Here is a 57,254-nt window from a genome sequence, read left to right on the forward strand (position 1 = left end):
CCGCCTGCCGCCTGCCGCCTGCCGCCTGCCGCCTGCCGCCTGCCGCCTGCCGCCTGCCGCCTGCCGCCTGCCGCCTGCCGCCTGCCGCCTGCCGCCTGCCGCCCTGCCCGCGACCCCAAGAGTCCGCCCCCAAGAACCCACCCCTAAGAACTCACCCCCAGGAACCACTGCGCCGGCGACGACCAGTGCTGGCCGGGCCCAGGGCGGGTGAACGCCCACCGGGCGCCTCACCCTCGGGAACCGGCCTGCCCGGGAAGGGGCCAGTCCCCTCGAAGAGGTGGCGTCCCCCGTGCTGCTCGACCGCGACAGTGTCCCCGACGATCAGGGCCAGTCCCCTCGGAGAGGTGCCGTCCCGCCCTCCGGCGGAAGCCGGGAGTACAGGAGGGGAGAGAGCGGGGCCCGGAGGTCAGCGGAGGTGTGCCAACTGGCCCCTGTCGAGGCCGGGTTACTTGCCCTCGGCCGAGGTCATCCCGTCGTTGAGGCCGATAACCGACAGCTTGCCGTCGCTTTCCGACCTGGGCGGGACCATCACACCTGACTCGGCGATCCGCACATAGGTCACCGTGCGTTGGGGAGTGCCGCTCATCATCGCCCGTACCAGGGGTGGGATGTTGAGCTTCACGCCCTTGCGCACCGTCTGCACGCTGGTGTGGTGGGAGGCCACGAACACGAAGGCGCCACCGCCCTTGGTACGCAGCCCGTAGGGCTCGAACTGCGGCGGCTTGGCCGGGGTGTCGGTCCACTCGGTGGTGACGTTCTTGTTGCGCTTGGCGGTCTGGTCCCGCTTCGTCCTCAGCTCGTGGGTGTACTCGCCCTCGGCGTAGTTGTCCCCGCCGTCCCTGAGGAAGGTCACGTAGGACTGGCTGAGTTTTTCGGGCGGGACCAGGGTGGAGTCGTCGTTCGCGGACAGCGGCTCGGCGTAGCCCTCCTTGTCCTTGGCGAACTCGGGCATGACCTCTTCCTTCACCGACAGCAGGTAGCTGGCCTTCCAGCCGCTCTCGGCGTTCTCCCGTTGGAAGAGGTAGACCCAGCGACGCCCCGCCGGGGCGCGGCTGCTGTGGGTGTCGGCCACGAAGTGCTTGGGCCAGCCCGCCTGTTGGGGTATCAGCAGGTTGACGTCGGTGAGCTTGAGCTTCTTGTAGCCGGGGTCGCCCTCGGGCTTGACCTTCTTGTGGGACTTCAGCCCCGCCTCGTCGATGGAGCCCAACACCCCGGTCTCGACGGTGGAGTTGAGTTCCGCGTCGAACTCGACGTTCGCCTTGTTGCTGACCCGCGTGTACTTCTTGAGGACCTTGTGTGCCTCGTCCTCGGTGACTGTGGGAACCACGGCGGTCTCGCCGTGGACTGTCATGCATCCTGACAGGCTTGTCGTCAGTGTGGCCGTGATCATCGTCGTCACGGCGAACCCACGCAGCCGTCGCGCTTTCAGCGCCTTCACCCTGGAGTACCCTCCCCGCCGGCGTTCCGCAGGAAGGAACCTTACCCGCACCGTTGAGCGCCTTCGCAACGAGCCCGGAGGGTCCGCCTCCGCCTCTCCCGAGGAAGTCGCCGACCCCTCGGAGAGGGTCAGGCGGACATCGGCAACTCCTCGCTCAGTTCACGGAAAAGCCCGGTGTTGAGACGGAAGGCGTGGAGGCACTCGTCGACGATGCGCTGACGCTCGCACTCGTCCACCGGCAACGCGTCCAGCAGCGCGCGGTACTCCCGCTTGAAGGCGGCCGGGTTCCGTATGCCGTCGAAGACGTAGAACCGCACACCGTCGCCCTTGGAGGCGAAACCCCAGACCCGCTCCGCGGTGCCCCGGATGACCTGGCCCCCCGAGAGATCGCCGAGGTAACGGGTGTAGTGGTGGGCCACGTAACCGCCCGGCCAGCGCTCGGCGACCTCGGTCACCCGTGCCGCGTAGGCCTCGGTGGCGGGCAGGGGGCGCACCGTGTCCCGCCAGTGGTCGCCCTGGTGCAGGTGGTCGAGGTCCCGTTCCAGGGCCTCCAGTCGCCGAAGCTCGGGGCGGAGGAAGGGGCCGGCCACCGGATCGGCTGCCAGCCGCTCCCAGGGCCGCTCCAAGGCGGTGTACACGCACCAGAGTTGCTCGGTGTACCGGGTGTAGGAGGACAGGGACAGGGTGCCGGCGGCCAGTTCGCTGATGAACGGGGCGCGGGTGGCGGCCGAGTGCTGCTCCTTGGACGCGTCTCGGAGCATGGTGGCGAACGGCTGCGGGTTCATGGCAGCAGTCTTTCCGACGTACTGTCGGTATAACCCTCACCAGAACGTCACAGTGTGGCCAGTTCGTGCCACCATCTCCTGTCCACGAACGGACAGTGGGGGCCAGACGGGACAGAACGACAGGGGCGGCAGGCCAGAGGGGGCGGGCTGAGAGTCGGGCGCCGTGCCTCCCGGGGCACTCCGCTCCGGTGCGGTGTCTCGCGGGTATCGAGGCCGTGGCGGAGGAGGCCCAAGCCGGGCCTGGCTGGCGCCGATGGCCCTGGCGACGTCGTAGGGCGTCGGGGTGGAGCCCCGCCCCGAGCCCGGGACCGCCCGGCTGTGAGGCCGGGGCCGGGTGGGGAGACCGGCTGTGCCCCGGCACGACTGTGGCCCCGGTCCACCTTGCGGGGGCCGGGGCCACAGTCGTGAAGTGAGAGCGGTCGGAGCCGGAGTCAGGGCAGCGTGAGGACCTCGGCGCCGTCGTCGGTGACCACCAGGGTGTGCTCGAACTGGGCGCTGCGCTCGCGGTCCTTGGTGACCACGGTCCAGCCGTCCTCCCACATGTCCCAGGTGTGGGTGCCCAGGGTGAGCATCGGCTCGATGGTGAAGGTCATCCCGGGCCGCATCACGGTGGTCGCCCGCTCGTCGTCGTAGTGCGGGATGATCAGGCCGGAGTGGAACGAACTGTTGATGCCGTGGCCGGTGAAGTCCCGCACCACCCCGTAGCCGAAGCGCTTGGCGTAGGACTCGATGACCCGGCCGATGACGTTGATCTGCCGGCCCGGCCTGACCGCCTTGATCGCCCGGTTCAGCGCCTCCCGGGTGCGCTCCACCAGCAGCCGGGACTCCTCGTCCACGTCGCCGCACAGGTAGGTGGCGTTGGTGTCCCCGTGGACGCCCCCGATGTAGGCGGTGACGTCGAGGTTCACGATGTCGCCGTCCTGGATCACCGTGGAGTCGGGGATGCCGTGACAGATGACCTCGTTCAGCGAGGTGCACAGCGACTTGGGGAAGCCCCGGTAACCCAGGGTCGAGGGGTAGGCGCCGTGGTCGCACATGTAGGTGTGCGCGACCTCGTCCAGCTTGTCCGTGGTGACTCCGGGGGCGATGTACGAGGCCGCCTCCCGCAGCGCGCGGGCGGCGATGCCGCCGGCGATCCGCATCAGCTCGACGGTTTCCGCGTCCTGCACCTCGGAACCGGTGTACGGGGTGGGGGCGGGACGGCCCACGTACTCGGGGCGTGGGATGGAGGCGGGCACCGTACGCCTCGGGGACTGGGTGCCGGGGACGAGTGAGGACTGGCCAGACATGCGAGGGAGTCTAGCGCTGGTCGGGTTCGCCGCTCCTCGGGCAGCATGGCGTCATGGCTCTCTTTCGGCGCAAGACGTCCGGCAAGGCCGGCGAGTGGTACTACTGCCTCGAACACCACAAGGTCGAGGAGGGGCCGGAGTGCCCCGCGAAGAACCGTATGGGCCCCTACGCCACCCGCGAGGAGGCCCACCACGCCCTGGAGACCGCCCGCGACCGCAACGTGAAGTGGGAGAACGACAGCCGCTGGAACGACAACGCCTCCGGTGGGGGTGACCAGCGGGCCGAGGGCGCCTGACCGCCCCTCCGTTGACGCTCCGGGGCTCAGCCCGCCGCCTTCGGGGCGGAGCCCCGACGCTCCCGCAGGAGTCGGGCGTGCTCGCTGGTACGGCTGTCGTACGACATCAGCGCCGGCAGGCACACCGCGAGCGCGCCCACCGCGAGGACGCCCGCCACTCCGCCGGACCAGATCGAGGTACGTACCGAGGTCAGCGAGGCCACCGCGCCCGACCTCAGCTGGCCCAACTGCGGCCCCGTGGAGTACGACAGCAGCTCGATGCCGGCCAGCCGGCCCCGCAGTTCGTCGGGGATGGTCTGGTTCCACAGGGTGGTGCGGAAGATGCCGCTGACCATGTCGCAGGCGCCGGCCACCGCGATCAGGGCCAGCACCAGCCAGATGTTCGTCGCCCAGCCCACCAGTGCCATGGCCGAGCCCCAGGCCATCGCGGCGTACACCACGGCCCGGCCGTGCCGGTGGACCCGCCCGGTCCAGCCGCTGGTCGCGCTGACCAGCAGGGAACCCAGCGGCATCATCGCGTACATCAGTCCCAGGGCCCACTGGGCGTCCAACCGGTCGGCGAGGAAGGGGAACAGGGCCATCGGGAACGCGAAGAACATCGCGGCGATGTCGATGGCGTAGGTGCCCAGCAGTTCCTTGCGGGTCCAGGCGTAGCGGGCGCCCTCGAAGACGCCCCGTACCGAGGGTCGGGTCGCGCCCTCACCGGGTGGCTGGGGGCTGAGGCGTACGGCGAGGAGTACCGACACCGCGAAGGTCAACGCGTCCACGGCGTAGGCGATTTCGAGACCGGCGTAGGCGATGAGGAAGCCGGACAGGGCCGGGCCGGCGATGGCCCCGACCTGCCAGCGCAGCGAGTTGAGGGCCGCCGCGGCGCTGAGCTGCTCGTGCGGCACGATCCGGGGGATCACCGCGTCCAGTGCCGGACGCTGGATGCCCACCAGGGCGCTGGTCAGCGCCGCCGCCGCGTACAGCGGCCACACCAGGGGCTCGGGAAGCAGCGCGTTGCCCCACAGGCCCACGGCGATCAGCCCCAGGGCGATCTCGCTGCCCAGGATCAGCTTCCGACGGTCCACCGCGTCCGCCAGCGCGCCGCCGTAGAGCCCGAACACGATCATCGGGACCAGCTCCACGGCCCCCAGGGCGCCCACGGCGGTCGTGGACCCGGTGAGCTGCTTGAGCTGGAGGGGAAGCGCCACCAGGGAGATGAAGCTGCCGAAGACGGTGATCGCCCCCGCGCACCACATCAGCCGGTAGTCGCGGGAGGAGCGCCAGGGCGACAGGTCGGGCAGCACAGCCCTGAGCTTCGGGTTCACGAGGGTTCATCGTGCCGACGGCCCCTGGAGGGTGGCAAACGATTTCCCGGCGCTCCCCGCTCCGGCAGCCCCGAGGACGTGTCCGGGGACGTTCCCGCCGTCGCCGCGACGACCCGGCCGCCCCTCGACCCGCCCCGCCCGGGCGACTGGCAGGATCGGCACCATGACTGAGAACCCCGCGACGGAGAACCCCACCGCCAGCAAGGCACCCGCGAAGGACCCCTGGGAACTGCCCGACGTCCACGACCTGACCGTGGGGGTGCTGGGAGGAACCGGCGACCAGGGCCGGGGGCTGGCCTACCGGTTCGCCCAGGCCGGCCAGTCCGTGGTGATCGGCTCCCGGTCGGCCGAACGGGCCCGGGCCGCCGCCGAGGAGCTGGGGCACGGGGTGGCCGGCGCCGACAACGCGGAGTGCGCCGAACGCAGTGACGTGGTGATCGTGGCCGTCCCCTGGGAGGGGCACGCCGCCACCCTGGAGTCCCTGCGCGAACCGCTGCGGGGAAAGCTGGTCGTCGACTGCGTCAACCCGCTGGGCTTCGACAAGAAGGGCGCCTACCCGCTCACCCCCGAGGAGGGCAGCGCCGCCCAGCAGGCCGCGGTACTGCTGCCGGAGTCCCGGGTCACGGCGGCCTTCCACCACCTGTCGGCGGTGCTGCTGTCGGACCCCGAGGTGGAGCGCATCGACACCGACGTGATGGTGCTGGGGGAGGTACGGGCGGACTGCGAGATCGTGCAGGCGCTGGCCTCCCGCATCCCGGGGATGCGGGGGGTGTTCGCCGGCCGGTTGCGTAACGCCCACCAGGTGGAGGCGCTGGTGGCCAACCTGATCTCGGTCAACCGCCGCTACAAGGCCCACGCCGGAGTACGGCTCACCGACATCTGAGCGGGCCGCCCGCTCGCCCGCCGACCGGGGGCACGCGGGCATGGGGGACAATGACGGCAGCTGTCCACCGTTCCGGGAGAACCGCCCCCATGCCCGCCTCCGCTCCGCCGCCACTCACCCCGCGCCGCCTGGCCGCCGCCCTCACGGCGCTGTGTGTCCTGGCCCTGATCGCCGCCGTGGTCTCCTTCGTCAACGGCAACCTGCTGGGTGTGGTCTGGGTGCTGCTGGCGGGGCTGTGCTCCAACATGGCCTGGTACCACTGGCGCAGGGCCCGTCTGGAGGAGGACCCGACCGAGCGGTCCGGCCGACCGGGCTGACGCGCCTCGCGGCCCCGGAGGTCGCGGGGCAGAGGTCCGGCGGGTGTCAGCCGGGCAGGATCACGTTCTGGGGCTGGCCCTGCCAGAAGCGGAAGTACTCCAGCCCGTAGCGGGTCTCCCACCCGGTGACGCCGAGCAGGTCCATCAGCCAGTCCACCAGGTCCCAGAAGACCGTATTGATCTCCGGTACCCACAGGCAGGCGAACACCACCAGCAGCCCGAAGGGCGCGAAGGGTTCGACCTGCCGCCGCACGGATGGTGACAGCCAGGGTTCCAGTACCCCGTAGCCGTCCAGGCCGGGCACCGGCAGGGAGTTGAGCAGGGCCGCCGTCATCTGGAGCATCGCCAGGAAGGCCAGTGCGCAACGGGCCGCGGCGGGGGTGTCGGCGTCCACCCAGCCCAGCCAGAACGGCGCGGTGAGCAGCAGCGCGAAGACGAGGTTGGTGAGCGGGCCGGCGGCCGAGATCAGGCTGTGCCGCAGTCGGCCCCGGATGCGCCCGCGCTCGATGAACACCGCGCCGCCGGGCAGCCCGATGCCGCCCATGACCACGAACAGCAGGGGCAGCCCGATGCTGAGCAGCGGGTGGGTGTACCGCAGGGGGTTGAGGGTGAGGTAGCCGCGCGCCGCCACCCCGAGGTCGCCGTAGTGCAGGGCGAGCCGTGCGTGGGCGTACTCGTGGAGGCACAGGGAGACCACCCAGCCGCTGACCACGAAGGCGAACACGGCGAGGCCGGTCAGGTCCCCGAACCCGTGCCAGACCGCCCAGCCGCTGACGACCATCGCGGCCACCAGCCCGAGGAACACGGGGCTGACGCGCTGGGGGGAACGGGTGGTGGTAGCGGTCATGGGCACCGACCGTACACAGCGCGGTGGACGAACGGGTGCCCGCGCCCCGGTGGGCCGTCCTGTGGTGCCGGCCCACCGGGGTGTCGGGGGTCAGCTGCTGAACGTGTGTTCCGAGGTCGGGAAGGCGGAGCCCTTCACCTCGTCGGCGAACTCCCGGGCGGCGGAGGTCATGGTCTCCCGCAGCTGGGCGTACTGCTTCACGAAGCGCGGCAGCCGGCCCGAGGTGAGGCCCATCATGTCCGTCCACACCAGCACCTGGGCGTCGCACTCGGCGCCGGCGCCGATGCCCACGGTGGGGATCTGCAGGGAGCGGGTGACCTCGGCGGCCAGTTGCTCGGGCACCATCTCCAGCACCAGGGCGAAGGCCCCGGCCTCCTGGGCGGCCTTGGCGTCCCGCAGCAGCAGTTGGGCGTCCTCCTCGCCACGGCCCTGTACGCGGTACCCCATGGCGTGCACCGACTGCGGGGTCAGGCCCAGGTGGGCCATCACCGGGATGCCCGAGGCGACCAGCAGTTCGGTCTGGGCCAGGGAGCGTTCACCGCCCTCCAGCTTCACCGCTCCCACACCGGACTCCTTGACCAGCCGGGTGGCGTTGCGCAGTGCCTGGGTGGGGCCCTCCTGGTAGGCGCCGAACGGCAGGTCGGCGATGATCAGCGAGCGCTGGTTGCCGCGTACCACGGCGGCGGACAGCATGGCGATCTCGTCCATGGTCACCGGCACCGTGGTCTCGTAGCCCAGGTGACAGTTGCCCATGGAGTCGCCGACGAGGAGTACGGGTATGCCCGCGTCGTCGAAGACCGAGGCGGTCATCGCGTCGTAGGCGGTGAGCATCGCCCACTTCTCGCCGCGCTCCTTGGCGGCGGCGACGTCCCGTACGGTCACCCGACGGGTGCGGGCGCCGCCGTAGAGGGTGGCGTTGGGTTTCGGGTCCTGGCCGCTCCGTGCGCGCGCAGGGGTGTGCTGCGTCATGAGCTTCGGCTCCTTGAAGTCGTCTCGAGGCGCCCTGACGGCGTCCCCGGATCGCTGTCCATGGTGCATCCGCCACCCCCCGAAGGGAAGCGGCCGGCGGGAATCGGAGAACCTACCGGCCGGTCGGGGGCGGGGGTCGACCTGGCCGTCGGGTCCCGGGGTTCTCCGGGGCCTCGGTGAGGCCGGCGGTGATCCGGGAGAGCCCCTAGCCTGGACGGCATGACCTCAGCGGACGCGAACCCGACCCGTGCGGAGGCTGGCGCCGCCAGCGGTGTCCCGGAGGCGGTGCACCGGCGTCGGTGGGCGATCCTCGTGGTGCTGATGTTCAGCCTGCTGATCGTGGTCCTGGACAACTCCATCCTGAACGTGGCCCTCAAGACCATCGCCGAGCCGGACCCGGTGGGGTTGGGCGCCAGTCAGAGCCAGTTGGAGTGGGGCGTCAACGCCTACACCCTGGTGTTCGCCGGGCTGCTGTTCACCGCCGGACTGCTGGGGGACCGCTGGGGCCGCAAACGGGTGTTGCTGTTCGGCATGGTGGTCTTCGGGCTCGGTTCGGTGCTGGCCGCGATGTCCACCTCGCCGGGTCAACTGATCGCGTTCCGCGCGATGATGGGCTTCGGCGGCGCCTTCGTGATGCCGGCGACCCTGGCCATCCTGATGAACGTCTTCGAACGGGACGAGCAGCCCAAGGCCATCGGGATCTGGACCGGGGCGGTGGGACTGGCCATCGCCATCGGCCCGGTCACCGGAGGGCTGCTGCTGGCCCACTTCTGGTGGGGCTCGGTCTTCCTCGTCAACGTGCCCATCGTGCTGGTCGCCATCGCCGCGATGCTCTGGCTGGTGCCGGACTCCCGCGACCCCGCGCCGGGCCGGCTGGATCCCCTGGGGGTCCTGCTGTCCGTGGTGGGTCTGGTGCTGCTGGTCTACGGGATCATCAAGGGCGGCCAGCTCGCCGACTTCGGTTCCCCCGAGGTGCTGTTCACCCTGGTCGGCGGGTTGCTGGTGCTGGTGGCCTTCGTGCTCTACGAGCGCCGGAGCGAGCATCCGGCCCTGGACGTGCGCTACTTCCGCGACCCCACCTTCTCCGCCGCCGTCACCGCCATCGCCCTGGTGTTCTTCGCGCTGATGGGGGTGACCTTCTTCGGGGTGTTCTACCTACAGAGCGTGCGGGGCTACTCGCCCCTCCAGTCCGGGCTGATGCTGCTACCGCTGGCCCTGGCGCAGATGATGTTCGCCCCACGGGCCCGTCTGGTGGTCGACCGGTTCGGGGCCCGCGCGGTGTGTACCGGCGGAATGGTCGCGCTGGCCCTGGCCTTCACCGGCTTCACGCTGCTGGACCAGCACACTCCCGTATGGGCGATGCTGGTGCTGTTCTTCTTCCAGGGCACCGCGATGGCGCACATCATGCCCCCGGCCACGACCTCCATCATGCAGTCGCTGCCCCGGGAGAAGGCCGGCTCCGGGTCGGCCATCAACAACACCTTCCGCCAGGTGGGCGGAGCCCTCGGGGTGGCCGTCCTGGGGTCCTTCCTGTCCACCGCGTACCGGGGCGGCATCCAGGACAAGCTGGTCGCCCTGCCCGCCCGGGTACGGCACGAGGCGGGGGAGTCCATCGAGGCCACCCTCGCCCTCACCGCCCGGGCCGGCCCCTCCGGGCAGGTGCTGGCCGAACAAGCGCGGGGCGCCTTCGTCCACGCCATGCACCTGACCGTGCTGGGGGCCGCCGCCGTGGCGCTGCTGGGCGCGGTGGTGGTGGCCCTGGCGATGCCGGGACCCTCCTCGGGCGGCACCCGCTGAGACCCGGTCCCCTCCCGGGGGTGGCGAACGGGACGGATCCGTAGTGTGCTGATTCGGTCACGGTGACCCGCCGGTCCCCGCGATGTGGAACTTCACCTCCCGGCGCACTCGTCCCAAGGGACATCGGGCCCGGGTCTTTCCCCGGCTGACCTGGATTTTTCGATCACTGATGGTGATCGCCTATCGTTCCCCGCATATCGGGGACCCTCGGGGCGAGTGAGGACGGCGAATGGCAGGGGCGTATATGGCGGAGGCCGCGCGGTCGACGGACCCGGACACGCGGCGAGGCCACGGTGGACGACGGTTTCTCGGGCGGTGGGACCGCCCCGGGATCTGGCGTCGCGGGCTGGTGATCGCCGGGTGCGCCCTGCTGCTGGGGATCGCGATGTCCTTCCACTCGAAGATCCCCAACTCCATCGGCAACCTGGGGTCGTTGTGGGAGACCTTCCTGCCGTGGGGCGGGCTGGCGATCCTGCCGCTGCTGGTGGCCGCCGTACTGCGCAGGTCGGTGACCGCGCTGGTGGCGACCCTGGTCCCGGTACTGGTGTGGTTCAACCTCTTCGGCGGGCTGCTGAGCGACAAGTCCGGTTCGGGCGGCGACCTGGTGCTGATGACCCACAACGTGAGCGCCGACAACCCCGACCCGAAGGGCACCGCCCGGCAGTTGCTGGGGTCGGACGCGGATGTGATCGCCCTCCAGGAGCTGGCCACCTCGCAGGTCGCCCGGTACCAGGGGGAGTTGCGGGCGCGGTACCCGTACCACGTGGTCCAGGGCACCGTCGGGGTGTGGAGCAAGACGCCGTTGCGGGACACCCACAGCGTGGACATCAGGATGGGCTGGCCGCGCGCCATGCGCACCACGGTGACCACCCCGTCGGGTGAACTGGCGGTCTACGTCGCCCACCTGCCCTCGGTGCGGGTGGAGTTCCGCTCCGGGTTCACCGCCGGTCAACGGGACCGCGCCGCCCAGGCGTTGGGGGACGCCATCGCCCAGGAGCGGGTGGACCGCAAGGTGCTGATGGGGGACCTCAACGGCACCATGAACGACCGCGCCCTGGCCCCGGTCACCTCCCAGATGCGTTCCACCGAGGGCGCGGCCGGTGACGGGTTCGGCTTCAGCTGGCCGTCGAGCTTCCCCATGGCGCGGATCGACCAGATCATGGTGCGGGGCGTGGAGCCGGTGTCCTCCTGGACCCTGCCGGGCACCGGCAGCGACCACCTTCCGGTGGCCGCCTCCGTTCAGCTGTGACCCGCTGATCCACGGGAGGCCTCCGGGGTGACCTGCTGGTCGGGCGCGGTCGCCTCCGGTACGTGGGACGCGCTCCAGGCGTCAACCACCGGGTACGACGCGGACGTTGTGGCTGATCGCGGGGTGCGCGCCCGCGTGGTCGGACGGCGGGCCCGGCCGGCGACCTCCACGGCGCGACCAAGTACGCGGTGACCGGTCCGGCGGAGAACGCCCGACGGCTGGTGACCGAGGACGGGGTCGGCGTCACCCTGATCGCGCCCGGCCGGGTGGAGACCGACTTCTGGGACGTCTACGGAGGCCCGCCGGACTCCGCGCCGCTCAGCTCGCGGCAGTCGGGGGAGGCGGTGGTGGGCGTGAACACGGTCACGGTCCGCCCGATCGGCCAGCCCACTGACCGGACCCACCAGGCCCACGACAAAGGGCTGCCGGTGGTGAGGCCGTACGGGGGGACGTTCCGACACGGCTCCACGTTGAGCCCGCCGACCCGCCCACGCTCGCCCCCTCAGTCCTCCCTCCGAAGCGAGCCGCGTGAGCGGGACGACACCCGTACCGGGCTCGGAGCCTCCCCGGAGGCGCGCCCCGGTGGTCCGACTCCCGGGTGGGCGGGGTGAGTTGACGCGGCGGTCGTCCGGGGCGCCCTTCGGGGTCCGGGAGGGTGGGCGGCGTAGCGGAACGGGGCGCGGCGTCGGGTCGGGTGGAGGTGCGGGCGGGGCCTCTCGGCGCCTGGAATGTGAACCCCCTCACCGCTTTCGGCCTTGGTGCTGGTCAGCGGCGTGGCCAGGGTTCTCCCAGTGGAAAAGTGCCCGTCACCCGTGGGAATCTCGGTGTCGGCAGAATTTGTTCCCAGCAGGAACATACCGAGTTGCCGTCTGTCGACGACTCTCCCCACCACCAGGAAGGTCCACCACTCATGCCCTTGGCCTTGCTCGCCCTCGCGATCAGCGCCTTCGGAATCGGTACCACCGAGTTCGTGATGATGGGGTTGCTGCCACAGGTCGCCCAGGACCTCGGCACCAGCGTCCCCAGTGCCGGCCACCTGGTCTCCGCCTACGCCATCGGCGTGGTGATCGGCGCCCCACTGCTGACCTCGCTCGGTACCCGGATTCCCCGCAAGCGGATGCTGGTCGCGCTCATGGGCCTGTTCACCCTCGGCAACCTCGGGTCCGCGTTGGCGCCCGGATTCGAGACGCTGCTCATCGGCCGGGTGCTGTCCGGCCTCCCCCACGGTGCCTTCTTCGGGCTGGGGGCCGTCGTCGCCTCCCGGCTGGTACGGGAGGAGCGCCGGGCCCGCGCCGTGGCCACCATGTTCCTCGGGCTGACGGTCGCCAACATCGTCGGCGTACCCGCCGCCACCGCGCTGGGGCAGCAACTGGGATGGCGCGCCACCTTCCTGGTGGTCACCGCCATCGGCCTGCTGTCCATGGGGGCGCTGACCCTGCTGGTGCCGCAGCTGCCCGCCGAACCCCGGGGCGGACTGGGCCGGGAGGTACGCGCCCTGGGCAACCCCCAGGTGGTGATGGGGCTGTTGACCGCGGTGCTGGGCTTCGGCGGCGTCTTCGCCGTCTACAGCTACCTCGCCTCCATGGTCACCGAGGTCACCGGACTCTCCGACGGCTCGGTCACCTGGGTGCTCGCCCTCTTCGGCATCGGGATGACCCTCGGGGCGCTGGCCGCCGGTCCCCTCACCGACCGGGCGCTGCGCGGCACCCTGTGCGGTTCGCTGGGCGCCCTGGCGGTACTGCTGGTGGCCTTCCACTTCACCGTGCACCACCGGCCGTTGGCGCTGGTGACGATCACGCTGCTGGGAGCCTTCGGCTTCATGACCACCACCCCGCTCCAGATGCTGGTGATGCGGGCCGCCCAGCACGCGCCGACCCTGGCCTCGGCCTCCAACCACTCGGCGTTCAACCTGGCCAACGCGGGCGGCGCCTGGCTCGGCGGGGCGGCCATCGCCGCCGGCTGGGGTTGGACCTCGCCCACCCTGGTCGGTGCCTGCCTGGCCCTGTTGGGGCTGCTCCTGGCGCTGTTGTCCGGCTGGCAGGAGCGCCGGTCCGCGCCCACCGCCTCCCGGGTGGTGGCCCGTGGGGAGGAGCGGTCCTCGGACGTCAACGAGCGGGCCGAGTACGCCGGTTGAGCCCGACCGGGAGGGGAGCCGCCGGCGTCGGTCAGCGGCTCCTCTCCCGCCAGCCGTTGGTGATCGGCAGCCTGCGGTCCTTGCCGAACCCCTTGGGGGAGATCTTGGTGCCGGGCGGATACTGCCGCCGCTTGTACTCGGCGGCGTCGGTCATCCTCAGCACCCGGGCCACCACCTCCGGGTCGAAGCCCTGGGCGACGATCTGCTCCAGCCCCTGGTCCCGGTCCACGTACCGCTCCAGTACGGCGTCCAGCACCTCGTAGTCCGGCAGCGAGTCGCTGTCCACCTGGCCGGGCCGCAGCTCGGCGCTGGGCGGCTTGCTGATGGAGGACTCCGGGATGGGCGGGGTCTCGCCCCGCTCCTCGGCCTTCTGGTTGCGCCAGCGGGCCAGGCGGAAGACGGTGCTCTTGTAGACGTCCTTGATGGGGCCGTAGGCGCCCACCGAGTCGCCGTACAGCGTGGAGTAGCCGCAGGCCAGCTCGGACTTGTTGCCGGGGGCCAGCACGATGTGGCCCTCCTGGTTGGACAGCCCCATCAGCAGGGTGCCGCGCAGTCGGGCCTGGAGGTTCTCCTCGGCCAGGCCGGTCAGCCCCAGGGCCTCCATGTAGGTCGCGAACATCGGCTCGATGGGCACCGTGCGGAAGTGGAGGCCGGTACGCCGGGCCAGTTCCTCGGCGTCGGAGCGGGAGTGGTCGGAGGAGTACCGCGAGGGCATCGACACCCCGTGGACGTTCTCCGCCCCCACCGCGTCGCAGGCCAGGGCGGCCACCAGGGAGGAGTCGATGCCCCCGGACAGGCCGATGAGCACCGAGCGGAAACCGTTCTTGACCGCGTACGCCCGCAGGCCCAGCACCAGGGCGGAGTAGACCTCCTCCAGGTCGTCCAGCCGAGGGGCCACCCGCCCGGTGTCCGGTGCGGCGGCCGTCGTGGTGGCCGGCCCGTCCTCCCGGGGCGGCTCGGTGGACAGCACCCGGTGCTCGATCCGCAGCCCGTCGTCCAGGAGGCCGCTCGGAGCCGTACCGGCGGCCGGCAGCGTCAGGTCGAGCAGCAGGCACTGCTCCTCGAACTGCGCGGCCCGGGCGAGCACCCGGCCGTCGCGGTCCACCACCAGGGAGTCGCCGTCGAAGACCAGCTCGTCCTGGCCGCCGGTCATCGCCAGGTAGGCGGTGGTGCAGCCGGCCTCCTGGGCGCGCTTGCGGACCAGCTCCAGGCGGGTGTCGTCCTTGTCCCGCTCGTACGGGGAGGCGTTGACCGACAGCAGCAGGCCCGCGCCGGCCTCACGCGCGGCCGGTACCCGTCCGCCGTCCTGCCACAGGTCCTCGCAGATCGCCAGCGCCACGTCCACCCCGGACACCCGGATCACCGGCAGGGTCTGGCCGGGGACGAAGTAGCGGAACTCGTCGAACACCCCGTAGTTGGGGAGGTGGTGCTTGGCGTAGGTGAGGGCGATCCGGCCCTGGTGCAGCACCGCCGCGGCGTTCTGCGGGGCGCCGGCGGGCTGTCCGTAGATCGGCTGCGCCTCCTCCACCCGGTCCAGGTAGCCGACGACCACCGGGACGTGGCCCAGCCCCTCCCGGTCGAGCCGCTCGGCGAGGGCCCGCAGCGCGGCCCGGCTGGCCTCCACGAAGGAGGAGCGCAGGGCCAGGTCCTCGACCGGGTAGCCGGTCAGCGCCATCTCGGGGAAGGCGACGAGGTGGGCGCCCCGCTCGACGGAGTGCCGGGTCCAGTGGATCACCGACTCCGCGTTGTGGGCGAGGTCGCCGACGAGGGAGTCGATCTGGTTGAGCGCGAGACGTAGTTGAGGCACGGGCCCACTCTAATCGTCCAACTGACGCTATGTCCCGTCGAGGAGGGGTTCCCTTCGGAGGGTGACCGTTCGATTGCGAAGGGGAGTTGGCGTGGATGTGCCATTGACGTGAATGCGACAGCTCCCGAGGATGCGGCCATGTGGGACGCCATGGGCCTGGACCCCGTACTCCAACGCGTCTACGAGACGCTGGTGGACGGCCCGTCGTCCGCCTCCGAACTGCGTGAGCGGCTGGGCCTCTCGGCCGCCCGGACCTCCACCCGGCTGACCGAGTTGGAACGGCTCGGGCTGGTGGGCCGGTTCACGGACCACAACGGTCAGGCCCGGTTCCGCGCCGCCCCGCCGGACGTCGCCCTCGGGGCCCTGCTGGGGCGGCGGGAGGAGCAACTGCGTCACGCCCGGGAACACGTCGAGCGGCTGGCCGCCCGCTACCGGCTGGGCGCTGGCGGCCCCGACCGGCTGGACGTGGTCGAGGTCATCACCGGCCGGGCCGCCGTCATCCAACGCGTGGACCAGCTCCAACGGGCCGCCCAGCGGCAGATACGGGGCATCGACCGCCCGCCCTACGTCAACAACGGCCCGGACCGGCTGGACCCCAAGACCGGGATGATGCCGCTCCAGGAGCCCACCATGCGGCGCGGGGTGCGCTACCGGGTCCTCTACGACAGCGAGGCGCTCGCCTCCCACCAGCACCGTTTCCACCTGGACGTGGCCGCCAGCGCCGAACTCGGCGAGGAGGCCCGGGTGATGAGCCAGGCGCCCACCAAGATGGTCCTCGCCGACGACCGGGTGGCGCTGCTGCCTCTGCTGACCGCGCCGGACGAACTGACCGGAGCCGTGGTGGTGCACGCTTCCGGGCTGCTCAGGGCGCTGGTCGCGCTGTTCGAGACGCTGTGGTCGACCGCTCTGCCGCTGTCGGAGTACCTCGACCGGGGCCCCTCCGTGGTGGGCGCCCCGGCACCCGGTACGCCCACCACGGAGGAGGCCCGGCTGCTGGCCCTGCTGACCACCGGGGTCACCGACCAGGTGATGGCCCGTCAACTGGGCGTGAGCTACCGCACCTTCCAGCGGCGGTTGCAGTCGCTGATGCACCGGCACGGGGCCACCACCCGCTTCCAGCTGGGGCTGCGCGCGGCCCGGATGGGCTGGCTGGACCAGGCCACCCGGGAGGGCACGGACGGAGGGCCTCCGGGGAACGGGAGTTGAGACGCCGCACCGCCGATGGGGGCTAAACCCGCGACGTACGACCTGTGGGGAATTGTCCGCCAAAACGCCTCGCGTTCCTTTCCCGGACCTCTTGTCGGCCCTCGGGCGCTGCGCTTAACTCCCGTTTCGCCGGGGCGCGTTCGCCCGTGTCAACCGGCGTTCACCCTGGCGCGCTCCACCTGTCCGCCCCCCAGGGGCACCCCCCACGAGGCGAGGATCTCGCGATGACACAGCAGCGCTCATCCAGCAGGACCAGCCGTAGCACCCGTATCGGCATCGCCGTCACGGTGGCCGCCGCCACCGCGGCCGCAGGCGCCCTGATGGCCGGACCGGCCCAGGCCGCCACCCCGACCGGCACCGTGATCGGCGCCAAGTCCGCCGACGCCATCGCCGGCAGCTACATCGTCACCCTCAAGAAGTCCACCGCACGGGTCGCCTCCGGTGAGGGCAAGTCCGTGATCACCAAGCACGGTGGCGAGATCAGACGCACCTACCGTCAGGCCCTCAACGGCTACTCCGCCAAGATGACCGCCCAGGAGGCCCGCGAGCTGGCCGCCGACCCGGCGGTCGACAAGGTGTACGCCAACCAGAAGGTCCAACTGGCCGCCACCCAGGAGAACCCGCCCAACTGGGGCCTGGACCGGATCGACCAGGAGAACCTGCCGCTGGACGGCAAGTACACCTACCCCGACACCGCCGGTGAGGGCGTCACCGCCTACATCATCGACACCGGGGTCCGGGTCAGCCACCAGGACTTCGAGGGCCGGGCGACCGACGGCTACGACGCCGTGGACGGCGACGACGAGGCCCAGGACGGCAACGGCCACGGCACCCACGTCGCCAGCACCGTCGCCGGCGCCCTGCACGGCGTGGCCAAGAAGGCCAACGTGGTCGCCGTACGGGTGCTGAACGACAGTGGCTCCGGCACCATCGAGGGCGTCGTCGGCGGCATCGACTGGGTCACCCAGAACCACTCCGGCCCCTCGGTCGCCAACATGTCCCTGGGCGGAGGCGCCAACGAGGCCCTCGACGAGGCGGTGCGCAACTCCATCGCCTCCGGCGTGACCTACGCGGTCGCCGCCGGCAACGACGCCTCCGACGCCGGCAGCACCTCGCCGGCCCGGGTCCAGGAGGCCCTGACGGTCGGCGCCACCGACCGGAACGACGACGCCGCCACCTTCAGCAACTGGGGCCCGACCCTGGACCTGTTCGCGCCCGGCGTGGACATCACGGCGGCGTGGAACACCGGTGACGACGCCACCCAGACCATCTCGGGCACCTCCATGGCCACCCCGCACGTGGCCGGCGCCGCCGCCCTGTACCTGGGCGGACACCCCGACGCCACCCCGGAGGAGACCGGCACCGCGCTGGTGGAGGGCGCCGCCAAGGACGTCGTCCAGAACCCCGGCACCGGTTCGCCGAACCTGCTGCTCAACGTGGTGGAGTGATCCCCACGGGGCCGGGTCTCACGACCCGGCCCCGGCGCCCGGCCGGCCTCGTCCGGCCGGGCGTTCCCGTACCCCCGCCCGGGCCCGCTCCCCCTCCGTCCGCCCGGGCCCTCCCGTACCGGTGGCGCACCGACCCCGAGGGGCCGAGGCTGGAGACCGGGCCGGCCGAACGCCGCGCCCCGGGCGCGCCCGCCCGTGGGCGCCCACCGGCCCGTCTCGCGACGTGACGGCGACGGGAGACGGGCGGAAGGGGGAGAGGGATGGACGCACAGCCGAGACCTCCGACCACCGTGGTGGTCGGCATCGACGGATCGGAACACTCGCTGCGGGCCCTGGACGGCGCGGTCGCCGAGGCGGCCCTGCGCCACGTCCCCCTGGAACTGGTCTGCGGCTGGCCGTGGACGCACAGCCCGGCACCGCACGAAACCCTGTTCGGCCCGCGCGGCACCTCCCCGGAGGACGGCGGTACCGGGCACCCCGACCCCGCCGACCCCGGCTCCCACCCCCTCTACCGACAGGCCGAGGAGACCCTGCGCCAGGTCACCGACCAGGTGCGCAGGGAACACCCCGAGGTCGAGGTCCGCTCCACCATGAGCACCGAACCGGCCGCCGACGCGCTGCTGCGGCACGGCGCACCCGACCGCCTCACGGTGCTGGGCACCCGGGGACGCGGCGGCTTCGTGGGCCTGCTCCTGGGCTCGGTCAGCCTGCGGGTGGCCGCCCACAACCCGGGGCCGCTGCTGGTGGTGCGCGGTGAGCGCCGTACCGCCCCCGCCGGGGAACTGCTCTACGGGGTCGACGACCGGCCGGAGCCGGGCGGGCCACGGCGGGCCTTCGAGGAGGCCCGACTGCGCGGGGCCAGGCTCCGGGTGGTGCACGCCTGGCAGTACCCCACCTACCCCTCGATGGTGCCGCCCCCCACCGCCTGGGTGCAGGACGAGTCGGAGCGGATCGCCCAGGCCGCCGACCAGGTGGCCCGCGAGGTGGTGGCCTCCTGCCGCCCGGACTTCCCCGAGGTCGAGGCGGTCGCCGAGACGGTGTACGGACAGCCCGGTCACGCCCTGGTCGAAGCCAGTCGGCACGCCGACCTCGTACTGTTGACAGTGCGCCGCCGCCACCGACGGCTGGCGCTCCAACTCGGGCCCGTCACCCACGCCTTGCTCCACCACGCCGACTGCCCGGTCCTGCTGGTCCCGGTGGGGTGAGCGTCCTCAGCGGCACCGTTCCTCAGCTGTCAGCCCACAGTCCCGGCGCCGTCCGTGGACGACCCCTCGGACGGCACACCGGGCCAGCCCGTGCAGGAGGGAGACCACGATGCGCGGAACACCAGGGTTCCTCAGCGCGCTCACCCCGCAGCAGGAGGACAGGCTCAGGGAACTGGCCACTGAGGTGCGCCTCCCCGCCGACCAGCGGCTCTTTCACGAGGGCCGCAAGGCGGACCGGTTCTGGGTGCTGCTGAGCGGATCGGTGGTGCTGGACCTGCGACCGCCGGGAGAACACCCCCTGATGGTCGAGACCCTGCACGGCGGCGACCTGCTGGGCTGGTCCTGGTTGTTCGCCCCGCACACCTGGCAGCTGAGCGCCCGCACCCACACCGCCGTCCACGCCCTGGAGTTCCCCGCCGACCAGGTGCGGAGCCTGTGCGACCGCGACCCGGAGCTGGGTCGGGACCTGGTGCGGGCGGTCGCCCAGGTGATCGCCCGGCGCCTCCAGCGTTCCCGGCAGCGGCTGGTCTCCCGGGTGGACGACGACCCCGAACTGTGAGCCCGGGCGTCGGCGCCGATGACCGGCGCGGGTCATCGGCACGGGTCGCTGGCGCGGATCACTGGCGCGGCCCCGTATCCGTTCGACCCGCCCCATCCGCTGGCCCACAATGAGCGAGGCGGACCGGCCGGCCCGCCGAGGGGCGGACGCGCAACCCCGGGGAAACCCGGGGGTGAGATGCTCGGGGCGCGACGGTGTGCCCTCGCACTCCGGTGGACCGTTCGACCAGCGAGAAGTGGGTGGATGTGGACATGGACAAGCAGCAGGAATTCGTACTCCGCACCCTGGAGGAGCGCGACATCCGGTTCGTCCGGCTCTGGTTCACCGACGTCCTGGGATTCCTGAAGTCCGTCGCGGTGGCCCCCGCCGAGCTGGAGCAGGCCTTCGACGAGGGGATGGGCTTCGACGGCTCGGCGATCGAGGGCTTCGCCCGCGTCTACGAGTCGGACATGATCGCCAAGCCCGACCCCGGCACCTTCCAGATCCTGCCCTGGCGCGCGGAGGCCCCGGGCACGGCCCGGATGTTCTGCGACATCCTGATGCCCGACGGCTCCCCCTCGTACGCCGACCCCCGCTACGTCCTCAAGCGGACCCTGGCCAAGACCTCCGAGCTGGGATTCACCTTCTACACCCACCCCGAGGTCGAGTTCTTCCTGCTCAAGGACAAGCCGATGGACGGCAGCCGCCCGGTGCCGGCCGACTCCTCCGGCTACTTCGACCACACCCCCCAGCACGTCGGACAGGACTTCCGTCGACAGGCCATCACCATGCTGGAGTCGATGGGCATCTCCGTGGAGTTCTCCCACCACGAGGGCGCCCCCGGCCAGCAGGAGATCGACCTGCGCTACGCGGACGCGCTGTCCACGGCCGACAACATCATGACCTTCCGGCTGGTGATGAAGCAGGTGGCCCTGGAACAGGGGGTGCAGGCCACCTTCATGCCCAAGCCGTTCTCCGAGCACCCCGGTTCGGGGATGCACACCCACCTGTCGCTGTTCGAGGGCGACCGCAACGCCTTCCACGAGTCCGGCGCGGAGTACCAACTCTCCAAGGTCGGCCGGTCGTTCATCGCCGGACTGCTTCGTCACGCCGGCGAGATCTGCGCGGTCACCAACCAGTGGGTCAACTCCTACAAGCGCATCTGGGGCGGGGCCCAGCGCACCGCAGGCGCCGGCGGCGAGGCCCCCTCGTACATCTGCTGGGGCCACAACAACCGCTCGGCGCTGATCCGGGTGCCCATGTACAAGCCCGGCAAGATCGGCTCCACCCGGGTCGAGGTCCGCTCCCTGGACTCCGGCGCCAACCCCTACCTGGCGTACGCGGTGCTGCTGGCCGCCGGACTCCGGGGCATCGAGGAGGGCTACGAACTGCCCGCCGGTGCCGAGGACGACGTGTGGGCGCTGTCCGACGCCGAACGCCGCGCCCTGGGCATCGACCCGCTGCCGCAGAACCTCGGCGAGGCCATCAGCCTGATGGAGCGCAGCGAGCTGGTCGCCGAGACCCTGGGCGAGCACGTCTTCGACTTCTTCCTGCGTAACAAGAAGCAGGAGTGGGAGGAGTACCGCTCGGAGGTCACCGCCTTCGAACTGCGCAAGAACCTCCCGGTGTTGTGACAGCGCCGTCCGGGACGGCGCGGCACCACACGGCGTGGGGCCCGGCACCACGGGGCGACAGCACGGCGTCGTGAGGAACGGCGACACCGGTGACCGACACGAGAGGGCGGAGGGCCTGAGACGGTGGTGGGGCACGGAGGGCGGCGGGACAGCCGGTTCAGTCGACTGGTCCGACTCGGGTTCACCGACCCCGGTGCCGCCGAACGACTGCTGGACGCGCCGGAGTTGGCACCGATCAGTACCGACACCGGCCTGCTGGACGCCCTGGGCGCCACCGCCGACCCGGACCTGGCGCTGTTCGGGCTGACCCGGCTGGTGGAGGCCCAGCCCCCGGAGCCGGCCGACGCCTCGCGGCAGACCCTGCTGGACACCCTGGTCGCCGCCAAACCGCTGCGTGACCGGCTGCTGGGCGTCCTGGGGGTGTCCGAGGCCTTCGGCGACCACCTGGCCGGCCACCCCGAGGACTGGCACGTGCTGTTGACGTACGAGTCCATCGACCTGCACCCGGGGGTGGACGAGTTCGTCGCCCTGCTGTCCGAGGCGGAGGACCCAGACCAGCTGAGGGTGCGGTACCGCCGCTGTCTGATGTCCGTGGCCGCCCGCGACGTGTGCGGCACCACCGACCTGGCGCAGACCGCCGCCGAGCTGGCCGACCTGGCCACCGCCACCCTGCGGGTGGCCCTCTCCCTGGCCCGGGCCGAGGCGCCCGAGGACGCCTCGGCCTGCCGGCTGTCCGTCGTCGGGATGGGCAAGTGCGGCGGCCGGGAGCTGAACTACGTCTCCGACGTGGACGTCATCTTCGTCGCCGAGCCCACCGAGGTGGGAGAGCACGCCGACGAGGCGAAGGCACTCCAGGCCGCCACCCGGCTGGCCTCCCGGATGATGCGGATCTGCTCGGACACCACGGCCGAGGGCACCATCTGGCCGGTGGACGCCAACCTGCGCCCGGAGGGCCGCAACGGGCCGCTGGTACGCACCCTCAGCAGTCACCTGGCGTACTACCAGCGCTGGGCCAAGACCTGGGAGTTCCAGGCCCTGTTGAAGGCCCGCCCGGTGGCCGGCGACCTGGAGCTGGGCAGGGAGTACGTCGCCATGCTGGCGCCCATGGTGTGGCAGGTCGCCGAGCGGGACAACTTCGTCACCGACGTCCAGCAGATGCGCCGCAGGGTGGTGGAGAACATCCCCGCCTCGCACGTCGACCGGGAACTCAAGCTGGGCCCGGGCGGGTTGCGGGACGTCGAGTTCGCGGTGCAGCTGCTCCAGCTGGTGCACGGCAGGAGCGACGACACCCTGCGCAGCCCCACCACCCTGGACGCCCTGGCCGCGCTCGCCGCCGGGGGGTACGTCGGCCGCGCCGACGCCGCCGAACTCGACGCCTCGTACCGCTTCCTGCGGACCCTGGAGCACCACATCCAGCTGTACAAGCTGCGGCGCACCCACCTGATGCCCGAGGCGGACACCGACCGCCGCCGGCTGGGCCGCTCCATGGGCTTCCGCACCGACCCGGTCGCCGAACTGAACAAGACCTGGCGCCGCCACGCCTCGGTGGTGCGCCGACTCCACGAGAAGCTGTTCTACCGGCCGCTGCTGGACGCGGTCGCCCAACTCGACCTGGGCGAGACCCGGTTGAGCACCCGCGCCGCCCGACAGCGCCTGGAGGCCCTCGGGTACGCCGACCCGGCCGCCGCGCTGCGCCACCTGGAGGCGCTGGCCTCGGGCGTCAGCCGCAAGGCCGCCATCCAACGCACCCTGCTGCCGGTGCTCCTCGGTTGGTTCGCCGACTCCGCCGACCCGGACGCCGGCCTGCTCAACTTCCGCAAGGTCTCCGACGCCCTGGGCCAGACCCCGTGGTACCTGCGGCTGCTACGGGACGAGGGCGCCTCGGCGGAGAACCTCGCCCGGGTGCTGTCGGCCGGCCGGTTCGCCCCGGACCTGCTGCTGCGGGCCCCGGAGGCGGTCGCCCTGCTGCGCAGCCCCGAGGAGCTGCTGCCGCGTAGCGGCACGGCGCTGACCCAGGAGGTGCTGGCGGCCGTCGGCCGCGCCCAGGACGCCGAGGGGGCGGTGGACGCCGCCCGTGGCGTACGCCGCCGCGAACTGTTCCGCACCGGTGCCGGCGACATCCTGGGCGCCTACGGCACCGACGACGTGCCCGTCCACGCCGACCCCGGCGTGGGGGTGGACCGGGTCGGCAGCGCCCTCACCGACCTCAACGCGGCCACCCTGGCGGGCGCGCTGCGCGCGGCGGTACGTGCCCGTTGGGGCGACACCCTGCCCACCCGGTTCGCGGTCATCGGCATGGGCCGCTTCGGAGGGCGGGAGCTGGGCTACGGATCGGACGCCGACGTGCTGTTCGTCCACCAGCCGCCGCCCGACGCCGACGAGGAGGAGGCCAGCCGCGCCGCCTTCGCGGTCGCCAACGAGATGCGGCGGCTGTTGCAACTCCCCAGCAGCGACCCTCCGTTGCTGATCGACACCGACCTGCGCCCCGAGGGCAAGAGCGGCCCCCTGGTGCGTTCCCTCGCCTCCTACGAGGCGTACTACCGGCGCTGGTCGCTGGTGTGGGAGTACCAGGCCCTGCTGAGGGCCACCCCGGTCGCCGGCGACCCGGAGCTGGGCGCCCGGTTCGTCGAGCTGATTGACCCCCTGCGGTACCCGGAAGGGGGGCTGACCGAGGAGCAGGAACGCGAGATCCGCCGGCTCAAGGCCCGGATGGAGGGGGAGCGGCTGCCCCGGGGCGCTGATGTGACCACCCACGTCAAGCTCGGTCGGGGTGGTCTGAGCGACGTGGAGTGGACCGCCCAGCTGGTGCAGATGCGGCACGCCCACCGGCTGCCCGAGCTGCGGACCACCAGCACCCGTCCCGCCCTGGCCGCCGCCCGGGACGCGGGGCTGCTGGAGGAGGAGGACGCGCGGGTGCTGGACGAGGCGTGGGTGCTGGCCACCCGGGTGCGGAACGCCGCCATGCTGGTACGGGGGCGGCCGGGGGACACCTTCCCCTCCGAGCCGCGCGAACTGGCCGCGGTGGCCCGCTACCTGGGCTACGAGGTCGGGCACGTCGGCCAGATGCTGGACGACTACCGTCGGGTGACCCGCCGTGCCCGCGCGGTGATGGAACGGGTCTTCTACGGCGAGGAGCGCACCGCCGGCTGAGCCGCCGGCAGGTCGGAGGCCCCGTCCGTCGGGGGCAGCAGCCGGGGCAGGCGGTAGGGCAGCCGGCCGTAGCACAGGGTGGCGACGCCGAAGCCGGCGGCCAGGCAGATCAGCCCGCCCACCGCGTCCAGCCAGAAGTGGTTGGCGGTGCAGACGATGACCACCAGGGTGCCCAGGGGGTAGAGGGCGCCGAGCACCCGGACCCACAGCGGCCGGGCCAGCACCACCAGGGTGATCCCGCACCAGACCGACCACCCGATGTGCATGGACGGCATCGCGGCGTACTGGTTGGACATGTCCGCCAGGTTGCCCGAAGCGGTGGAGCCCCAGGTCTGGTGGTGCTGCACGGTGTCCACGAAGTGCACGCTCTCCATCAGCCGGGGCGGGGCCAGCGGAAAGAGGTAGAAGCCGACCAAGGCGAGCGCGGTGGTGGCGAACAGGGACAGCCGGGCCGCCGCGTAACGCCCGGGCTGGGAGCGGAACAGCCAGGCCAGGACACCGAGGGTGACCACGAAGTGCAGGGTGGCGTAGTAGTAGTTCATCGTCACGATCAGCCAGGTCACGCCACTGACCGCATGGTTGACGGAGTGCTCGAAGGCGACCCCGAGGGTGCGTTCGGTCTCCCAGATCCAGTCGGCGTTGCGCAGGGCCTGTCCGCGCTGGTCGGGCACCGCGTTGCGGATCGTGGAGTAGACCGCGTAGCTCACCGCGATCAGCAGGATCTCGAACCACAGTCGGGGGCGGCGCGGAGCCCTCACCCGTTCAAGAAGTGTGGCTGTGCGGTCTCGCCCCAGCGGTGCGGCCTCGCGCCTCTCCTCGGTGGTCGCGGTGGCCGGCTGGTGGTCTTCGGTGATCCTCGCAGTCGGTACCCCCATGGGAGTTCAGTGTGCCAGACATCAGGGCAGGGCAGATCGTTCGCGGGTACCACCCGGACCCCGAGAAGATCGCGCTCGTGGCGGGGCACCAGCCGGATTTCCCGGGTCTACCCGGGAGTTGTGCCACCGTGAGTTTTTCGGAAGTTTTACGCGGGCCGGTCGGACCGTCAGATCCTCAGGCGCCCTCGGGGCCGTCCGTACGCGGCGCCGAGGCGGTGGAGCCGCGCACCACCAGTTCGGGGTGGAAGACGAACTCGCCGTGGGGCGTCGGAGTGCCGCCGATCTCCTCCAGCAGCGCGCGTACCGCCGCCTGCCCCATCTGTGTCACCGGCTGTCGGATGGTGGTCAACGGAGGGTCGGTGAAGGCGATCAGGGGGGAGTCGTCGTAGCCGATCACCGAGACCTGCTCGGGGACCTCCAGGCCGGCGTCCCGGGCGGCCCGGATCGCGCCCAGCGCCATCAGGTCGCTGGCGCACACCACCGCCGTGCAGCCCCGGGCCAGCAGCGCGGTGGCCGCCGCCGCCCCACCCTCGACGGTGAACAGCGAGTGCTCGACCAGACGCTCGGCCTCGGCGGCGGTCAGCTGGAGCCGCTCCTCCATGGCGCGCAGGAAGCCCTCGATCTTGCGCTGGACCGGTACGAAGCGCGCCGGCCCGAGGGCGAGCCCGATCCGCCGGTGGCCCAGGGCGGTGAGATGGGTGACCGCCAGTCGCATCGCCGCCCGGTCGTCGGGCGAGACGAAGGGGGCGCGCAGTGCGGGGGCGTATCCGTTGATGAGGACGAACGGCACGCCCTTGCCGCGCAGTTGCTCGTAGCGGCCGAGGTCGGCGCTGGTGTCGGCGTGCAGCCCGGAGACGAACACGATGCCGGCGACCCCGCGTTCCACCAGCATCTCGGTCAGCTCGTCCTCGGTGGAGCCCCCGGGGGTCTGGGTGGCGAGGACGGGGGTGTAACCGGAGCGGATCAGCGCCTGGCCCACGATCTGGGCGAGGGCGGGGAAGATCGGGTTCTCCAGTTCGGGCGTGATCAGCCCGACCAGTCCGGCGCTCTTCTGCCGCAGCCGTACCGGCCGTTCGTAGCCGAGCACGTCGAGTGCGGCGAGGACGGATTCGCGGGTGGCCGTGGAGACTCCCGGCTTGCCGTTGAGCACCCGGCTGACCGTCGCCTCGCTGACCCCCGCCTGGGCTGCGATGTCGGCTAGCCGTGCGGTCACCCCGTGAGCGTACCGTCCGGCCGCCGTCCGTGGGGGAGTCGGGGAGGTGCAAGATCCCTTGCAGAAATTTGCCGCAAGGTCTTTCGCGGAGGTTGCGCCGCTGTTACGTTCCCTGGCAACCCGGCGCCCCAAGGCGTCGGCTGGACTCACGAGGAGTAGGGACATGCGGCGTGGCATAGGGGCAACCGCACTGGTGGCGGCGCTCGCGCTGGCGGCGACCGCCTGTGGGGGCGGCGAGGACGACGGCCAGGGCAGCGACGGAGAGATCTCGGGGACGGTGACCTACTGGGACACCTCCAACGACGCCGAGAAGGGCACGTACCAGAAGATCGCCGAGGGGTTCGAGAAGAAGCACCCCAAGGTCAAGGTCAAGTACGTGCACGTCAACTTCGGTGACGCCAACGCCAAGTTCAAGAACGCCGCTGGCGGCGGGGCCAAGGGCGGCGCGCCCGACGTGATGCGTACCGAGGTCGCCTGGGTCGCCGACTTCGCCAACCTCGGCTACCTCGCCCCGCTGGACGGCACCGCCGCCCTCGACAAGGAGTCGGACTACCTCAAGACCGCCGCCGGCAGCACCCGCTTCCAGGGCAAGACCTACGCCGCCCCCCAGGTCACCGACACCCTCGGGCTGTTCTACAACAAGCGGCTGCTGAAGAAGGCCGGCGTCCCGGTGCCCAAGAGCCTCAAGGAACTGAAGGCCGCCGCCAAGAAGATCTCCAGCGCCACCGACGCCACCGCCCTGTACCTGCGCGGCGACGACCCCTACTGGTTCCTGCCCTACCTCTACGGCGAGGGCGGCGACCTGCTGGACACCAAGAACAAGAAGGTCACCGTCGACAGCGCGGCCAGCGCCCGGGCCTTCGCCACCATGAAGGACCTGGTCGACTCCAAGGCCGCCATCACCGACAGCAGCGACGGCCAGGAGAACGGGCTCAAGGCGTTCCAGAAGGGCGAGGTCGCGATGATCGTCGACGGCCCCTGGGACATCGCCGGCGCCCTCCAGGGCAGCGAGTTCAAGGACGACAAGGACAACCTCGGGGTGGCCGCCGTACCGGCCGGCAGCAAGAGCCAGGGCTCGCCCCAGGGCGGCTGGAACCTCTCGGTCTTCGCCGGCTCCAAGAACCTCGACGCCTCCTACGAGTTCGTGAAGTACATGAGCAGCGCCGAGGTGCAGAAGAAGACCACCGAGGAGATCAGCCTGCTGCCCACCCGCGAGTCGGTCTACGAGATGCCCTCGGTGCGGAAGAACAACATGGTCGAGTTCTTCAAGCCGGCCGTGGACAAGGCCGTCCAGCGCCCCTGGATCGCCGAGGGCAACTCGCTGTTCGAGCCCATCCGCGTCCAACTGGACGCGGTGCTCGCCGGCAACGCCAGCCCCCAGCAGGCCGCCGACAAGACCGGCAAGTCCTTCCGCAAGCTGCTGAAGGACTACAAGTAACCGTGCCCACCCGGCAGTTGGCCCCCCGGGCACTGCCACTCACACAGAGGACGGGTTGACCGGCGATGGCCACGAGAACCGGCCGGCCGGTGGACGAGGTCACGGGCGAGGGGAGCACACCCCCCGCCCGTGACCCCCGCCACCGCACCACCCACAGCAGGACCCCGGGGCGGATGCGTTCCGCCCTGAGCACCCACTGGTACGCCTGGGCCATGGTGGCTCCGGTGGTGGTGGTCATCGGGGTGATCATCGGGTACCCCCTGGTGCGCGGTGTCTTCCTGTCGCTCACCAACGCCGACGAGTCCAACGTGGAACGGACCATCGGCGTCAACCACCTGCCCGCCACCTACGAGTTCGTGGGGCTGGACAACTACACCGCGATCCTGGGCGACAGCGTCTTCTGGGACCGGCTGGGCTGGACCGTGGTGTGGACGGTCGGCTGTGTGGCGGTGACCTTCGTCCTCGGGCTGACCCTGGCCAACATGCTCAACCGGCCGATGCGGGGCCGCGCCCTGTACCGGGTGGCGCTGATCCTGCCCTGGGGCATCCCGGCGTTCGTGTCGGTCTTCGCCTGGAAGATGCTGTTCAACGAGCGGGACGGCATCCTCAACAAGCTGCTGGACGGCGGCGGCATCGAGGCGGTGCCCTGGCTGGGCGACCCCACCTGGGCCAAGCTCTCCGTCATCGCCGTCAACGTCTGGCTGGGCGTGCCGTTCATGCTGGTCGCCCTGCTGGGCGCCCTCCAGTCCATCCCGAGCGAGCTGTACGAGGCGGCCGAGATGGACGGGGCCGGCCCCTGGCAGCGCTTCCGCAACATCACCCTGCCCGGGGTACGCGGCGTCAGCAGCACGGTGGTGCTGCTGAGCACCATCTGGACCTTCAACATGTTCCCGGTGATCTACCTGCTCACCAGGGGCGGACCGGAGGACTCCACGGAGATCCTGGTGACCTACGCCTATCGGCTGTCGTTCGTCAACAGCCCGCGTGACTTCGCCACCTCCGCCGCCTGGGGCGTGATCATCCTGCTGTTGCTGTCCCTGTTCGCCGTGGTCTACCGCCGCGTGCTGCGCAAGCAAGGAGAGGTGTGGTGACGATGCGTCGGACCCGACGGACCCCCCTGGCCTCGGTGGGCCTCCACGCCACCCTGCTGGCCGCCACCGCGATCGCGGTGTTCCCGCCGCTGTGGCTGCTGGTGACCTCCTTCAAGCCGCGCGGGGAGTCCTTCTCCACCGCGCTGGTCAAGGACTTCACCTTCGGCAACTACCACCACGTACTGGCCGACACCCACTTCCTGGACTGGCTGGCCAACTCGCTGGTCGTGGTGCTGGTGACCACGGTGGTCGGTGTCCTCATCGCGGCCACCACCGGCTACGCCATCAGCCGTTTCCGGTTCCCCGGGATGCGCCCGCTGATGTGGGTCCTGCTGATCACCCAGATGTTCCCGATGGCGGTGCTGATCGTGCCGCTGTACAACCTGCTGGCCAAGCTGGAACTCCTCAACCAGCCCGTGGGGTTGATCGTCACCTACCTGACCATCGCGGTGCCGTTCTGCGCCTGGATGATGAAGGGCTTCTTCGACACCATCCCCGTCGACATCGACGAGTCCGGCCGGGTCGACGGCCTCAACCCCTTCGGCACCTTCTGGCGGCTGGTGCTGCCGCTCGCCAAGCCCGGCATCGCCGTCACCGGCTTCTACACCTTCGTCACCGCCTGGGCCGAGGTCGCCTACGCCAGCGCGTTCATGACCGGAGAGGAGAACCTCACCCTGGCCGGCGGACTCCAGACCTTCGTCAACCGCTACGGCGCCGACTGGGGCTCGCTGACCGCCGCCGCGGTGATCATCGCCGTACCGGCCGCGGTGGTCTTCGGCTTCGCCCAGCGCCACCTGGTCGCCGGCCTCACCGCCGGGGCCACCAAGTCCTGACCCGACCCGCCCGACAGCCCGACCCACGGCGCCCGTTCACCCTGCCGACCATCCAGCCGATCACAACCCCAGGGATGACATGACCCAGCACCTCACCGCCGAGGACCCCACGGCCGCGAGCACCCCGGGCACCGCCCCCGAGTGGTGGCGTGACGCGGTGATCTACCAGGTCTACCCCCGTTCCTTCGCGGACGGCGACGGAGACGGCATGGGCGACCTGCGCGGCATCCGCGCCCGGCTGCCCCACCTGGCCGAACTCGGCGTGGACGCCGTCTGGTTGAGCCCCTTCTACGCCAGCCCCCAGGCCGACGCCGGCTACGACGTGGCCGACTACCGGGCCATCGACCCGATGTTCGGCGAACTCAAGGACGCCGACGCCCTCATCGAGGAGGCCCACGTCCTGGGCCTGCGCGTCATCGTCGACCTGGTGCCCAACCACTCCAGCGACCAGCACGAGTGGTTCCAGCGCGCCCTGCGCGAGGGGCCCGGCTCCCCGGTACGGGAGCGGTACCACTTCCGCCCCGGCCGGGGCGAGGCCGGGGCGCTCCCGCCCAACGACTGGGAGTCGGTGTTCGGCGGGCCGGCCTGGACCCGCACCGAGAACCCCGACGGCAGTCCGGGGGAGTGGTACCTGCACCTGTTCGCCCCCGAGCAGCCGGACTTCAACTGGGAACACCCCGCCGTACGCGACGAGTTCCGCACCATCCTGCGCTTCTGGCTGGACCGGGGGGTGGACGGCTTCCGCATCGACGTCGCCCACGGGATGGTCAAGGCCCCCGGCCTGCCGGACGTCGGCGCGCCCAGCCACCTGCGGCTGCTGGGCCACGGTGAGCTGCCGTTCTTCGACCAGGACGGCGTCCACGAGATCTACCGCGACTGGCGGCGGCTGCTGTCGGAGTACGGCCCGGACCGGATCGCGGTCGCCGAGGCCTGGACCCACAGCCCCGAGCGCACCGCCCGCTACCTGCGGCCCGGCGAACTCCACCAGGCCTTCAACTTCCACTACCTGGACACCCCCTGGGACGCCGAGGCGCTCCGCGAGGTGATCGACGCCTCCCTGACCAGCACCCGCGCGGTGCAGGCCCCCAGCACCTGGGTGCTGTCCAACCACGACGTGGTGCGCCACCGCACCCGGCTGGGCGGACTGGCCCAGGCCCGCGCCGCCACCCTGCTGATGCTCGCCCTGCCCGGCTCGGCGTACGTCTACCAGGGCGAGGAACTCGGACTGCCCGAGCACACCGAACTGCCCGACGGGCTGCGCCAGGACCCCTCCTTCTTCCGGGGCGACGGACAGGAGGGGCTGCGGGACGGCTGCCGGGTACCGCTGCCGTGGAGCGGCGACGGCCCCTCGCTGGGCTTCGGCACCTCCGAGGGCTGGCTACCCCAGCCCGCCGACTGGGCCGAACTGAGCGTGGAGGCCCAGACCGGTCGGGCCGGCTCCACCCTGGAGCTGTACCGGGAGGCGCTGCGACTGCGCCGGGCCCACCCCGCCCTGGGCGCCGGGGACGCGGTGCGGTGGCTGGAGGCACCGCCGGGAGTGCTGGCCTTCCGAAGGGAGGGCCCCGACGGCCAGGCACTGGTGTGCACCGTCAACACCACCGACGAGCCCCGGGAGTTGGGCCGCTCCCACGGCGAACCGCTGCTGCACTCCGGCCCGCACGACGGCGGCACCGTCCTCCCGCCCCACTCGACCAGCTGGTGGTCCACCCGGTGACCTCCTCCCCCCGACCCGCGCCCTTCTCCTCCACGGCCCGCCTGGCGGACATCGCCGGCCAGGCGGGCGTCAGCGAGGCCACGGTCAGCCGGGTCCTCAACGGCAAGACCGGAGTGGCCAGCGACACCCGCCAGCGGGTGCTGGCCGCTCTGGACGTGCTGGGCTACGAGCGTCCGGTACGGCTGCGTCAGCGCAGCGCCGGACTGGTCGGGCTGGTGATCCCCGAGCTGACCAACCCGATCTTCCCGGCCTTCGCCCAGGTCATCGAGCAGGTGCTGACCGGCCAGGGCTACACCCCGGTGCTGGGCACCCAGATGCCCGGCGGCGCCACCGAGGACGAACTGGTCGAGCAACTCGTGGACCGGGGCGTCAACGGCATCGTGTTCCTCTCCGGGCTCCACGCCGACAGCAGCGCGGACCCCGAGCGGTACGCCCGACTCGCCGGCCGGGGCGTGCCGTTCGTCCTCATCAACGGCTACAACCCGGCCGTCAGCGCCCCCTTCGTGTCCCCCGACGACCGGGCGGCGGCGCGCATGGCGGTACGGCACCTGGTCGACCTGGGGCACGCCCCGGACCGTATCGGCCTGGCTCTGGGGCCCCGGCGCTATGTTCCGGCCGCCCGCAAGACCGAGGGCTTCCTGGCCGAGTTGGGGCAGGAGGCGGTCGAGCGGGTGCGGTACACCCTGTTCACCGTGGAGGGCGGACACGCCGCGGCCGGCTCGCTGCTGGACCAGGGGTGCACCGGCGTCGTCTGCGGCAGCGACCTGATGGCCCTGGGCGCGGTACGGGCCGCCCGCGAACGCGGACTGTCCGTGCCCTCGGACGTGTCCCTGGTCGGGTACGACGACTCCCCCCTGATCGCCTTCACCCAGCCGCCCCTGACCACCCTGCGCCAGCCGGTGCGGGAGATGGCCCAGGCGGCGGTCGGCGCCCTGTTGGAGGAGGTCGCCGGCAGCCCGGTGCCGCACACCGAGTTCGTGTTCCCCCCGGAGTTGGTGGTCCGGGAGTCCACCGGAAAACCCCCACCGGCGGGGTGAGCACCGGGGGAGCGGGGCCCAGGTGGCCCCACCCGTGGGGGAGGTGACCCCTCGTTGAGGGGCGGCGCCCTTCGGGCCGGCCGGGGGAGCGGCCGTACCCCCGGCCCCCCACGGGCGGGCGCGTGGTGCCCTTCCGGGCCCCGACCGTGAGGAACCGAAGGCTCCGTGAAGCTAGCAGGCTGCAAGTTCTTTCGGTAGCGGTCGGGCCGGGATTCCCCGTGCTGATCTGGTGTTGTCGTAACCGTTGACCCCCTGGCCGGGGAGTCCTAGGTTCACGGACGCAAGAACTTCCAGTTCCTTTCAGGAGTTGACCGGAAGGCACCCCCACCTCCCCCCACCCTGTGCCCTCGCGAGGAGTCCGCACATGAGACCAGCACCCCGTCGCCCGCGCCGTGGAGCGCTGCCCCTGGTCGCCGCGGCGGCCGTGATCCTGCCCCTGCTGGCCGGCGAGCCCGCCAGCGGGGCGCCCCGAGCCGACGACCTGGACCTCGGCCAGGCCCGGGTGCAGTGGATCGACCGCGCCACCGTGGCCTGGCCCAAGGACCTGGGCGGCACCGACCAGCCCCACCGGCTCTCCTGGGACCCCGAGGGCGAACTGCGGCTGTCCGAGGGCCGGTTGACCGGCGACCCCGCCACCCTGGAGCTGTCCCGGGTGGAGGGCGGGCTGACCGAGGAGCAGCGGGCCCGGTACCCGCATCTGGCCGCCCAGGGGTACGAGGCGTACCGGTTGGACACGGCGGACCAGGAGCGGGTGCCGGACGCCCTCCGCGCCCAACTGGTGGCCACCGTGGGCGAGGACACCCTGAGCGCGGCCACCGGGGTGCAGATCCCCGGGGTGTTGGACGACCTGTACGCCCAGCGGGCCCAACAGGCCCGGCTGGGGCCCCGGTTCGAAGGTGACCGCACCACCCTGAGCGTGTGGGCCCCCACCGCCCGGGAGGTGTCGGTGGACGTCGGCGGCGACACCGTGGCGATGGAGCGGGACCAGGACAGCGGGGTGTGGACCGCCGAGGGCGACTGGCGCGGCAAGAGCTACCGGTACCGGGTGCGGGTGTGGGCCCCGGACGCCGGCGGCCAGGACGGCCCGGGCCAGGTCGTCACCAACGAGGTCACCGACCCCTACTCCACCGCCCTGACCACCGACTCCCGGCGCAGCGTGGCCGCCGACCTCACCGACCCCGCCCTGGCGCCGGCCGGCTGGGCGGACCTGGAGAAGCCCCAGGCGACCCCGCTGCGCGACGCGCAGATCCAGGAACTCCACGTACGCGACTTCTCCGTCTCCGACGAGACCGCCTCCCAGCGGGGCCGCTACGGAGCCTTCGCCGACCCCGACTCGCGGGGATCGAAGCACCTGGCCCGACTGGCCGCCTCCGGCACCTCCCACGTCCACCTGCTGCCCGCCTACGACTTCGGCAGCGTGCCCGAGAAGGAGGAGGACCAGCAGCGGCCGGACTGCGACCTGTCCGCCCTGGCCCCGGACTCCCCGGAGCAGCAGAAGTGCGTGACCGCCTCGGCCGCCGAGGACGCCTTCAACTGGGGCTACGACCCGGTGCACTACACCGTCCCGGAGGGGAGCTACGCCTCCGACCCCGAAGGCCCGGCCCGTACCCGCGAGTTCCGGCAGATGGTCGCCGGGCTCGCCGACAACGGCCTGCGCACCGTGATGGACGTGGTCTACAACCACACCTACGCCTCCGGGCAGGACGAGAGGTCGGTGCTGGACCGGATCGTGCCCGGCTACTACCACCGCCTGCTGGAGGACGGCACCGTCGCCGACTCCACCTGCTGCGCCAACACCGCGCCGGAACACGCCATGATGGGCAAGCTGGTGGTCGACTCGGTGGTCACCTGGGCCCGCGAGTACAAGGTCGACGGCTTCCGTTTCGACCTGATGGGCCACCACCCCAAGGCCAACATCCTGGCCGTACGGAAGGCCCTGGACGCGCTCACCCCGGAGAAGGACGGGGTGGACGGCAAGGGCGTCCTCCTCTACGGGGAGGGCTGGAACTTCGGCGAGGTGGCCGACGACGCCCGCTTCGAGCAGGCCACCCAGAAGCACATGGCCGGTACCGACGTCGCCACCTTCTCCGACCGCGCCCGGGACGCCATCCGGGGCGGCGCGCCCTTCGACGAGGACCCCCGGGTCCAGGGGTTCGGCTCCGGGCTGTTCACCGACCCCAACGACTCCGGGGCCAACGGGAGTTCCGAGGAGCAGCGGGCCCGGCTGCTGCACTACCAGGACCTGGTCAAGGTCGGCCTCAGCGGCAACCTCGCCGACTACTCCTTCACCGACACCCAGGGGCGGCAGGTCAAGGGCTCCGAGGTGGACTACGGAGGCAGCCCCGCCGGATACGCCGCGCGCCCCGGGGACGCCCTGGCCTACGCCGACGCCCACGACAACGAGACCCTCTTCGACGCCCTGGCCTTCAAACTGCCGGCCGACACCAGCGCCACCGACCGCGCCCGGATGCAGGTGCTGGCCATGGCGACCGCCACCCTCTCGCAGGGCCCGACCCTCAGCCAGGCCGGCACCGACCTGCTGCGCTCGAAGTCCCTGGACCGCAACTCCTTCGACTCCGGCGACTGGTTCAACCCCCTGAACTGGGACTGCCGTCAGGGCAACGGCTTCGGCCGGGGCCTGCCCCCGGCGGCCGACAACGAGGACAAGTGGACCTACGGCAAGCCGCTGCTGGCCAACCCCGGCCCGCGCAGCCCGGGGTGCGAGCAGATCGAGGGGGCCAGCGGCGCCTACCGCGACCTGCTGCGTATCCGCACCACCGAGGAGGCGTTCGGCAAGAACAGCGCCGACGAGGTGCAGAAGGCGCTGTCGTTCCCGCTGTCCGGTACGGAGGAGACCCCCGGGGTGGTCACCATGCGACTGGACGGCCTCACCGTGGTGTTCAACGCCACCCCCGAGGAGCGGAGCCAGACCGTGCCCCAACTGGCCGGCAGTTCCCAGCGGTTGCACCCGGTGCAGGCCGAGGGGGCCGACCCCACCGTGCGTACCGCGCGCTACCGCGAGGACAGCGGCACCTTCACGGTGCCCGCCCGGACCGTGGCGGTCTTCCAGGCCGGTTCCTGAGGCCCCGGTCGACGGGCCGCGAGGGGCGTGGGGCCGAGGTGTCCCGCGCCCCTCGCGGGCGCCCGGGGGACGTCCGTACGCCGCCCACGGCCGCCCGTTCGGTGTCTGCCCGCAAGGAGTGGCGTTCCCCGTGCAACCCTCGGCCCGGTACGCATGTCCTAGCGGGTGCCGGGGGAAAACCACGAACGCATCAGTGGAGGAAGAGTGCGAAACCGTACCAAGGGCGCAGTGGCGGCGGGGCTCGCCCTGACCGTCGCGGGCGCCGTCGCCGTCACCGCCGGGGCCGCGACCTCCGACGGCACGGACGGCCCCTCCCGGGGCAAGGCGGCGGAGAAGGTCAAGGAGGACTTCAACGGTGACGGTTACGAGGACCTCGCCATCGCCGCCCCCCAGGTCGACGACGACGCCAAGGGCTACGTCGCCGTCGTCTACGGCTCCGCCAAGGGCCTCAACCTCTCCACCCGCAGCGTGATCCCGATGGACGCGGTCGACATGCCCGAGGTGGAGAAGGGGCGCTTCGCGGACAAGCTGGCCGCGGCCGACCTGGACGGGGACGGTGTGACCGACCTCGCCGTCCAGGTGCAGGGCGCCGGCAAGGACCGGATGGTGGCCCTCTGGGGCGCCAAGGGCGAGGGCGGCGGCCTGAGCGCCAGCCGTTCGGCGGTGCTGCACGACGCCGAGCGCATGGCCACCGGGGACTTCAACGGCGACGGACAACAGGACCTGTTCGTCACCGAGTACATGAAGGACGAGGAGGCCACCCTGCTCCAGGGCCCCTTCACCCGCGAGGGGAAGCCGGCCAAGGAACAGGCCCTGGACATCCGCGCCGGCGACGACGACGCGGTCGGTGTCACCGCCGGCGACATCAACGGCGACGGCGCTGACGACGTGTACGTCTCCCGCTCCATGGAGGAGTCCTCCCGCGTCGGCGTGCTGCTCACCGGAGGAAAGGACGGGCTGACCAAGACCGACTGGGAGGGCCCGCTGTCCCTGCCCGCCACCATCGGCGACTTCGACGGGGACGGCTACGGCGACCTCGCCTACCGCGAGGTCCCGGACGGCATCGTCGAGGGCCCCTGGACCGACTCCGGCACCGTCAAGGTGCGTTACGGCGGAAAGGACGGGTTCAGCGACCGTACCGCCACCTTCACCCAGGCCACCCCGGGCGTACCGGGGGCCAACGAGGAGGGCGACGTCTTCGGCGCCACCCTCTCCGCCGGTGACGTCGACGGCGACGGCCGCGACGACCTGGCCGTCGGAGTGCCCGGCGAGGCCATCGGCACCCTGAAGCACGCCGGCTCCACGGTCCTGCTCAAGGGCTCCGCCGACGGGCTGACCGGCACCGGCGCGCAGGCGTTCAGCCAGGACAGCCCGGGCGTACCGGGGGTCGCCGAGGCCGGCGACAAGTTCGGCGGGAACCTGCGGCTGCTGGACTTCGACAACGACGGCAAGGCCGACCTGGCCGACTCCGCCCCGGGCGAGAACGAGAGCAACGGCGCCGTCTGGGCCTTCCCCGGCACCTCCTCCGGCCTGGGCGTGGACAAGGGCATCTCCTTCGCTCCCGGTGACCTGGGCGCCCCCGCCGACCAGGCCCTCTTCGGCCACAACTTCAACGGCTCCGTGGAGGACCCCTGGGGTCTCGAGGACTGACGCCACCAGGCAGGCACCCGGCCACCGGCACCGCCGGTGACCCGGACGGGCCCCGACCCCCGCGTACGGCGGCGGGTCGGGGCCCGTGGTGTCCGGGTGCCCCAACGGCGGCCCGGGAGGCGGGCGTTGGTGTCAGTGGTCCTGCCTAGGCTCGTACCGACCGCGCTTCCGCGACGGGCGGGGCGGGAGACGAAGGAGACGGCATGAGCTGGGACGTGCTGGTGGTGAAGAACCCCGAGGGTGACCCGGAGCAGTCCACACCCCTGGGTTCGGGGGACGAGGTGGCGGCCGTGCTCCGGCGCGTCGTGCCGGACATCGACCTGTCCGAACCCGCCTGGGGTCAACTGCGGGGCCCCGACTGGTCGATGGAGTTCAACATCGGTGCCCGTACGCCGGTCGACGCGGTGATGCTGCACGTCCGAGGGGGCGGGGACGGGGCGCTGGAGGTGATCCACCGGGTGGCCGCCGCCTTCGGGGCCGAGGCGGTCGACTGCACGGACGGCGAGGTGCTGCGGCTGGACGGGGCGGGCGGCTGGCCCGCCTTCCAGGAGTACCGCGACCAGGTGACCGGGCCGGCGAGCTGAGCCGACCCGGGGCAAACCCCGGTTATGCCGACGGCAGTGACCCTGCGCTCACAGCGAACAGTTCCCTGACCGGGAGTGTGGTCGCCGGCCTGCGCGTTAGGGTCCATGAATGACGAGGGTGGGGACCATCGCGACCCTCCCTGTGGAGAACACGCTGAGACGGCGTCTCGCCGTCCGAGACGAGCAGGTGGATACGTGACGAATCTGATGCCTTCCGCCGCCGGCGAGCCGACCATCGGTGGTGGCCTCGGCGACCAGGTCTACAGCCGGCTGCTCGGTGAGCGGATCATCTTCCTCGGCCAGCAGGTCGATGACGAGATCGCCAACAAGATCACGGCACAGATGCTGCTCCTCGCCGCCGACCCCAACAAGGACATCTACCTCTACATCAACAGCCCCGGTGGTTCGGTGACGGCCGGCATGGCGATCTACGACACCATGCAGTACATCCCCAACGACGTGGTCACCATCGGGATGGGCATGGCGGCCTCCATGGGGCAGTTCCTGCTCACCGGCGGCACCTCCGGGAAGCGGTTCGCGCTGCCCAACACCGACATCCTGATGCACCAGGGCTCCGCCGGCGTCGGAGGCACCGCCTCGGACATCAAGATCCAGGCCGAGTACCTGCTGCGCACCAAGACGCGGATGGCCGAGATCACCGCCCAGCACACCGGCCAGAGCGTGGAGACGATCATCCGCGACGGTGACCGGGACCGCTGGTTCACCTCCGAGGAGGCCAAGGACTACGGCCTCATCGACGAGATCATCTCCGCCGCCTCGGGTGTCCCGGGCGGTGGCGGAACCGGCGCCTGAGCCCTGGCGGCCCAGCGATCTCAACGACCAGCCCACCGAACGCCATCAGGATGGTGAACACCCACATGAACAACTTCCCGGGCGCCTCCGCCAGCGGCCTCTACACCGGCCCCCAGGTGGACAACCGCTACGTCGTGCCGCGCTTCGTCGAGCGCACCTCCCAGGGAGTGCGGGAGTACGACCCGTACGCCAAGCTCTTCGAGGAGCGGGTGATCTTCCTCGGGGTGCAGATCGACGACGCCTCCGCCAACGACGTCATGGCGCAGCTGCTGTGCCTGGAGTCGATGGACCCCGACCGGGACATCTCGATCTACATCAACAGCCCCGGCGGCTCGATGACGGCGCTCACGGCGATCTACGACACCATGCAGTTCGTCAAGCCCGACATCCAGACCGTCTGCATGGGCCAGGCCGCCTCGGCCGCCGCCGTCCTGCTGGCCGCCGGCAGCCCCGGGAAGCGGATGGCGCTGCCCAACGCCCGGGTGCTGATCCACCAGCCCTCGACCCAGACCGGGCGCGAGCAGCTGTCCGACCTGGAGATCGCGGCCAACGAGATCCTGCGGCTGCGCACCCAGCTGGAGGAGCTGCTGGCCCGCCACTCCAACAAGACGGTGGAGCAGGTCAGCGACGACATCGAGCGGGACAAGATCCTCACCGCCGAGGAGTCGTTGGAGTACGGCCTGGTGGACCAGATCATCAGCACCCGCAAGATGGCCGCCCAGACCATCGGCTGAACACCCGGCGATCCGCCCGGTCCGTCCGACGCCGGAGTACCGGCCCGGACGGGCGGTGGAGGGTGACAGGTACGGAAGGCGGGGCGCGGCCCACCCGGGATGACCGGGAGGCCGCGCCCCGCCTTTTCCGTGCCGTTCCTGAGTGCTGTCCGAGGCGTGCCCGGCACGGCGCCCCGTACGCCGGGACCGGGCGGGGCGCCGTGGTGGGGGACCGTCCACCAGGTCGGGCCCGCGCGGGGATGCCCGGTGCCACCGGCCCCCGCCCGCCCTCCGCGCTCAGTCGGACTGGTGGGCCAGGTGGGCGGACAGTTCGCGGAAGGGGCTGTCGGCCGGTTCGTCCCGCAGCACCTCGCGCATCACCCGTGCGGTCTCCGGGTCGGCCGTGGCGGTGACGGCGGCCAACGCCCAGAAGTCCTGCACCAGTTGGCGTTCCAGCTCGGCCCGGGGGACGGTGCCCTGGTCCAGCCAGATCAGCGCGGTCGTCTCGGCCAGGCCGACCCAGGAGCGCAGCACCAGGCTCAGCCGGGGGCCGGGGGACTCCACTCGCAGATGGCGCAGGAACTGGGTGTAGGCGGTGCCGCGCACCTCCTCGATCACGGCGGTGGTACGACCGGAGCCGGCGGCGGGGCCGCCGCGCAGCAGGGCCGCGAAGCCGGGCCCGTGTTCGGTGACGAAGTCGAAGTAGCGGTCCATCACCACCAGCAGCCGGAAGCTCAACGGGCCGTCCAGCGGCCCCTGGAAGCGGCTGGCCAGTTCGTCGGCGGCGGCCCGTACCGCGGCCTCGTAGAGGCTGTGCTTGCCGGGGAAGTAGTGGTAGATCAGTGGCCGGGAAATACCGGCCGCGGTGGCGATGTCGTCGATGGACACCTCCTCCGGTGAGCGTTTGCTGAACAGCTCCAGGGCCACCCCGATCAGCTGTTGGCGGCGTGCGCCCACATCCATCCTGCGACGTACCTCGGTCGTCATGCGGCCACCCTAGCGAGGAGCGCGGCGGCTGGCCGCACTGTTGACAGCTTCTGTTCCCACCGGGTGCCAGGAAAGCCGGTATACGGCTCCGTACTTCCGAAATCCGCCTGGGGACAGGGGAGTTGGACCCGGTACGAGTGCTCGTACTCGGCGCCTCCTCGTTGACACCCCCTCGCGGAGGGCACCGTTCACCGCTGTCGGGGCCGCGAACGGAAGGGGGCCGGAGCGGGGTGGGCGAGCGGCGGACCACCTCGGGGGCGGTGCTAGCGTGCACCGGGTGGAGTACGGGCAGGATCGGGTGTACGTGGGCAACGCCCACCAGGACGCCCCCGGTGACCGGGGCTGGCTGCTGGGGCACTTCAAGCCACCTGGCGAGGTGCGGCACAGCGAGGACGTGGAGATCAAGTGGTGTGACCACCCGCCGGGGGACGAGCGGGCCGAGTGGGTCACCGGGGAGAAGCGCACCGCCCTGCTGGTGCTGGTCAGCGGACGGTTCCGGGTCGAACTCCCCGGGCGCAGCGTGTTGTTGGAGCGCCAGGGCGACTATGTGGTGTGGGGTCCGGGGGTGGACCACTCCTGGTACGCGGAGGAGCGCTCCACGGTGATGACGGTGCGCTGGCCCTCGGTCGCCGGATACGCGGTGGGTGAGGGCTGAGGCGTACGGGGCGCGGGGGTGTGGTGAGGCCTCTGGTGTGCGGCCCCGGAGCGGGAACGTGGGTCACGGGGCCCGGCCGGGTGTGCGCCCGGTAGTAAGTTTTCGATCGCCCTCGGTGATCTTGCCTGGTCTTCGCGGTGTGTGAGCGAGTCGTCGCGGACGAGTCGCGAGGGGGGATTTCGTTGATCGGCCTCCCACCGTCACAATCACCCGGGTGACCTTCCCCGGCTGTGACGAAGAGCGGGGCTGTCCGCGTGCGAACGGGCCGTGACCGGGCCTGTCGTGTGCATCGGCTCCGTGGGCTCGGGGTGGGCGCTTCGGGACGTGTGAAGGAGCTGATCCCCCTCAGGGAGGGACGTAGTTGGAAGGAAGGCTGGCCATGACGACGGATGCACGTGCGGAGGTGGAGAGGTTCCTCCTCGGCGACCGGTTCGCCTGCCTGGCAGGGCGTTCGGCCTGGAGACAGGGCGGCATCACCCACCGTCACTACGAGCATCTGGGCAGCGTGGAGGCTGCTCGACAGATGGCCGTGGACCTGGAGAAGTACGTGACCCGCACCGACTTCGGTGCCCGTAACTTCACCAGTTTCCTGGCCACCTTCGACGGCCCGTTGGGCGTGGACGAGTTGGAGTTCGAGCGGCTGCTGTGGCAGCAGCTCCAGGCGCTCCACGACGTCGACTCCGAGACCCACGCCTGGGCCGAGGGGTATTCCTCGGACGCCCAGTCCGGCGAGTTCGGGTTCAGCGTCGCCAGCCATCCGTTCTTCGTGATCGGCCTGCACGAGACGCACTGCCGCTGGGGGCGCCGGCCTCCCTTCCCCATGCTGGCCTTCAACTCCCACGAGCAGTTCGGCCGGATCAAGGCGGCCGGCATGTGGGACCGGTTGGCGGAGAAGATCCGCAAGCAGGACATCAAGATCCAGGGGGACATCAACCCCAACCTCTACGAGTACGAGCAGTTGGCGGAGACCCGCCGCTACTCCGGCCGCCCCAAGCCGGCCGACTGGCGGTGCCCCTTCTCGGCCCGTACCCCGGAGGCGGAGCTGGAGCGGGAGCTGGAGGTCGAGCGGGAACTGCGCACCGACCGCGAGCTGACCGCCGCACCGGTGGGCTGACCGCGCCGTACCGAGGGGGTGTCACCGTCGGGTGGCGCCCCCTCGTCGTACCCGGGGACCGGCCTACCGGCCCTGGTCCAGGTAGGCCAGCACCGCCAGCACCCGACGGTTGTCGTCGTCGGAGGGCGGCAGCTGGAGCTTGGCGAAGATGTTGGAGGTGTGCTTGGCCACCGCCCGTTCGGTGACCACCAGCTGACCGGCGATCGCGGCGTTGGAGCGGCCCTGTGCCATCAGCTCCATCACCTCCTTCTCCCGGGCGGTCAGTTGGGCCATCGGCCGGTCCTGGGAACGGCGGCTGAGCAACTGCTGGATCACCTGCGGGTCCATGGCCGTGCCCCCCTCGGCCACCCGCCGTACCGCGTCGATGAACTGGGCGGCGTGGAAGACCCGGTCCTTGAGCAGGTACCCGATGCCCCCGTTGCCGTCGGCCAGCAACTCCCGCGCGTACAACTGCTCCACGTGCTGGGAGAGGACCAGCACCGGCAGCCCGGGACGCTGGGCGCGGGCCTGGAGCGCGCACTGTAGTCCCTCGTCACTGAACGAGGGGGGCAGGCGTACGTCCACCACCGCGACGTCCGGCTGTTCCTCGGCCAGGGCGCGGGTTAGCTCGGGGCCGTTGTCCACCGCCGCCGCGATCTCGAAGCCGAAGGCCTCCAGCATCCTCACCAGCCCGTCCCGCAGCAGAAACAGGTCTTCGGCGACGACGACACGCACGGTTCCCCCAGGGCAGTGTTCGACCAGCGGCAGGACGCCCCGGCGGCGGCCGAGACCTCCATGAATCTACCGTCACCGCGTCGGTGCGGCCCTCACTCCTCGACGCCGGGGCGCCCGGCCGGAACCCGGCCCGACCCCGCAGTGACGGCTCAGGGCGTCGGGTGGGACACCGGCACACAGGGGATCTCCATGGTCACCAGGGTGGGCCCGCCCCGGGGGCTGCTGATCGCGAGGATGCCGTCGAACTGGCCCAGCCTGCGTTCCAGTCCGGCGATGCCGCTGCCCTTGTCCAGGTCGGCGCCGCCCTTGCCGTCGTCGGTGATCGCCACCCGCAGCATCCCTCCGTGCTCGGTGCTGTGGTGCAGGTCCAGCCACACGGTGGACGCCTCGGAGTGCTTGGCGGCGTTGGTGAGGACCTCGCTGATGGCGAAGTACGCGGTGGACTCGACCGGTTCGGGGAAGCGGCGCGGCAGGTCCACCTCCACCTCCACCGGGATCGGCATCCGCAGGGCCAGCGCCTTGGTGGCGTCGCCCAGGCCCCGTTCGGCGAGCACCGGGGGGTGGATGCCGCGCACCAGGTCCCGCAGTTCGGTCAGCGCCTCCGCCGAGTCCTCCCTCGCCTGGCTGACCAGCTTCTTGGCGGTGGCCGGATCCTCCTCGATCAGCGCCTCGATGGTGCTCAGGGACATGCCCATGGCCACCAGTCGGGCCTGTGCCCCGTCGTGCAGGTCCCGTTCGATGCGCCGGAGTTCGGCCGCCGAACTGTCCACGGCGTCGTGCCGGGTCTCGTACAGCTGCTCCACCCGACGTTCCAGACGGCTGTTCTCGGTGGGGGCCAGCAGGAACCGGGCGATCAGGAAGTGACCCAGCAGGACGTACCGGTTCACCCGCAGGCCCACCAGCCCCAGCACGGTGCCGGCCAGGGCGGCCAGCACCGTGGTGCCGAAGCCCAGGATGGGGATCCCCAGGTACCAGTCGTTCCCCTGGACGAACACCCACACCCCGGCCAACAGCACGTAGCCGTACAGGGGGTACACCACCAGGCACACGCACAGCAGCGCCGTGGCGAATCCGGCCACCGCGTCGGTGAGCAGCCAGGCGAGGTCCCGCCAGGTGGCCGGGTCCCGCACCATGTCCAGGCAGCGCCGCAGGTGGGCGATGAGCCCCGGCTCGTCCCGGGTGGCCAGCGGCCGGTAGGGCACCGGGATGTCCAGCCCCACCCAGCGTCCGGCCAGGGCGCGCCGCTGGTTGGCGTGCAACCGCACCAGGTCCAGCAGCCACGGGGTGGTGAGCCAGCCGACGCCCAGCAGCATGAAGGCGATGGACACCACGGAGGCGATGAAAAGGGCCAGGGAGAACCCCAGGGACATCACGGCCAGGGGCACGCCCCGCCCGGCGGTCAGGAGCGCCTCTCCCCACCGGCCACCGGACGACGTTCCCGCCTCGGCCCTCTGCGCCACGTCCACCTGACTTCCCCTTCGTTCCGTACGGACCCCCACGTGCGGTCCGTGGCTCCAGTGTGCTGCCCCGACCCCGCCGGGGGCACGGGCCACCGCCCCCCGACCCGGGTGTACCTAGTGACACCCCCGACGGTGCGGCTGGGGCTCGACCGGTACGGGTGCTGCACGGCTGTGACCTGCGTCTCGGCGTTCCTAGCTTTCTAGGGGACGGAGAGGACGTCGCCGATGAGGTCCACGAAGCCGACGAAGCCGATGGAGATGAGAACGATGAGACAGAGTCTGGCCGCGCGCCTGGGGGGCTGGAGCACCAGGCACCGGAAGACCGCGGTGTTCGGTTGGCTGCTGTTCGTGGTGCTGGCCGCCACGCTCGGCGGGATGTCCGGCATGGTGTCGGCCACCAACTCCGAGATGGACACCGGGGAGTCGGCGAAGGCCACCCGCCTGTTGGAGGACGCGGGCATCGAGGAGCCGGCCGGTGAGCTGGTGATGGTCTCCTCGGACCGCGTCGACGGCTGGCGGGCGGCGGCCACCGACGTACGGCGGGCACTGGCCGACTCCGGTGGGGCCACCGCGATCAAGCGGCCGGTGCCCTCCGAGGACCGGCGGTCGGCGTTGATCACCTTCGATGTCGCCGGCGACCCTGACAAGGCCGCCGACCAGGTCGAACCCCTGATGAAGGCGGCCCGGGAGGCCGGCGAGAAGCACCAGGGGACCGAGGTCTACCAGTACGGTCAGGCCAGCGCCGACCACTGGCTGAACAAGATGCTCGGTGAGGACTTCGCCAAGGCCGAGTGGACCGCCGTACCCCTCGCCCTGGGCATCCTGCTGGTGGCCTTCGGCGCCCTGGTGGCCGCGCTGCTGCCGGTGGCACTGGCGGTGACCGCCTTCGTCGCCGCCAACGGGGTGCTGATGATGGTCAGCCACCAACTCCACCTGGACGAGACGACGTTCTCGGTGATGCTGCTGATCGGGCTCGCGGTCGGCGTCGACTACTGCCTGTTCTACCTGCGCCGGGAACGGGACGAGCGCGCCGCCGGCCGAGACCCGGAGACCGCCCTGCGGATCGCGGCGGACACCAGCGGCCGGGCGGTGCTGATCTCGGGTCTGACGGTGATGGTGGCGATGTCCGGGATGTTCCTGTCCGGGTTGCTGCTGTTCAAGGGCTTCGCGGTGGCGACCATCCTGGTGGTGTTCGTGGCCATGCTGGGCTCGGTGACCGTCCTCCCGGCCGTACTGTCCCTGCTGGGGGACCGGGTGAACCGGGGCAGGCTGCCGTTCCTGGGCGGTCGTCGCGGGGAGCACCGTTCCTCGGGCCGGATCAGCGGCGCGGTACTGCGTCCGGTGCTCGCCAAGCCGGGGCTGTTCGCGGTGCTGGCGGCCCTGCTGATGCTCGGACTGGCGGCCCCGGCACTGGGGATGAAGACCGAACAGCTGGGCCTGGACAAGCAGATGCCGTCCGACTCCCCGCTGCGGGTCTCCGCCGAGAGGATCAACGAGACCTTCCCCGGAGGTCCGGCCCCGGCGCGGATCGTGCTGCGGACCCCCGACGACGGCGAGCAGCGAGCCCGGGACGCGGTGGCGGCCTTCGAGCGTCGGATCGAGGACGACCCGCGCTTCGGCCAGGACGTACGGGCCCAGTGGCACAGCTCCCACCACCTGGCGGTGCTGGACGTGCCGTTGGCCGGCGACGGCACCGACCAGCGCTCGCAGGAGGCCCTCACGGCACTCCGTTCGGACCTGGTGCCCCGCTATCTGGAGCCGGCCTCCCAGGACGAACAGGTCCACGTCACCGGTGAGTTGGCCAGCTCCCAGGATTTCACCGACCGGTTGAACCAGGGCATCCTCCCGGTGCTGGCCTTCATCACCTCGGTCACCTTCGTACTGATGCTGGTCTGCTTCCGCTCCCTGCCGATCGCCGTGGTCACCATGGTGCTCAACCTGATGTCCGTGGGGGCCGCCTACGGGGTGATGACGGCGGTGTTCCAACACGGCTGGGGCGCCGACCTGTTGGCCACCGAGAAGGTGGGGGCGATCGAGAGCTGGATGCCGTTGTTCGTCCTGGTGATCCTGTTCGGGCTGTCCATGGACTACCACGTGTTCGTGGTCTCCCGTATCCGCGAGGCCCACGACCGGGGGGTGTCCACCCGGGAGGCCATCGACGAGGGCATCCGGGGCACCGCCGGCGCGGTGACCGGAGCAGCGGTGATCATGGTCGCGGTGTTCTCGGTGTTCGCCACCCTGTCGATGCAGGACATGAAGCAGATGGGCGTGGGCCTGGCGGTGGCCGTACTGCTGGACGCCACGGTGGTACGGATGCTGCTGTTGCCGGCGCTGATGCGGCTGCTGGGTGACCGCAACTGGTACCTGCCCCGCTGGCTGGGCTGGCTGCCCCGGCTGGAGCACGGCCCCGCGCCGGGGCCGGCCCCCGAGCCCGCGCCCCGCGCGGAGCCGGTGGGCGTCGGCCGACGCTGACCCTCCCGACAGGTCCCCCTCCCGGCCGCCCTCCCCCCCCCCACCCCTGGGGCGGGAGGGCGGCTGTGTGGTGTGGCGCGTGGATCGGTGCCGTTGTCCCCCGGCCAGCCCCGGGGGACAACGGTGCCGGCCACCGTCCCGGACACGGCCGGGAGCCCCCTAGGATGGGCCCCGGCCCCGGTTCAGGCCCTCGGGCCCCGGCCACCGGCTCCGGCCCCCGGTGACATCCGCCGAACCGGCTCCCCCACGCGGCGCACCGCCGCCCCTCTCCGCCGCCCCCTCGGCGTTCCCCCTGGTCAGGCACCCCGGGTGCCTCCGGTCAGATCCGACGTACCGACGTACCGACGTACCGACGTCTCCGCGCCCCGGCACCGCCCGGCTCCGGCGCACGCTCCCCTCCCGGCCGTCCGCGACCACCCCTGTCCCGGTCCTCGTGGCCGGAGGGAGCCGAGCATGTCCCGTACTCTCCTGACCTCCGCCGTGACCCTGGGCTTCTGCGCCGTCCAGTGGGACGCCCTGGCCCTGAACCCCGCGCTGCCCGCCCTGGGGCGCCAACTGCCCTCCCACGGGCCGCCGTTGACCTGGGTGGTGGCTGGCTATCTGGTCGCCGCCGGGGCGCTGATGCCCCTCGCCGGCCACCTGGCCGACCGGTGGGGCGCGGCGACCACCTTCCGTCGGGGCGCCGGCTGCTTCGCCCTGGCCTCGGCGGCCTGCGCCCTGGCGCCCGACCTGCTGACCCTGGTGCTGGCCCGGCTGGCGCAGGGGGCGGGCGCCGCCCTGTTGATGCCGGCCGGGCTGACCCTGCTCGCCCGGTGGTCGCCGGCCGGCCGGGGCGAGCGGGCCACCGGGCTGGCCCTGGGCCTTTCCGGCCTCGCCACCGCGCTGGGTCCACCGGGCGGCGGGCTGCTGACCGAAGCCGTCTCCTGGCGGGCGGTGTTCTGGGCGGTGGTGCCCCTGGCCCTGCTGTCCCTCGTGCTCACCTCCTCGTCCCCGCCCGGGTCCGGTGGCGCCCAACCAGCCTCCGGCCGTGGCCCGTTGGGCGCCACCGCCGCCCTGCTGGCGCTGTCCTGGGGGGTGCTGGGGCTGCGCGCGGACCGTACGGCGCCGGCCCTCGGCGTGGTGTGCGCCGGTGTGGTGGGTGCCGCTCTCGTGGCGTTGGTGTTCTGCCAGGTGCGGGGCATCCCGCTGGTGCCCCGGGCGGTACGGCGCGCCGCGTACGTACGGCTGACGGTCACCGTGGCGGTGGCCAACGCCGGACTGGTGAACCTGCTGGTGGCGATGCCGCTGACGCTGGGGGAGCGGTGGGGGATGGCGCCCCGGTCCACCGGGGTGGCCCTGCTGCCCTGCGCCTGTGCGCTGGTGCTGGGCGGGCTGTGTGCCGGCCGGGTACCGCCCCCGCGCCGGCCGGCCGTACGGTCCGCCGCCCTGTGGGCGGCCGGCGTCCTGTGGCCGGCGGTCCACCTGCTGGGCCCCTGGTGGGGGCCGACCGGTTACCTGCTGCTGGGCTGCGGTGGCGTGGCCGCCCTCGGGCTGGTGAACGCGGTGGCGCTGGTGGCCCTGCCGCACTCGGTGCCGCCCGGGTGGGCGGGTACGGCCACCGGCCTCGCCAAGAGCGCGCTCACCCTGGCCGGGGGAGTGGCCGTGGGGGTGGGGCCGGTGGGCCTGGCCCTGCTGGGTGCCGCCCTGGTGCTGGTCGCGGTGCTGAACGGCGCGGCGCCCTCCCGCCGTGGGTGAGCGTCACCGGTGGGGCCGACGCTCGCGGGCGGTGGCCCGGTGACCCGGGGTGGTCGCCCGTGAGCGGGCGATGAGTTGCCCGCCCGCGTCTCGTCCTACCCGACACACCAACCGACCGATCCGAGGCGGCAGTCATGCAGAGCGTCCAGCGCCCCATCCCCTCCCGCGACGGCGCGGTGGCCGCCCGGTCCCGGTCCGGTCGCGGATGACGGGGTCGGAGATGTCGTCCCTGCGCCCGGGGTCGCCCGGGGCTCCCGAGCCGGCGTTCCCCGGCCTGGCCGGTCCCGGCTTCGACAGCCGTACCGTCGTGCTGCCCCCGGGGTCCAGCCGCCCCTACGTCCCCGAGGAGTGGGCGGACGCGCTGGTGATCGTGCGGTACGGGGAACTGGAGCTGGAGTGCCCGGCCGGTGGCCGCAGACGGTTCCGTACCGGGGCCACGCTCTGGTTCGCGGGCTTGCCCCTGAGGCGCCTGCACAACCCGGGGGCGGTGCGGACCGTACTGCTGTCGGTGTTCCGCGCGGAGGGGCGCCGGGAGCGCTGAGTGGTCCGGCCGGGGAGGGCGCTGCCGTACGGTGGGTACCGGTTCGCCGTCGTTCCGTGACGGCGCGTGGTCGGGCCGGCGCCAGGGCAGCCACATGCCGAACTGTGCGGTAACCTCCGGCCGGTGAGCACGGAGAACCCCAGACCCACCGGGAGACCAGCCCGCTCCGAGGTGCGCAGACGCCTGCTGGGCGCCGCTTCCCGACTGTTCTCGACCAAGGGCATCGAGGCCACCACCCTGGACGAGATCGCCAGTGTCGCGGGCTTCACCCGGGGTGCCGTCTACTCCAACTTCGAGGACAAGGACGACCTGATCATCGCCCTGATCGCGGAGCGGGTCAGCGGCAAGATCACCGACTCCCTGGCCGCCGCCGGGGACAACGCGCTGCGGCTGCCCCGGGGGGCCGGACGGCTGCTGGCCAACCAGATCCGCGAGGACCAGCGGGGGCACCGGCTGGTGCTGGAACTGCTGTCGAAGGTGGCCCGGGACCGCCGGCTGCGGGCGTACTTCGTCGAACCCCGCCGGCGCCAGCGGCAGTTGATCGCCGACATGATGTCCGACTACGCGCGGTCACACGGGGTGCCGCTGCCGATGCCGGCCGACCAGTTGGCGGTGGTCGTCCTCAGCCTGGTGAACGGCATCGCCGCCGAGTACATGGCCGACCCCGAGCAGGTCGACCTGGAGGCCCTGCCCTCGGCGTTCGCCGCGCTCTGGCCCCAGGCGGCCGGCTCCCCCCTGCCGGCCGAGGGGCCCCGGGAGGACTGACCGTTCACCGGACCGGTCGGGGGCCGGCCAGGGCGAACCGCATCCGTTCCCGTACCGCCTGGAGGTGGGCCGGCACCGAGTCGGCGGCCCGTGGGGTGTCCGGCATACTCGCCACCACGTCCGCCCGGTCCCGGAACCAGTTCGCCCACAGGGACACCCCACTGGCGTTGTCCGGCCCGGTGAACAGGGTGACCCGGGACGAGGCGTACTCCTCGGACCCCGGCGTGGAGCGGCCGTCCAGGTAGGAGACCATCGGCGGGATCCTCATCTGGCCCTCCGCCACCGCCCCCTCCTCGGCCAGCAGTTCCACGGCCCGGTGCACCGGATAGTCCAGCAGCCGCCGGGCCCGCTGGAAGGCACGTTGCGCCAGCGGCACCGCCTCGCCCAGTCCGACGCAGCGGGACACGTCGAACACCACCGGCACCAGGTTGATCAGCCAGCCCTGGGTGGCCAGCCAACGCGGTCCGGTACGGGTCGACACCGAGGTCAGCACCCGGTACAGGCTCTGTCCGGTCACCGCCCGCTGCTCCAGGGCCAGCGCCGCGAACAGTCCGGCGGCGAAACCCCCGCCGTGGGCCCGGCAGTAGTCCCGGAACTCCAACGCCCCCGGCCCGTCCAGGAGTTCGTACTCCCGCCGCACCCCGGGCAGCAGTCGGCCCTCGGGGTTGCCCAGGTCGGCGGGGAAGCCGGGCAGCGACTCACCGCCACGGAAGAAGTCCCGCCACGGCGCCCACAGCGGGTCCCTCAGCGAGGCGGGCGACAGCTCCGCCAGCCGCCGGGCCTCGTCCTGGTTGGCCCGCAGCATCCCGTGGGTGGCGCGCGGCCGGGCGCCCGGACCGCCCAGGTGCTGCCGGTACAGCGCCGTCAGCTCCTCGAACAGTACGGCCAGGGAGTGGCCGTCGGAGTAGCCGTGGTCGATGGCGAAGTAGCAGGTGCTGACCGAGTCCCGTACCACCACCGCCGCCCACAGACCGGGCCAGCGGTACGGGTCGGTCTCCTCCCGGAAGGCGGTGTGCAGCCGCTCCCGCAGGTCCGCCGGGTCGGTGAACCCGCCCCGGGGCTCGGCCGACACCCGGATCGCGTCCGGGGTGTGCATCCACCCCCGGTGACCGTCCAGCCCGGGGGCGGGCTCGTACCAGCCGCGCAGCGCCTCGTGCCGGAAGACCACGTCCTGCCAGGCGGCGGCCAGTGCCTCGGTGTCCACCCGTCCGGGCAGGTCGAAGGCGAGGGCCACCCAGGGCGACTGCCGCACCCCGGCGGCCCGGTTGAGGTCGGCCAGCGCCCAGTGGCTGCGCTGGAACACCGAGGGCGGCACCGCGTGCTCCCGGGCGGCGAAACGGGCGGTGACCCGGAACTCGACCAGGGTGCCGGGCTCGGGGTGGTGCTCGTCGATCTGGACCATCCTCATCGGACCAGCTCCCTTTCGGCGTGACGGGCCGCCGTGCCCAACTGGTGGCACAGCGAGTCGAGAAGACAGCGGACCACCGGGCGCCAGGCCCTGGTGCCCGGGTGCCGGTAGGAGACCGACAGCCCCTGGTGGTCGCGGGTGAACCACAGGTAGAACTCGTCGCCGGCCCAGATCCGGCTGCGCAGCAGGCGGTTGTCCCAGTCGGCCCACCTCCGCGAGCCGGGCAGCCGGCGCAGGTCGACGTAGGAGACCGCGAAGCGGGGTTCCACCGGGGTGCCCAGCAGCCGGTCCACCGTCGGCAGCGGCACCTGGGCGAGCGGGGCGAGCGCCCGCAGCCGCAGGTCCATCTCCGGTACCAGCTGGGGCAGTTCGGTGCCCGGGTCCACCCGGGCGCGCAACGGGGCCAGCCCGGCGAACCAGCCGAGGGTGCCCCGCCAGCGTTCGTCCCGGGTGTGCAGCAGGGTCACCAGGGGCACCTCGGCCACTCCGGTGGTACGGGCGGTGGCCAGCCCCACACAGGCCAGCACCGTGCTGAAGGTGCTGCCGCCCAGGAGGCGCCCACCGACCGAGAGCCGTTCGGCCGTCTCCGCGTCCAGCAACTGGCGGTGACCACTGGTCTGTTCCACTCGCCGGCCCCCCGTACCGGGCGAGCCGGGGTAGCGCGGGCAGCCGCCCTGACGGTCGTCGAGGAACGCCCGCCAGGCGTCCCCGGCCTTCTGCCGCAGGGTGCCCCTGGTGGACTGGTCCCGTTCCACCGGGGCGAAGTCCAGGAAACTGCCGGCCGGCCGGGCCAGCTCGCCGCCCCGGGCCAGGGTGCGGATCTCGTGGGCGGCCTGGGCCATCGAGTAGCAGTCCAGGATGCCGTGGTCACCGGCGAAGTACAGCTGGACGCCGGTGGCGTCCTCCACGGTCGCGAACACCGTGTGCGGCCAACTGCGGGGATCGGTGGCCGAGTTGAAGAACCGTTCGATGTGGTGCCGGACCTCCCGGCCGTCCGTGAGGTCCCCCACCAGCTCCGGCCGTACGGTCACCCCGCCCGGAGGCAGCGTCCACCGGGGCGGGCTGGTGGAGTCCGGCGCCAGGTGGCTGCGCAGCGCCTCGTGGTGGTCGTGCCAGCGGCTGAGCGCCCGGGAGAGTCCGGCCCGGTCCTGGTGGGAGAGCCGGAAGCCGGAGCCCAGCCAGGTGGGGTGACCAGCCGTTCCGCCCCGTTCGACCACCGCCCGCAGATGCTCGCGGGGGTTCTGGGCCGCTCCCCGGGAGTCGGCCTGCCAGGACCGGTGGCGGGCCACGGTGGGCCGCCACCAGGTGAGCCGGCCCGCCGGTACGGGGCAGCCCCGCAGCTCGGTGAATTCCATTACCTGGGCTGCTCCTTCGTGTGGCGGAAACCGCTCGATACGTCGGTGTATCCGTGGAACCTAGGGGCGTCGAATCCGTGGGGTCAACGATTCTCGGGAGGTGATTTGCGATTGGCCTTAGAAAAAACCGATGCCTGTTTTCCGGCGGTCGTAGAAAAACTCACGGGTAACGGATTGCCCGCGTACACAGGTCTCTTCCTCTGTCGCTTTGCCGGTTTCTTTGTGTCAATTGCCCCGTTCTGCGGCGCTGTTGTGGTTACTCCCTGGCTACTTGTCAGTTCTCCTCCGTGCTTGCTAACGTCCGGCGCCCCGAGGTGTCCCGGATTGGTGAAGCGTGCGGTCTCGTACACCTCGAAGTGTTTGCCCCGCCCATCTTTTTCGCGGTCTATCGCTCCGGGGGATGTGCGCGGACAATGCCGAGGAAAGCCGAGGGAAAACAGCTGTGAGTGTCGTGGAAAAACCCGGGAAATCCGAGCGGAACCTGAACTCCGAGGGGATCGACTCACCGGAGTACGCGAAGCTGCGCCGCAACCCGGAATACGAGGCGATGAACCACCGGCTCATCGAGCTGGTACCCCGGGACGTCGACCACCTGGTGGACGTCGGCTGCGGCGACGGAGCGGTCACCGAACTGCTGGTCAACGCCCTGCCCGGCGCCGAGGTGACCGGCGTCGACCCCACCGGGGTCCTGGTGGAGGCGGCACGGGCCCGGCTGGGCTCCCGGGCCGTCTTCCACGAGGGCGACGCCGCCTCGGTGAGCGCCCTGCTGCCACCCGCCTCACAGGAATTGGCGGTACTCGCCAACTGCGTCCACCTGGTACCGGAGTTGCCCGAGGCATTCGCCGCGCTACGGACCGTCATTCGCCCCGGCGGCCGTCTCCTGATCAGTTCCGCCTTCTACTCCGGCGCCGAATCCCCGGGCGACCTCTCCTTCTACGCAGACCTCATCGCCACCGCCCGCAAGGCCGCCCGCGCCGAGGGCCTCACCCCACAGCGGCGCCCCGCCGGACGCCCCGACTCCCTGCGCCGCACCCCGGAGGACTACCGCGCCGCACTGCTCGAAGCCGGGTTCGAGCCGGTCACCTGCCAGGAGGTGCCGTTCACCCTGGGCCGGACCTTCCTGGCCGCCCTCTGCGCCACCCCGATGTTCGCCTCCGCCGCCCTGCCCGGCGTCCCCCGCGACCAGGCCGCCCGACTGCTCACCCAGGCACTGGACGGTGCCGGGGAGGCGGTGACCATCACCCGGCGCTGCGCCTACCTGACCGCCGTACGCCCCTGAGCCCCGACCCGCCCACCGTCATCACCCGACCACTCCGCCAACCCGCCAACCCGCCATCCCGAGGAGCGCACCCGACGTGACCGCACCCGCCCGCCCCGACACCCTCGCCGAGGTCGTCGAGGTCATCACCCAGATCCGCCCCGACCTCAGGGACCGGCCCGAACCCGTCACCCCGCACACCGGGCTGTTCTTCCACGACCCCGAGGACCCCGAGAACCCCCGGGACCCCGCCGAAAGCGGCGCCCCCGCCCTGGAGTTGGACTCCATGGAGGCCCTGGAACTGCTGTCCGCCCTGGAGGACCACTTCCAGGTCGAACTCTCCGACACCGGCGTCCGGGTGGTCGACCTGCGGACGGTCGGGGACGTGCTGGACGCCCTCGCCAAGGCCCGGTGACCGATGCCCCGGCGCCCACCCACCCGACAGCGGGTCTACGTCACCGGACTCGGTGTCCTCAGCTGTGTCGGCGACAGTCCCGAACAGCTGTGGAAGGCCCTCGCCACCGGTACCCCCGGCACCGTTCCGCTCCGGCTGGAGGAACCGCTGCCCTGTGAGGTGGGCGCCCCGGTCCGGGACTTCGACCCCCTCGACTACCTCAGCCCCCAACGGGCCCGCCGTACCTCGCGCTTCCAGCAACTCCTGCTGGCCGCCGTGATCAGGGCCCGCGCCGACGCCCGACTGACCGCGCCCCCCGAGGCCTTGTACGTGGGCACCGGCGGAGGCGGCCTCCAGGAGGCCAGCGAGGTCGTCACCACCCTCCGTGCCCGGGGCTGGCGCAGGACCAACCGGCTCGCCCTGCTGCGGCTGCTGCCCAACATGGCCGCCGGGGTCGCCGCCCAGGAACTCGGGGTCACCGGCCCGGTCCACACCCTCTCCACCGCCTGCGCCTCCGCCACCGACGCCATCGGCGCCGGCCACCGCGCCATCCGGGACGGGTACGCCGACACCGTGGTCGTCGGTGGGGTGGAGAGCTGGCTCGACCTGCCGTCGGTGGCCTCCTTCGTCCAACTCGACACCCTCAGCCGGCGTCCGGCCGACGAGGCCGGCCGGGCCTCCCGCCCCTTCGACCGGGACCGGGACGGGATGGTCCCCGCCGAGGGCGCCGCCGCTCTGGTGCTGGAGTCCGAGCGCGCGGCCCTGGCCCGGCGGGCCCAGCCCTACGCCGAGGTCCTGGGCTCGGCCTCCACCTGCGACGCCAGCCACCTGGTGACCCCGCTACCGGACGGTTCCCAGGCCGCCCGCGCCATCACCGACGCCTGCGCGGACGCGGGTGTCCGCCCGGAGGAGATCGACCACGTCAGTGCCCACGGCACCGGTACCCGACTCAACGACGTGGCCGAGACGGTGGCCGTCCGACGGGCCCTGGGCGAGGCGGCCGACAGCGTCCCCCTCACCGCGCCCAAGTCGGTGCTCGGCCATTCCTGCGGGGCCTGCGGGGCGATCGAGAGCGTGGGCCTGCTGATGTCGATGCGGCACTCGTTCGTACCGCCGACCGCGAACCTCGACCACCCCGACCCGGAGTGCGACCTCGACTACACCCCCCTGGAGGGCCGGCCCCTGCGGATCACCACCGCCCTCAAGCAGAACTTCGGCTTCGGCGGACAGAACTCCGCCGTGCTCTACGGCGCGGTCTGAACGGACCCGCCCCGTGAACCGGCGGTCGGGCGTCCTGGAGTGGGGGCGCCCGACCGCCTCATCTCACCGTGGCCAACGGGATGTCATCAGCCCTTGTCCAGCAGGGAGTTCATGGTCTTGATCTCCTTCCGCTGGGCGGTCACGATCTCCCCGGCCAGCTTCTTGGACGGGCCGTGCTTCCCCGCCGACTCCTCGGCACGCGACATGACCACCGCGCCCTTGTGGTGCTCGACCATCAGCTTCAGGAACGTACGGTCGAAGGCCGCGCCCTTGGCCTTCCGCAGCTCGGCCATCTGCTTCGCGGTGACCATCCCCGGCATACCGTGACCGGTGTGCGCGCTGTCGTCCTCCTTGGGCACCGGGCGACCCCAGCCCTTCAACCAGCCCGACATCGTGGTGATCTCGGGCGCCTGGGCCTTCTTGATCTCCCCGGCCAGCTTGGCGACCTCGGGGGAGGCGTCCCTCGACGGAGCCAGTTCGGACATCTCCACCGCCTGCCGGTGGTGCGGGATCATGCCCTGGGAGAAGGCGACGTCCTGGTTGTTGTGCCCCTTCCCGGAGTCCGAGGGACTGGCCGAGGAGGAGTGGTCCGAGTGGCCGGAGGAGTGGTCGCCGTCACCGTCGTCCCCGCCGCCGCAGGCGGACAGCAGGGTGAGGGCGGCGACGGTGGCGGCCAGGGCTCGGGGGATGGAACGTCGTACGGACATGGTGAGGCAACTCCCTTGTGTACGGGTGATGGGAATGGGACGGGACAGTCGGCGATCGGGTTCGCCCGACACCGTGATTCCGCCTATATGCGCAGGAGTTGCAGTGCGCTGAGGCTGGGCGGCGAACGCCCCCGGTCCGCCACCGCCACCTTGGGGCCGGCCCCCGGACGGTCCGCGAGCGGCGCGGTACGGGCCGGCGCCAGGGCCGGCAGTGGGGGAGCGGACTCCAGGGTGGCCGCCGCGCAGTCCGGGTCGGCGTGCCGCAGGTGGTCCCGGTGCCCCGGGGAACCGCTCGGGTGGCCCTCGGGCGGGTGAGCGTGCCGGGCCTTCGGTACGCCCGGGTCACCGGACGGCTGGTGCGCGTGACCGTGGTGCGGGGCGGCCGGCGTACCGTGCGGCAACCGGTGCTCGGGGGCCGCCCGGTGAGGGGAGGCCTCCCCGGAATGGGAGGCCGTGAGGGTCCGTACCTCCGGGCCGTCCACCGGGGCGACGGACCCCAGTCCGTGCATCGCCCACAGCCCGACCAGCACGGGCCACAGCAGCCAGGCCGGAAGGTGAGGGCGGACGTACATGGGCCGCACCATACCCACTGGGGGTATGCTACGGCCAGCCGTGACCCGGGGAACGCCGAACCGTTGCCGCGGGCGGAAAGGAACGAGGGTGCTCATCGACACCGTGGCCTGGGTGCTGACCGAGAACGGCGCCGTGCTCTGCGTACGCCCCACAGGACGGCGGGAGTTCTTCGTCCCTGGCGGCAAGCGCGAGGGCGCCGAGACCGACCGGGAAACCCTGCTCCGGGAGATCCACGAGGAACTCACCCTCACCCTCGACCCGACCACCCTCCGCCATCTCGCCACCTACCAGGCGCCCGTGAGCGGTCAGGACAGCACCCCGGTACGGATGAGCTGCTACCGCGCCCACCACCACGGCACCCCACGGCCCAGCCAGGAGATCGCCGAACTCGACTGGCTCACCTACCGTGACCGCGACCGGGTACCCCCGGTGGACCAACTCCTGTTCGACGACCTGCGCGCCGACGGCCACCTGCGCTGACCCGACGGCCACTCGGCACCATGTCCCGG

At 71.9% G+C, this 57,254-nt stretch carries 47 protein-coding genes and 2 pseudogenes; 33 read left to right on the plus strand and 16 right to left on the minus strand.

Features of this window, described 5'->3' with window-relative positions; genetic code table 11:
* Positions 1–445 precede the first annotated feature (445 nt).
* From ABZT14_RS08530 to map, 3 genes are all read right to left on the minus strand, one after another.
* Positions 446–1,351: a hypothetical protein gene (locus ABZT14_RS08530; RefSeq protein ID WP_356298685.1), complete on the minus strand. Its 906-nt coding sequence runs from the start codon at positions 1,349–1,351 to the stop codon at positions 446–448.
* Between the two features lie 215 nt (positions 1,352–1,566).
* Positions 1,567–2,223 (minus strand): biliverdin-producing heme oxygenase, encoded by a 657-nt coding sequence (locus tag ABZT14_RS08535; protein ID WP_356298686.1) that lies wholly within the window; start codon positions 2,221–2,223, stop codon positions 1,567–1,569.
* 431 nt (positions 2,224–2,654) lie between these two features.
* Positions 2,655–3,512 carry a type I methionyl aminopeptidase gene (map, locus tag ABZT14_RS08540; RefSeq protein ID WP_356298688.1) on the minus strand — a complete coding sequence of 286 codons (858 nt, stop codon included), beginning with the start codon at positions 3,510–3,512 and terminating at the stop codon, positions 2,655–2,657.
* A 53-nt stretch (positions 3,513–3,565) separates the two neighbouring features.
* Here map and ABZT14_RS08545 point away from each other — a divergent pair, with 53 nt between their 5' ends.
* A complete protein-coding gene (locus tag ABZT14_RS08545; RefSeq protein ID WP_356298691.1) occupies positions 3,566–3,808 on the plus strand; it encodes a hypothetical protein in 243 nt (80 codons plus the stop codon).
* 26 nt (positions 3,809–3,834) lie between these two features.
* Here ABZT14_RS08545 and ABZT14_RS08550 read toward each other — a convergent pair whose 3' ends face one another.
* Complete coding sequence (locus tag ABZT14_RS08550) at positions 3,835–5,121, minus strand: MFS transporter (protein ID WP_356298693.1); 1,287 nt, start codon at positions 5,119–5,121, stop codon at positions 3,835–3,837.
* 163 nt (positions 5,122–5,284) lie between these two features.
* Between ABZT14_RS08550 and npdG the strand changes: the two genes are divergently transcribed.
* Together npdG and ABZT14_RS08560 are read left to right on the plus strand one after the other, a co-directional pair.
* The gene (gene npdG / locus ABZT14_RS08555; RefSeq protein WP_356298695.1) at positions 5,285–6,004 is read left to right on the plus strand and encodes an NADPH-dependent F420 reductase; all 720 of its coding nucleotides are present in this window, start codon (positions 5,285–5,287) and stop codon (positions 6,002–6,004) included.
* A gap of 89 nt (positions 6,005–6,093) precedes the next feature.
* Positions 6,094–6,321: a hypothetical protein gene (locus ABZT14_RS08560; protein WP_356298697.1), complete on the plus strand. Its 228-nt coding sequence runs from the start codon at positions 6,094–6,096 to the stop codon at positions 6,319–6,321.
* Positions 6,322–6,367: 46 nt separating this feature from the next.
* Here ABZT14_RS08560 and ABZT14_RS08565 read toward each other — a convergent pair whose 3' ends face one another.
* Together ABZT14_RS08565 and panB are read right to left on the minus strand one after the other, a co-directional pair.
* Complete coding sequence (locus ABZT14_RS08565) at positions 6,368–7,168, minus strand: site-2 protease family protein (RefSeq protein ID WP_356298699.1); 801 nt, start codon at positions 7,166–7,168, stop codon at positions 6,368–6,370.
* Positions 7,169–7,258: 90 nt separating this feature from the next.
* The gene (gene panB, locus ABZT14_RS08570; RefSeq protein WP_356298701.1) at positions 7,259–8,137 is read right to left on the minus strand and encodes a 3-methyl-2-oxobutanoate hydroxymethyltransferase; all 879 of its coding nucleotides are present in this window, start codon (positions 8,135–8,137) and stop codon (positions 7,259–7,261) included.
* Positions 8,138–8,356: 219 nt separating this feature from the next.
* Here panB and ABZT14_RS08575 point away from each other — a divergent pair, with 219 nt between their 5' ends.
* The 4 genes and pseudogenes from ABZT14_RS08575 (at position 8,357) to ABZT14_RS08590 (ending at position 13,317) form a co-directional block, all read left to right on the plus strand.
* A complete protein-coding gene (locus tag ABZT14_RS08575) occupies positions 8,357–9,934 on the plus strand; it encodes an MFS transporter (RefSeq protein ID WP_356298703.1) in 1,578 nt (525 codons plus the stop codon).
* Positions 9,935–10,178: 244 nt separating this feature from the next.
* The gene (locus tag ABZT14_RS08580) at positions 10,179–11,183 is read left to right on the plus strand and encodes an endonuclease/exonuclease/phosphatase family protein (protein ID WP_356299304.1); all 1,005 of its coding nucleotides are present in this window, start codon (positions 10,179–10,181) and stop codon (positions 11,181–11,183) included.
* Between the two features lie 158 nt (positions 11,184–11,341).
* Positions 11,342–11,572 (plus strand): annotated as a pseudogene (locus ABZT14_RS08585) (short-chain dehydrogenase); the annotation flags it as partial.
* Positions 11,573–12,093: 521 nt separating this feature from the next.
* A complete protein-coding gene (locus ABZT14_RS08590; protein ID WP_356298705.1) occupies positions 12,094–13,317 on the plus strand; it encodes an MFS transporter in 1,224 nt (407 codons plus the stop codon).
* A gap of 31 nt (positions 13,318–13,348) precedes the next feature.
* Here ABZT14_RS08590 and ABZT14_RS08595 read toward each other — a convergent pair whose 3' ends face one another.
* On the minus strand, positions 13,349–15,124 hold the full coding sequence (locus ABZT14_RS08595; protein ID WP_356298706.1) for an NAD+ synthase: 1,776 nt from the start codon (positions 15,122–15,124) through the stop codon (positions 13,349–13,351).
* A gap of 108 nt (positions 15,125–15,232) precedes the next feature.
* Between ABZT14_RS08595 and ABZT14_RS08600 the strand changes: the two genes are divergently transcribed.
* From ABZT14_RS08600 to ABZT14_RS08625, 6 genes are all read left to right on the plus strand, one after another.
* Entirely contained in the window at positions 15,233–16,330 is a 1,098-nt protein-coding gene (locus ABZT14_RS08600) for a DUF6879 family protein (protein WP_356298708.1), read from the plus strand.
* A 224-nt stretch (positions 16,331–16,554) separates the two neighbouring features.
* On the plus strand, positions 16,555–17,778 hold the full coding sequence (locus ABZT14_RS08605) for a S8 family peptidase (protein ID WP_356298710.1): 1,224 nt from the start codon (positions 16,555–16,557) through the stop codon (positions 17,776–17,778).
* Positions 17,779–18,038: 260 nt separating this feature from the next.
* Positions 18,039–18,983, plus strand: a complete 945-nt coding sequence (locus tag ABZT14_RS08610) for a universal stress protein (protein ID WP_356298712.1) — start codon at positions 18,039–18,041, stop codon at positions 18,981–18,983.
* Positions 18,984–19,092: 109 nt separating this feature from the next.
* Positions 19,093–19,542 carry a cyclic nucleotide-binding domain-containing protein gene (locus tag ABZT14_RS08615; RefSeq protein ID WP_356298714.1) on the plus strand — a complete coding sequence of 150 codons (450 nt, stop codon included), beginning with the start codon at positions 19,093–19,095 and terminating at the stop codon, positions 19,540–19,542.
* A 251-nt stretch (positions 19,543–19,793) separates the two neighbouring features.
* A complete protein-coding gene (glnA, locus tag ABZT14_RS08620; RefSeq protein ID WP_356298716.1) occupies positions 19,794–21,155 on the plus strand; it encodes a type I glutamate--ammonia ligase in 1,362 nt (453 codons plus the stop codon).
* Between the two features lie 126 nt (positions 21,156–21,281).
* A complete protein-coding gene (locus ABZT14_RS08625; protein WP_356299306.1) occupies positions 21,282–24,305 on the plus strand; it encodes a bifunctional [glutamine synthetase] adenylyltransferase/[glutamine synthetase]-adenylyl-L-tyrosine phosphorylase in 3,024 nt (1,007 codons plus the stop codon).
* On the opposite strand, the gene ABZT14_RS08630 is transcribed toward ABZT14_RS08625, so the two are convergent.
* Together ABZT14_RS08630 and ABZT14_RS08635 are read right to left on the minus strand one after the other, a co-directional pair.
* Positions 24,278–25,180, minus strand: coding sequence for a phosphatase PAP2 family protein (locus tag ABZT14_RS08630; RefSeq protein ID WP_356298717.1), 903 nt, complete (start codon positions 25,178–25,180; stop codon positions 24,278–24,280). The two genes, ABZT14_RS08625 and ABZT14_RS08630, sit on opposite strands and share 28 nt — an antisense overlap.
* A 175-nt stretch (positions 25,181–25,355) precedes the next feature.
* Positions 25,356–26,393, minus strand: a complete 1,038-nt coding sequence (locus tag ABZT14_RS08635; protein WP_356298719.1) for a LacI family DNA-binding transcriptional regulator — start codon at positions 26,391–26,393, stop codon at positions 25,356–25,358.
* A 163-nt stretch (positions 26,394–26,556) separates the two neighbouring features.
* On the opposite strand from ABZT14_RS08635, the gene ABZT14_RS08640 reads away from it, so the two are divergent.
* The 10 genes and pseudogenes from ABZT14_RS08640 (at position 26,557) to ABZT14_RS08685 (ending at position 39,369) form a co-directional block, all read left to right on the plus strand.
* A complete protein-coding gene (locus ABZT14_RS08640) occupies positions 26,557–27,831 on the plus strand; it encodes an extracellular solute-binding protein (protein ID WP_356298721.1) in 1,275 nt (424 codons plus the stop codon).
* A 173-nt stretch (positions 27,832–28,004) separates the two neighbouring features.
* Positions 28,005–28,922, plus strand: coding sequence for a sugar ABC transporter permease (locus tag ABZT14_RS08645; protein ID WP_356299308.1), 918 nt, complete (start codon positions 28,005–28,007; stop codon positions 28,920–28,922).
* A gap of 2 nt (positions 28,923–28,924) precedes the next feature.
* On the plus strand, positions 28,925–29,755 hold the full coding sequence (locus tag ABZT14_RS08650) for a carbohydrate ABC transporter permease (RefSeq protein WP_356299310.1): 831 nt from the start codon (positions 28,925–28,927) through the stop codon (positions 29,753–29,755).
* A gap of 79 nt (positions 29,756–29,834) precedes the next feature.
* Positions 29,835–31,469, plus strand: coding sequence for a glycoside hydrolase family 13 protein (locus ABZT14_RS08655; protein WP_356298723.1), 1,635 nt, complete (start codon positions 29,835–29,837; stop codon positions 31,467–31,469).
* Complete coding sequence (locus ABZT14_RS08660; RefSeq protein ID WP_356298725.1) at positions 31,466–32,506, plus strand: LacI family DNA-binding transcriptional regulator; 1,041 nt, start codon at positions 31,466–31,468, stop codon at positions 32,504–32,506. The genes ABZT14_RS08655 and ABZT14_RS08660 overlap by 4 nt, the downstream gene beginning before the upstream one ends.
* Before the next feature lie 484 nt (positions 32,507–32,990).
* Positions 32,991–35,588 (plus strand): annotated as a pseudogene (gene pulA, locus ABZT14_RS08665) (pullulanase-type alpha-1,6-glucosidase); the annotation flags it as partial.
* Positions 35,589–35,792: 204 nt separating this feature from the next.
* A complete protein-coding gene (locus ABZT14_RS08670; RefSeq protein WP_356298727.1) occupies positions 35,793–37,238 on the plus strand; it encodes an FG-GAP-like repeat-containing protein in 1,446 nt (481 codons plus the stop codon).
* A 203-nt stretch (positions 37,239–37,441) separates the two neighbouring features.
* Positions 37,442–37,822 (plus strand): hypothetical protein, encoded by a 381-nt coding sequence (locus tag ABZT14_RS08675; RefSeq protein ID WP_356298729.1) that lies wholly within the window; start codon positions 37,442–37,444, stop codon positions 37,820–37,822.
* Positions 37,823–38,029: 207 nt separating this feature from the next.
* Positions 38,030–38,635 (plus strand): ATP-dependent Clp protease proteolytic subunit, encoded by a 606-nt coding sequence (locus ABZT14_RS08680; RefSeq protein ID WP_356299312.1) that lies wholly within the window; start codon positions 38,030–38,032, stop codon positions 38,633–38,635.
* 50 nt (positions 38,636–38,685) lie between these two features.
* A complete protein-coding gene (locus tag ABZT14_RS08685; protein ID WP_356298731.1) occupies positions 38,686–39,369 on the plus strand; it encodes an ATP-dependent Clp protease proteolytic subunit in 684 nt (227 codons plus the stop codon).
* A 276-nt stretch (positions 39,370–39,645) separates the two neighbouring features.
* Here ABZT14_RS08685 and ABZT14_RS08690 read toward each other — a convergent pair whose 3' ends face one another.
* Positions 39,646–40,335: a TetR/AcrR family transcriptional regulator gene (locus tag ABZT14_RS08690; RefSeq protein WP_356298733.1), complete on the minus strand. Its 690-nt coding sequence runs from the start codon at positions 40,333–40,335 to the stop codon at positions 39,646–39,648.
* A 277-nt stretch (positions 40,336–40,612) separates the two neighbouring features.
* Here ABZT14_RS08690 and ABZT14_RS08695 point away from each other — a divergent pair, with 277 nt between their 5' ends.
* Positions 40,613–40,990, plus strand: a complete 378-nt coding sequence (locus tag ABZT14_RS08695) for a signal peptidase I (RefSeq protein WP_356298735.1) — start codon at positions 40,613–40,615, stop codon at positions 40,988–40,990.
* A gap of 379 nt (positions 40,991–41,369) precedes the next feature.
* Positions 41,370–42,104: a guanitoxin biosynthesis heme-dependent pre-guanitoxin N-hydroxylase GntA gene (gntA, locus tag ABZT14_RS08700; protein WP_356298737.1), complete on the plus strand. Its 735-nt coding sequence runs from the start codon at positions 41,370–41,372 to the stop codon at positions 42,102–42,104.
* Positions 42,105–42,167: 63 nt separating this feature from the next.
* Here the strand turns inward: gntA and ABZT14_RS08705 are convergent, their stop codons facing one another.
* Positions 42,168–42,818 carry a response regulator transcription factor gene (locus ABZT14_RS08705; RefSeq protein WP_356298738.1) on the minus strand — a complete coding sequence of 217 codons (651 nt, stop codon included), beginning with the start codon at positions 42,816–42,818 and terminating at the stop codon, positions 42,168–42,170.
* Between the two features lie 149 nt (positions 42,819–42,967).
* Positions 42,968–44,284 (minus strand): histidine kinase, encoded by a 1,317-nt coding sequence (locus tag ABZT14_RS08710; RefSeq protein WP_356298740.1) that lies wholly within the window; start codon positions 44,282–44,284, stop codon positions 42,968–42,970.
* Positions 44,285–44,536: 252 nt separating this feature from the next.
* Between ABZT14_RS08710 and ABZT14_RS08715 the strand changes: the two genes are divergently transcribed.
* The 4 genes from ABZT14_RS08715 to ABZT14_RS08730 all read left to right on the plus strand — a co-directional run bounded on the left by ABZT14_RS08715 (position 44,537) and on the right by ABZT14_RS08730 (position 49,790).
* Positions 44,537–46,750: an MMPL family transporter gene (locus ABZT14_RS08715; protein ID WP_356298742.1), complete on the plus strand. Its 2,214-nt coding sequence runs from the start codon at positions 44,537–44,539 to the stop codon at positions 46,748–46,750.
* 453 nt (positions 46,751–47,203) lie between these two features.
* On the plus strand, positions 47,204–48,484 hold the full coding sequence (locus ABZT14_RS08720) for an MFS transporter (protein ID WP_356298744.1): 1,281 nt from the start codon (positions 47,204–47,206) through the stop codon (positions 48,482–48,484).
* A gap of 220 nt (positions 48,485–48,704) precedes the next feature.
* Entirely contained in the window at positions 48,705–49,025 is a 321-nt protein-coding gene (locus tag ABZT14_RS08725; protein WP_356298746.1) for a hypothetical protein, read from the plus strand.
* 123 nt (positions 49,026–49,148) lie between these two features.
* Positions 49,149–49,790 carry a TetR/AcrR family transcriptional regulator gene (locus tag ABZT14_RS08730; protein ID WP_356298748.1) on the plus strand — a complete coding sequence of 214 codons (642 nt, stop codon included), beginning with the start codon at positions 49,149–49,151 and terminating at the stop codon, positions 49,788–49,790.
* 4 nt (positions 49,791–49,794) lie between these two features.
* Here the strand turns inward: ABZT14_RS08730 and ABZT14_RS08735 are convergent, their stop codons facing one another.
* A complete protein-coding gene (locus ABZT14_RS08735) occupies positions 49,795–51,198 on the minus strand; it encodes a condensation domain-containing protein (RefSeq protein ID WP_356298750.1) in 1,404 nt (467 codons plus the stop codon).
* The gene (locus ABZT14_RS08740; RefSeq protein ID WP_356298752.1) at positions 51,195–52,553 is read right to left on the minus strand and encodes a hypothetical protein; all 1,359 of its coding nucleotides are present in this window, start codon (positions 52,551–52,553) and stop codon (positions 51,195–51,197) included. The genes ABZT14_RS08735 and ABZT14_RS08740 overlap by 4 nt, the downstream gene beginning before the upstream one ends.
* A 442-nt stretch (positions 52,554–52,995) precedes the next feature.
* Between ABZT14_RS08740 and ABZT14_RS08745 the strand changes: the two genes are divergently transcribed.
* From ABZT14_RS08745 to ABZT14_RS08755, 3 genes are all read left to right on the plus strand, one after another.
* Positions 52,996–53,832: a class I SAM-dependent methyltransferase gene (locus ABZT14_RS08745; protein ID WP_356298755.1), complete on the plus strand. Its 837-nt coding sequence runs from the start codon at positions 52,996–52,998 to the stop codon at positions 53,830–53,832.
* 76 nt (positions 53,833–53,908) lie between these two features.
* Positions 53,909–54,226, plus strand: a complete 318-nt coding sequence (locus tag ABZT14_RS08750) for an acyl carrier protein (RefSeq protein ID WP_356298757.1) — start codon at positions 53,909–53,911, stop codon at positions 54,224–54,226.
* 3 nt (positions 54,227–54,229) lie between these two features.
* Complete coding sequence (locus ABZT14_RS08755) at positions 54,230–55,465, plus strand: beta-ketoacyl-[acyl-carrier-protein] synthase family protein (protein WP_356298759.1); 1,236 nt, start codon at positions 54,230–54,232, stop codon at positions 55,463–55,465.
* 86 nt (positions 55,466–55,551) lie between these two features.
* Here the strand turns inward: ABZT14_RS08755 and ABZT14_RS08760 are convergent, their stop codons facing one another.
* Complete coding sequence (locus tag ABZT14_RS08760; protein ID WP_356298761.1) at positions 55,552–56,172, minus strand: DUF305 domain-containing protein; 621 nt, start codon at positions 56,170–56,172, stop codon at positions 55,552–55,554.
* Between the two features lie 83 nt (positions 56,173–56,255).
* A complete protein-coding gene (locus ABZT14_RS08765) occupies positions 56,256–56,744 on the minus strand; it encodes a DUF6153 family protein (RefSeq protein WP_356298763.1) in 489 nt (162 codons plus the stop codon).
* Between the two features lie 88 nt (positions 56,745–56,832).
* Here ABZT14_RS08765 and ABZT14_RS08770 point away from each other — a divergent pair, with 88 nt between their 5' ends.
* Positions 56,833–57,225, plus strand: a complete 393-nt coding sequence (locus ABZT14_RS08770) for an NUDIX domain-containing protein (RefSeq protein WP_356298765.1) — start codon at positions 56,833–56,835, stop codon at positions 57,223–57,225.
* Positions 57,226–57,254: the final 29 nt, after the last annotated feature.

The organism is Streptomyces sp. NPDC005438, from assembly GCF_040606315.1.
In the GTDB taxonomy this organism is placed as follows: domain Bacteria; phylum Actinomycetota; class Actinomycetes; order Streptomycetales; family Streptomycetaceae; genus Streptomyces.

Bases quoted from the DNA above. Each gene is read 5' to 3' on its own strand.
- map (WP_356298688.1), bottom strand. From the start codon at position 3,512: ATGTCTGGCCAGTCCTCACTCGTCCCCGGCACCCAGTCCCCGAGGCGT.
- ABZT14_RS08580 (WP_356299304.1), top strand. From the start codon at position 10,179: ATGGCGGAGGCCGCGCGGTCGACGGACCCGGACACGCGGCGAGGCCAC.
- ABZT14_RS08615 (WP_356298714.1), top strand. From the start codon at position 19,093: ATGCGCGGAACACCAGGGTTCCTCAGCGCGCTCACCCCGCAGCAGGAG.
- panB (WP_356298701.1), bottom strand. From the start codon at position 8,137: ATGACGCAGCACACCCCTGCGCGCGCACGGAGCGGCCAGGACCCGAAA.
- ABZT14_RS08630 (WP_356298717.1), bottom strand. From the start codon at position 25,180: ATGGGGGTACCGACTGCGAGGATCACCGAAGACCACCAGCCGGCCACC.
- ABZT14_RS08740 (WP_356298752.1), bottom strand. From the start codon at position 52,553: ATGGAATTCACCGAGCTGCGGGGCTGCCCCGTACCGGCGGGCCGGCTC.
- ABZT14_RS08530 (WP_356298685.1), bottom strand. From the start codon at position 1,351: ATGACAGTCCACGGCGAGACCGCCGTGGTTCCCACAGTCACCGAGGAC.
- ABZT14_RS08655 (WP_356298723.1), top strand. From the start codon at position 29,835: ATGACCCAGCACCTCACCGCCGAGGACCCCACGGCCGCGAGCACCCCG.
- gntA (WP_356298737.1), top strand. From the start codon at position 41,370: ATGACGACGGATGCACGTGCGGAGGTGGAGAGGTTCCTCCTCGGCGAC.
- ABZT14_RS08685 (WP_356298731.1), top strand. From the start codon at position 38,686: ATGGTGAACACCCACATGAACAACTTCCCGGGCGCCTCCGCCAGCGGC.
- ABZT14_RS08755 (WP_356298759.1), top strand. From the start codon at position 54,230: ATGCCCCGGCGCCCACCCACCCGACAGCGGGTCTACGTCACCGGACTC.
- ABZT14_RS08560 (WP_356298697.1), top strand. From the start codon at position 6,094: ATGCCCGCCTCCGCTCCGCCGCCACTCACCCCGCGCCGCCTGGCCGCC.
- ABZT14_RS08565 (WP_356298699.1), bottom strand. From the start codon at position 7,168: ATGACCGCTACCACCACCCGTTCCCCCCAGCGCGTCAGCCCCGTGTTC.
- ABZT14_RS08675 (WP_356298729.1), top strand. From the start codon at position 37,442: ATGAGCTGGGACGTGCTGGTGGTGAAGAACCCCGAGGGTGACCCGGAG.
- ABZT14_RS08735 (WP_356298750.1), bottom strand. From the start codon at position 51,198: ATGAGGATGGTCCAGATCGACGAGCACCACCCCGAGCCCGGCACCCTG.
- ABZT14_RS08690 (WP_356298733.1), bottom strand. From the start codon at position 40,335: ATGACGACCGAGGTACGTCGCAGGATGGATGTGGGCGCACGCCGCCAA.
- npdG (WP_356298695.1), top strand. From the start codon at position 5,285: ATGACTGAGAACCCCGCGACGGAGAACCCCACCGCCAGCAAGGCACCC.
- ABZT14_RS08765 (WP_356298763.1), bottom strand. From the start codon at position 56,744: ATGTACGTCCGCCCTCACCTTCCGGCCTGGCTGCTGTGGCCCGTGCTG.
- ABZT14_RS08720 (WP_356298744.1), top strand. From the start codon at position 47,204: ATGTCCCGTACTCTCCTGACCTCCGCCGTGACCCTGGGCTTCTGCGCC.
- ABZT14_RS08715 (WP_356298742.1), top strand. From the start codon at position 44,537: ATGAGAACGATGAGACAGAGTCTGGCCGCGCGCCTGGGGGGCTGGAGC.
- ABZT14_RS08650 (WP_356299310.1), top strand. From the start codon at position 28,925: ATGCGTCGGACCCGACGGACCCCCCTGGCCTCGGTGGGCCTCCACGCC.
- ABZT14_RS08610 (WP_356298712.1), top strand. From the start codon at position 18,039: ATGGACGCACAGCCGAGACCTCCGACCACCGTGGTGGTCGGCATCGAC.
- ABZT14_RS08575 (WP_356298703.1), top strand. From the start codon at position 8,357: ATGACCTCAGCGGACGCGAACCCGACCCGTGCGGAGGCTGGCGCCGCC.
- ABZT14_RS08605 (WP_356298710.1), top strand. From the start codon at position 16,555: ATGACACAGCAGCGCTCATCCAGCAGGACCAGCCGTAGCACCCGTATC.
- ABZT14_RS08645 (WP_356299308.1), top strand. From the start codon at position 28,005: ATGCGTTCCGCCCTGAGCACCCACTGGTACGCCTGGGCCATGGTGGCT.
- ABZT14_RS08590 (WP_356298705.1), top strand. From the start codon at position 12,094: ATGCCCTTGGCCTTGCTCGCCCTCGCGATCAGCGCCTTCGGAATCGGT.
- ABZT14_RS08545 (WP_356298691.1), top strand. From the start codon at position 3,566: ATGGCTCTCTTTCGGCGCAAGACGTCCGGCAAGGCCGGCGAGTGGTAC.
- ABZT14_RS08535 (WP_356298686.1), bottom strand. From the start codon at position 2,223: ATGAACCCGCAGCCGTTCGCCACCATGCTCCGAGACGCGTCCAAGGAG.
- ABZT14_RS08725 (WP_356298746.1), top strand. From the start codon at position 48,705: ATGTCGTCCCTGCGCCCGGGGTCGCCCGGGGCTCCCGAGCCGGCGTTC.
- ABZT14_RS08760 (WP_356298761.1), bottom strand. From the start codon at position 56,172: ATGTCCGTACGACGTTCCATCCCCCGAGCCCTGGCCGCCACCGTCGCC.
- glnA (WP_356298716.1), top strand. From the start codon at position 19,794: ATGGACAAGCAGCAGGAATTCGTACTCCGCACCCTGGAGGAGCGCGAC.
- ABZT14_RS08680 (WP_356299312.1), top strand. From the start codon at position 38,030: ATGCCTTCCGCCGCCGGCGAGCCGACCATCGGTGGTGGCCTCGGCGAC.
- ABZT14_RS08640 (WP_356298721.1), top strand. From the start codon at position 26,557: ATGCGGCGTGGCATAGGGGCAACCGCACTGGTGGCGGCGCTCGCGCTG.